The sequence below is a fragment of the Methanocalculus chunghsingensis genome (assembly GCF_018132105.1).
Classification (GTDB): Archaea; Halobacteriota; Methanomicrobia; order Methanomicrobiales; family Methanocorpusculaceae; genus Methanocalculus; species Methanocalculus chunghsingensis.
Genome location: NZ_JWHL01000013.1, coordinates 1 through 53,912 on the forward strand (window position 1 = coordinate 1; position 53,912 = coordinate 53,912).

68 protein-coding genes, 5 tRNA genes and 1 other RNA gene (1 of these 74 running past the window's edge) are annotated in these 53,912 nt (G+C 52.4%); 41 read left to right on the forward strand and 33 right to left on the reverse strand.

Translation table 11 applies throughout. The features are described from left to right. Positions 1–357: helix-turn-helix domain-containing protein (locus tag RJ53_RS08205; RefSeq protein ID WP_281412437.1), on the forward strand; the 357-nt coding region annotated here is incomplete at its 5' end. 240 nt (positions 358–597) lie between these two features. On the opposite strand, the gene RJ53_RS08210 is transcribed toward RJ53_RS08205, so the two are convergent. From RJ53_RS08210 to RJ53_RS08220, 3 genes are all read right to left on the reverse strand, one after another. After that, positions 598–942, reverse strand: a complete 345-nt coding sequence (locus RJ53_RS08210) for a nucleotidyltransferase domain-containing protein (protein ID WP_211531144.1) — start codon at positions 940–942, stop codon at positions 598–600. Then, the gene (locus RJ53_RS08215; RefSeq protein ID WP_211531145.1) at positions 885–1,292 is read right to left on the reverse strand and encodes a HEPN domain-containing protein; all 408 of its coding nucleotides are present in this window, start codon (positions 1,290–1,292) and stop codon (positions 885–887) included. Before RJ53_RS08215 ends, RJ53_RS08210 begins: the two co-directional genes overlap by 58 nt. Before the next feature lie 118 nt (positions 1,293–1,410). Beyond that, entirely contained in the window at positions 1,411–1,758 is a 348-nt protein-coding gene (locus RJ53_RS08220) for an ArsR/SmtB family transcription factor (protein ID WP_211531223.1), read from the reverse strand. Between the two features lie 227 nt (positions 1,759–1,985). On the opposite strand from RJ53_RS08220, the gene RJ53_RS08225 reads away from it, so the two are divergent. From RJ53_RS08225 to RJ53_RS08260, 8 genes are read left to right on the forward strand one after another with little or no spacing between them, the layout of a single operon-like run. Next, positions 1,986–3,056 carry a permease gene (locus RJ53_RS08225; protein WP_211531146.1) on the forward strand — a complete coding sequence of 357 codons (1,071 nt, stop codon included), beginning with the start codon at positions 1,986–1,988 and terminating at the stop codon, positions 3,054–3,056. Between the two features lie 5 nt (positions 3,057–3,061). Then, complete coding sequence (locus RJ53_RS08230; RefSeq protein ID WP_211531147.1) at positions 3,062–3,322, forward strand: hypothetical protein; 261 nt, start codon at positions 3,062–3,064, stop codon at positions 3,320–3,322. Continuing rightward, positions 3,319–3,555 carry a thioredoxin family protein gene (locus RJ53_RS08235; RefSeq protein ID WP_211531148.1) on the forward strand — a complete coding sequence of 79 codons (237 nt, stop codon included), beginning with the start codon at positions 3,319–3,321 and terminating at the stop codon, positions 3,553–3,555. The genes RJ53_RS08230 and RJ53_RS08235 overlap by 4 nt, the downstream gene beginning before the upstream one ends. After that, entirely contained in the window at positions 3,555–3,956 is a 402-nt protein-coding gene (locus RJ53_RS08240; protein ID WP_211531149.1) for a putative zinc-binding protein, read from the forward strand. Before RJ53_RS08235 ends, RJ53_RS08240 begins: the two co-directional genes overlap by 1 nt. Positions 3,957–4,010: 54 nt before the next feature. Then, positions 4,011–5,090 carry an ACR3 family arsenite efflux transporter gene (gene arsB / locus RJ53_RS08245; protein ID WP_211531150.1) on the forward strand — a complete coding sequence of 360 codons (1,080 nt, stop codon included), beginning with the start codon at positions 4,011–4,013 and terminating at the stop codon, positions 5,088–5,090. Then, complete coding sequence (locus tag RJ53_RS08250; protein ID WP_211531151.1) at positions 5,087–5,953, forward strand: universal stress protein; 867 nt, start codon at positions 5,087–5,089, stop codon at positions 5,951–5,953. Before arsB ends, RJ53_RS08250 begins: the two co-directional genes overlap by 4 nt. Positions 5,954–5,956: 3 nt before the next feature. Beyond that, positions 5,957–6,364 carry an arsenate reductase ArsC gene (locus tag RJ53_RS08255; protein WP_211531152.1) on the forward strand — a complete coding sequence of 136 codons (408 nt, stop codon included), beginning with the start codon at positions 5,957–5,959 and terminating at the stop codon, positions 6,362–6,364. After that, the gene (locus tag RJ53_RS08260; RefSeq protein ID WP_211531153.1) at positions 6,361–6,711 is read left to right on the forward strand and encodes a putative zinc-binding protein; all 351 of its coding nucleotides are present in this window, start codon (positions 6,361–6,363) and stop codon (positions 6,709–6,711) included. Before RJ53_RS08255 ends, RJ53_RS08260 begins: the two co-directional genes overlap by 4 nt. 25 nt (positions 6,712–6,736) lie before the next feature. On the opposite strand, the gene RJ53_RS08265 is transcribed toward RJ53_RS08260, so the two are convergent. Further along, positions 6,737–7,162, reverse strand: coding sequence for a universal stress protein (locus tag RJ53_RS08265; protein WP_211531154.1), 426 nt, complete (start codon positions 7,160–7,162; stop codon positions 6,737–6,739). 217 nt (positions 7,163–7,379) lie between these two features. Between RJ53_RS08265 and RJ53_RS08270 the strand changes: the two genes are divergently transcribed. The 8 genes from RJ53_RS08270 (at position 7,380) to RJ53_RS08305 (ending at position 12,647) form a co-directional block, all read left to right on the forward strand. After that, positions 7,380–8,834: a SulP family inorganic anion transporter gene (locus RJ53_RS08270; RefSeq protein ID WP_343221865.1), complete on the forward strand. Its 1,455-nt coding sequence runs from the start codon at positions 7,380–7,382 to the stop codon at positions 8,832–8,834. Between the two features lie 67 nt (positions 8,835–8,901). Continuing rightward, complete coding sequence (locus RJ53_RS08275) at positions 8,902–9,381, forward strand: RDD family protein (RefSeq protein WP_211531156.1); 480 nt, start codon at positions 8,902–8,904, stop codon at positions 9,379–9,381. Between the two features lie 31 nt (positions 9,382–9,412). Beyond that, a complete protein-coding gene (gene cofG / locus RJ53_RS08280; protein ID WP_211531224.1) occupies positions 9,413–10,396 on the forward strand; it encodes a 7,8-didemethyl-8-hydroxy-5-deazariboflavin synthase CofG in 984 nt (327 codons plus the stop codon). Continuing rightward, positions 10,393–11,109, forward strand: coding sequence for a phosphoribosylaminoimidazolesuccinocarboxamide synthase (gene purC, locus RJ53_RS08285; RefSeq protein WP_211531157.1), 717 nt, complete (start codon positions 10,393–10,395; stop codon positions 11,107–11,109). Before cofG ends, purC begins: the two co-directional genes overlap by 4 nt. Further along, positions 11,106–11,348, forward strand: a complete 243-nt coding sequence (gene purS, locus RJ53_RS08290) for a phosphoribosylformylglycinamidine synthase subunit PurS (protein WP_211531158.1) — start codon at positions 11,106–11,108, stop codon at positions 11,346–11,348. Before purC ends, purS begins: the two co-directional genes overlap by 4 nt. After that, a complete protein-coding gene (gene purQ / locus RJ53_RS08295) occupies positions 11,348–12,043 on the forward strand; it encodes a phosphoribosylformylglycinamidine synthase I (protein ID WP_211531159.1) in 696 nt (231 codons plus the stop codon). The genes purS and purQ overlap by 1 nt, the downstream gene beginning before the upstream one ends. Positions 12,044–12,054: 11 nt before the next feature. Then, the gene (locus RJ53_RS08300) at positions 12,055–12,330 is read left to right on the forward strand and encodes a ferredoxin-thioredoxin reductase catalytic domain-containing protein (RefSeq protein WP_211531160.1); all 276 of its coding nucleotides are present in this window, start codon (positions 12,055–12,057) and stop codon (positions 12,328–12,330) included. 44 nt (positions 12,331–12,374) lie between these two features. Further along, positions 12,375–12,647 (forward strand): ferredoxin-thioredoxin reductase catalytic domain-containing protein, encoded by a 273-nt coding sequence (locus tag RJ53_RS08305; RefSeq protein WP_211531161.1) that lies wholly within the window; start codon positions 12,375–12,377, stop codon positions 12,645–12,647. 9 nt (positions 12,648–12,656) lie between these two features. Here RJ53_RS08305 and RJ53_RS08310 read toward each other — a convergent pair whose 3' ends face one another. The 7 genes from RJ53_RS08310 to ppsA are packed head-to-tail and all read right to left on the reverse strand — an operon-like array spanning position 12,657 to position 20,953. Further along, positions 12,657–14,306, reverse strand: coding sequence for an ABC1 kinase family protein (locus RJ53_RS08310; RefSeq protein WP_211531162.1), 1,650 nt, complete (start codon positions 14,304–14,306; stop codon positions 12,657–12,659). A gap of 60 nt (positions 14,307–14,366) precedes the next feature. Then, positions 14,367–15,518, reverse strand: coding sequence for an MFS transporter (locus RJ53_RS08315; RefSeq protein WP_211531163.1), 1,152 nt, complete (start codon positions 15,516–15,518; stop codon positions 14,367–14,369). Further along, entirely contained in the window at positions 15,519–16,115 is a 597-nt protein-coding gene (locus tag RJ53_RS08320; protein WP_211531164.1) for an METTL5 family protein, read from the reverse strand. Further along, positions 16,112–17,062, reverse strand: coding sequence for a diphthamide biosynthesis enzyme Dph2 (dph2, locus tag RJ53_RS08325; protein ID WP_211531165.1), 951 nt, complete (start codon positions 17,060–17,062; stop codon positions 16,112–16,114). The genes RJ53_RS08320 and dph2 overlap by 4 nt, the downstream gene beginning before the upstream one ends. Beyond that, positions 17,040–17,591 (reverse strand): hypoxanthine/guanine phosphoribosyltransferase, encoded by a 552-nt coding sequence (hpt, locus tag RJ53_RS08330; RefSeq protein WP_211531166.1) that lies wholly within the window; start codon positions 17,589–17,591, stop codon positions 17,040–17,042. The genes dph2 and hpt overlap by 23 nt, the downstream gene beginning before the upstream one ends. Then, positions 17,584–18,681 carry a tyrosine decarboxylase MfnA gene (gene mfnA, locus RJ53_RS08335; protein WP_211531167.1) on the reverse strand — a complete coding sequence of 366 codons (1,098 nt, stop codon included), beginning with the start codon at positions 18,679–18,681 and terminating at the stop codon, positions 17,584–17,586. Before mfnA ends, hpt begins: the two co-directional genes overlap by 8 nt. Further along, complete coding sequence (gene ppsA / locus RJ53_RS08340; RefSeq protein WP_211531168.1) at positions 18,659–20,953, reverse strand: phosphoenolpyruvate synthase; 2,295 nt, start codon at positions 20,951–20,953, stop codon at positions 18,659–18,661. Before ppsA ends, mfnA begins: the two co-directional genes overlap by 23 nt. Before the next feature lie 107 nt (positions 20,954–21,060). On the opposite strand from ppsA, the gene serA reads away from it, so the two are divergent. Together serA and RJ53_RS08350 are read left to right on the forward strand one after the other, a co-directional pair. Then, a complete protein-coding gene (gene serA / locus RJ53_RS08345; protein WP_211531169.1) occupies positions 21,061–22,659 on the forward strand; it encodes a phosphoglycerate dehydrogenase in 1,599 nt (532 codons plus the stop codon). A gap of 73 nt (positions 22,660–22,732) precedes the next feature. Beyond that, positions 22,733–22,806 (forward strand) — tRNA-Val (locus RJ53_RS08350). A 146-nt stretch (positions 22,807–22,952) separates the two neighbouring features. Here RJ53_RS08350 and RJ53_RS08355 read toward each other — a convergent pair. Both RJ53_RS08355 and RJ53_RS08360 read right to left on the reverse strand, forming a co-directional pair. Then, complete coding sequence (locus RJ53_RS08355; RefSeq protein WP_211531170.1) at positions 22,953–23,612, reverse strand: hypothetical protein; 660 nt, start codon at positions 23,610–23,612, stop codon at positions 22,953–22,955. A 198-nt stretch (positions 23,613–23,810) separates the two neighbouring features. Further along, a complete protein-coding gene (locus tag RJ53_RS08360) occupies positions 23,811–24,509 on the reverse strand; it encodes an FkbM family methyltransferase (protein WP_211531171.1) in 699 nt (232 codons plus the stop codon). 396 nt (positions 24,510–24,905) lie between these two features. Between RJ53_RS08360 and RJ53_RS08365 the strand changes: the two genes are divergently transcribed. From RJ53_RS08365 to RJ53_RS08375, 3 genes are all read left to right on the forward strand, one after another. Next, positions 24,906–25,508 (forward strand): superoxide dismutase, encoded by a 603-nt coding sequence (locus RJ53_RS08365; RefSeq protein ID WP_211531172.1) that lies wholly within the window; start codon positions 24,906–24,908, stop codon positions 25,506–25,508. A gap of 79 nt (positions 25,509–25,587) precedes the next feature. After that, the gene (locus RJ53_RS08370; protein ID WP_211531173.1) at positions 25,588–26,091 is read left to right on the forward strand and encodes an FKBP-type peptidyl-prolyl cis-trans isomerase; all 504 of its coding nucleotides are present in this window, start codon (positions 25,588–25,590) and stop codon (positions 26,089–26,091) included. A 90-nt stretch (positions 26,092–26,181) separates the two neighbouring features. After that, the gene (locus RJ53_RS08375; protein ID WP_246496049.1) at positions 26,182–26,718 is read left to right on the forward strand and encodes a hypothetical protein; all 537 of its coding nucleotides are present in this window, start codon (positions 26,182–26,184) and stop codon (positions 26,716–26,718) included. Between the two features lie 7 nt (positions 26,719–26,725). Here the strand turns inward: RJ53_RS08375 and RJ53_RS08380 are convergent, their stop codons facing one another. Together RJ53_RS08380 and RJ53_RS08385 are read right to left on the reverse strand one after the other, a co-directional pair. Beyond that, positions 26,726–27,190: a hypothetical protein gene (locus RJ53_RS08380; RefSeq protein WP_211531175.1), complete on the reverse strand. Its 465-nt coding sequence runs from the start codon at positions 27,188–27,190 to the stop codon at positions 26,726–26,728. Positions 27,191–27,252: 62 nt separating this feature from the next. After that, positions 27,253–27,326: transfer RNA gene (locus tag RJ53_RS08385), tRNA-Ile, on the reverse strand. A 125-nt stretch (positions 27,327–27,451) separates the two neighbouring features. Here RJ53_RS08385 and iorA point away from each other — a divergent pair. From iorA to RJ53_RS08405, 4 genes are all read left to right on the forward strand, one after another. After that, positions 27,452–29,221, forward strand: coding sequence for an indolepyruvate ferredoxin oxidoreductase subunit alpha (iorA, locus tag RJ53_RS08390; protein ID WP_211531176.1), 1,770 nt, complete (start codon positions 27,452–27,454; stop codon positions 29,219–29,221). Continuing rightward, positions 29,218–29,802 (forward strand): indolepyruvate oxidoreductase subunit beta, encoded by a 585-nt coding sequence (locus RJ53_RS08395; RefSeq protein ID WP_211531177.1) that lies wholly within the window; start codon positions 29,218–29,220, stop codon positions 29,800–29,802. Before iorA ends, RJ53_RS08395 begins: the two co-directional genes overlap by 4 nt. 96 nt (positions 29,803–29,898) lie before the next feature. Continuing rightward, positions 29,899–30,135 carry a ChaB family protein gene (locus RJ53_RS08400; RefSeq protein WP_211531178.1) on the forward strand — a complete coding sequence of 79 codons (237 nt, stop codon included), beginning with the start codon at positions 29,899–29,901 and terminating at the stop codon, positions 30,133–30,135. A gap of 181 nt (positions 30,136–30,316) precedes the next feature. Continuing rightward, positions 30,317–31,429 carry an RNA-guided endonuclease InsQ/TnpB family protein gene (locus tag RJ53_RS08405; RefSeq protein WP_211531179.1) on the forward strand — a complete coding sequence of 371 codons (1,113 nt, stop codon included), beginning with the start codon at positions 30,317–30,319 and terminating at the stop codon, positions 31,427–31,429. A gap of 42 nt (positions 31,430–31,471) precedes the next feature. Here RJ53_RS08405 and RJ53_RS08410 read toward each other — a convergent pair whose 3' ends face one another. From RJ53_RS08410 to RJ53_RS08435, 6 genes are all read right to left on the reverse strand, one after another. Continuing rightward, positions 31,472–32,197 (reverse strand): metal-dependent hydrolase, encoded by a 726-nt coding sequence (locus RJ53_RS08410; RefSeq protein ID WP_211531180.1) that lies wholly within the window; start codon positions 32,195–32,197, stop codon positions 31,472–31,474. A gap of 49 nt (positions 32,198–32,246) precedes the next feature. Then, positions 32,247–32,318, reverse strand: a tRNA-Ala gene (locus RJ53_RS08415). A 12-nt stretch (positions 32,319–32,330) separates the two neighbouring features. Next, the gene (locus RJ53_RS08420) at positions 32,331–33,338 is read right to left on the reverse strand and encodes a transcription initiation factor IIB (RefSeq protein ID WP_211531181.1); all 1,008 of its coding nucleotides are present in this window, start codon (positions 33,336–33,338) and stop codon (positions 32,331–32,333) included. Next, positions 33,326–33,529, reverse strand: a complete 204-nt coding sequence (locus tag RJ53_RS08425) for an H/ACA ribonucleoprotein complex subunit GAR1 (RefSeq protein WP_246496050.1) — start codon at positions 33,527–33,529, stop codon at positions 33,326–33,328. The genes RJ53_RS08420 and RJ53_RS08425 overlap by 13 nt, the downstream gene beginning before the upstream one ends. 148 nt (positions 33,530–33,677) lie before the next feature. Then, positions 33,678–34,331 (reverse strand): histidinol phosphate phosphatase domain-containing protein, encoded by a 654-nt coding sequence (locus RJ53_RS08430; RefSeq protein WP_211531183.1) that lies wholly within the window; start codon positions 34,329–34,331, stop codon positions 33,678–33,680. Beyond that, complete coding sequence (locus RJ53_RS08435) at positions 34,328–34,603, reverse strand: signal recognition particle subunit SRP19/SEC65 family protein (RefSeq protein ID WP_211531184.1); 276 nt, start codon at positions 34,601–34,603, stop codon at positions 34,328–34,330. The genes RJ53_RS08430 and RJ53_RS08435 overlap by 4 nt, the downstream gene beginning before the upstream one ends. A gap of 50 nt (positions 34,604–34,653) precedes the next feature. On the opposite strand from RJ53_RS08435, the gene hypB reads away from it, so the two are divergent. From hypB to RJ53_RS08455, 4 genes are all read left to right on the forward strand, one after another. Next, positions 34,654–35,301, forward strand: a complete 648-nt coding sequence (gene hypB / locus RJ53_RS08440) for a hydrogenase nickel incorporation protein HypB (protein ID WP_211531185.1) — start codon at positions 34,654–34,656, stop codon at positions 35,299–35,301. Positions 35,302–35,411: 110 nt separating this feature from the next. Beyond that, positions 35,412–35,789, forward strand: a complete 378-nt coding sequence (locus tag RJ53_RS08445; RefSeq protein WP_211531186.1) for a 30S ribosomal protein S8e — start codon at positions 35,412–35,414, stop codon at positions 35,787–35,789. Positions 35,790–36,003: 214 nt separating this feature from the next. Beyond that, on the forward strand, positions 36,004–36,333 hold the full coding sequence (locus tag RJ53_RS08450) for a hypothetical protein (RefSeq protein ID WP_211531187.1): 330 nt from the start codon (positions 36,004–36,006) through the stop codon (positions 36,331–36,333). Further along, positions 36,330–36,809 (forward strand): DUF2240 family protein, encoded by a 480-nt coding sequence (locus RJ53_RS08455; RefSeq protein WP_211531188.1) that lies wholly within the window; start codon positions 36,330–36,332, stop codon positions 36,807–36,809. Before RJ53_RS08450 ends, RJ53_RS08455 begins: the two co-directional genes overlap by 4 nt. Positions 36,810–36,842: 33 nt before the next feature. Here the strand turns inward: RJ53_RS08455 and RJ53_RS08460 are convergent, their stop codons facing one another. Then, on the reverse strand, positions 36,843–37,244 hold the full coding sequence (locus RJ53_RS08460; protein WP_211531189.1) for a 30S ribosomal protein S6e: 402 nt from the start codon (positions 37,242–37,244) through the stop codon (positions 36,843–36,845). Between the two features lie 68 nt (positions 37,245–37,312). Continuing rightward, on the reverse strand, positions 37,313–39,088 hold the full coding sequence (infB, locus tag RJ53_RS08465) for a translation initiation factor IF-2 (protein WP_211531190.1): 1,776 nt from the start codon (positions 39,086–39,088) through the stop codon (positions 37,313–37,315). A 177-nt stretch (positions 39,089–39,265) separates the two neighbouring features. Here infB and RJ53_RS08470 point away from each other — a divergent pair. The 8 genes from RJ53_RS08470 (at position 39,266) to RJ53_RS08500 (ending at position 45,742) form a co-directional block, all read left to right on the forward strand. Continuing rightward, positions 39,266–39,338, forward strand: a tRNA-His gene (locus tag RJ53_RS08470). A 137-nt stretch (positions 39,339–39,475) separates the two neighbouring features. Then, positions 39,476–39,826: a hypothetical protein gene (locus RJ53_RS11705; RefSeq protein WP_246496058.1), complete on the forward strand. Its 351-nt coding sequence runs from the start codon at positions 39,476–39,478 to the stop codon at positions 39,824–39,826. Continuing rightward, a complete protein-coding gene (locus RJ53_RS08475) occupies positions 39,723–40,553 on the forward strand; it encodes a methionyl-tRNA formyltransferase (protein WP_246496056.1) in 831 nt (276 codons plus the stop codon). The genes RJ53_RS11705 and RJ53_RS08475 overlap by 104 nt, the downstream gene beginning before the upstream one ends. A 227-nt stretch (positions 40,554–40,780) precedes the next feature. Continuing rightward, on the forward strand, positions 40,781–42,976 hold the full coding sequence (gene katG / locus RJ53_RS08480) for a catalase/peroxidase HPI (RefSeq protein ID WP_211531192.1): 2,196 nt from the start codon (positions 40,781–40,783) through the stop codon (positions 42,974–42,976). 150 nt (positions 42,977–43,126) lie between these two features. Continuing rightward, positions 43,127–43,200 (forward strand) — tRNA-Ile (locus RJ53_RS08485). A 224-nt stretch (positions 43,201–43,424) separates the two neighbouring features. Beyond that, on the forward strand, positions 43,425–44,453 hold the full coding sequence (locus RJ53_RS08490; RefSeq protein WP_211531193.1) for a hypothetical protein: 1,029 nt from the start codon (positions 43,425–43,427) through the stop codon (positions 44,451–44,453). A gap of 13 nt (positions 44,454–44,466) precedes the next feature. Beyond that, positions 44,467–44,776, forward strand: an RNA gene (ffs, locus tag RJ53_RS08495) — signal recognition particle sRNA. Between the two features lie 12 nt (positions 44,777–44,788). After that, positions 44,789–45,742: a malate dehydrogenase gene (locus tag RJ53_RS08500; RefSeq protein WP_211531194.1), complete on the forward strand. Its 954-nt coding sequence runs from the start codon at positions 44,789–44,791 to the stop codon at positions 45,740–45,742. Between the two features lie 8 nt (positions 45,743–45,750). Here RJ53_RS08500 and RJ53_RS08505 read toward each other — a convergent pair whose 3' ends face one another. Genes RJ53_RS08505 through RJ53_RS08515 form a run of 3 tightly spaced genes read right to left on the reverse strand, consistent with a single transcriptional unit; the run spans position 45,751 to position 46,869 of the window. Continuing rightward, positions 45,751–46,011: an elongation factor 1-beta gene (locus RJ53_RS08505; RefSeq protein ID WP_211531195.1), complete on the reverse strand. Its 261-nt coding sequence runs from the start codon at positions 46,009–46,011 to the stop codon at positions 45,751–45,753. A gap of 2 nt (positions 46,012–46,013) precedes the next feature. Continuing rightward, positions 46,014–46,175 carry a zinc finger domain-containing protein gene (locus RJ53_RS08510; protein ID WP_211531196.1) on the reverse strand — a complete coding sequence of 54 codons (162 nt, stop codon included), beginning with the start codon at positions 46,173–46,175 and terminating at the stop codon, positions 46,014–46,016. A 34-nt stretch (positions 46,176–46,209) separates the two neighbouring features. After that, positions 46,210–46,869, reverse strand: a complete 660-nt coding sequence (locus RJ53_RS08515) for a uridylate kinase (RefSeq protein WP_343221869.1) — start codon at positions 46,867–46,869, stop codon at positions 46,210–46,212. On the opposite strand from RJ53_RS08515, the gene RJ53_RS08520 reads away from it, so the two are divergent. Next, positions 46,864–48,552 (forward strand): phospholipase D-like domain-containing protein, encoded by a 1,689-nt coding sequence (locus tag RJ53_RS08520; protein ID WP_211531197.1) that lies wholly within the window; start codon positions 46,864–46,866, stop codon positions 48,550–48,552. The genes RJ53_RS08515 and RJ53_RS08520 overlap by 6 nt on opposite strands. 6 nt (positions 48,553–48,558) lie before the next feature. Here RJ53_RS08520 and RJ53_RS08525 read toward each other — a convergent pair whose 3' ends face one another. Then, complete coding sequence (locus RJ53_RS08525) at positions 48,559–48,873, reverse strand: transcriptional regulator (protein WP_211531198.1); 315 nt, start codon at positions 48,871–48,873, stop codon at positions 48,559–48,561. Beyond that, positions 48,870–49,106 carry a winged helix-turn-helix transcriptional regulator gene (locus RJ53_RS08530; protein ID WP_211531199.1) on the reverse strand — a complete coding sequence of 79 codons (237 nt, stop codon included), beginning with the start codon at positions 49,104–49,106 and terminating at the stop codon, positions 48,870–48,872. Before RJ53_RS08530 ends, RJ53_RS08525 begins: the two co-directional genes overlap by 4 nt. Positions 49,107–49,175: 69 nt before the next feature. Here RJ53_RS08530 and RJ53_RS08535 point away from each other — a divergent pair, with 69 nt between their 5' ends. Beyond that, on the forward strand, positions 49,176–49,535 hold the full coding sequence (locus RJ53_RS08535; protein ID WP_211531200.1) for a hypothetical protein: 360 nt from the start codon (positions 49,176–49,178) through the stop codon (positions 49,533–49,535). Between the two features lie 5 nt (positions 49,536–49,540). Here the strand turns inward: RJ53_RS08535 and RJ53_RS08540 are convergent, their stop codons facing one another. From RJ53_RS08540 to RJ53_RS08550, 3 genes are all read right to left on the reverse strand, one after another. Next, positions 49,541–49,717 (reverse strand): hypothetical protein, encoded by a 177-nt coding sequence (locus tag RJ53_RS08540; protein ID WP_211531201.1) that lies wholly within the window; start codon positions 49,715–49,717, stop codon positions 49,541–49,543. Between the two features lie 44 nt (positions 49,718–49,761). Then, complete coding sequence (locus tag RJ53_RS08545) at positions 49,762–51,276, reverse strand: SLC13 family permease (protein ID WP_211531202.1); 1,515 nt, start codon at positions 51,274–51,276, stop codon at positions 49,762–49,764. Between the two features lie 122 nt (positions 51,277–51,398). Further along, positions 51,399–51,896, reverse strand: coding sequence for a HEAT repeat domain-containing protein (locus tag RJ53_RS08550; RefSeq protein WP_211531203.1), 498 nt, complete (start codon positions 51,894–51,896; stop codon positions 51,399–51,401). 257 nt (positions 51,897–52,153) lie between these two features. Between RJ53_RS08550 and RJ53_RS08555 the strand changes: the two genes are divergently transcribed. Next, positions 52,154–52,540 (forward strand): hypothetical protein, encoded by a 387-nt coding sequence (locus RJ53_RS08555; protein ID WP_211531204.1) that lies wholly within the window; start codon positions 52,154–52,156, stop codon positions 52,538–52,540. Positions 52,541–52,564: 24 nt separating this feature from the next. Here RJ53_RS08555 and RJ53_RS08560 read toward each other — a convergent pair whose 3' ends face one another. After that, positions 52,565–53,368 carry a metal ABC transporter permease gene (locus RJ53_RS08560; RefSeq protein ID WP_211531205.1) on the reverse strand — a complete coding sequence of 268 codons (804 nt, stop codon included), beginning with the start codon at positions 53,366–53,368 and terminating at the stop codon, positions 52,565–52,567. After that, a protein-coding gene (locus RJ53_RS08565) for a metal ABC transporter ATP-binding protein (RefSeq protein ID WP_343221870.1) crosses the window boundary here: on the reverse strand, positions 53,361–53,912 show its 3' portion. The gene runs 210 nt beyond the window's last position; 552 of the gene's 762 nt are visible here — the last part of the coding sequence; its start codon lies beyond the right edge, outside the window; its stop codon occupies positions 53,361–53,363. Before RJ53_RS08565 ends, RJ53_RS08560 begins: the two co-directional genes overlap by 8 nt.

The window sequence follows — 53,912 nt, forward strand, 5'->3', positions numbered from 1 at the left end:
TCTACACCGCCATTGCCACTGGCCTTCTTCCTTCAGGGAGTCATTGACGTATCTAATAACTCTATTGAAACAGCAAAGAAAATTATCCAGCTCAAGGAGACGCTGATTGAAAGGTTGCTGGAGAAAAATATCGGCGGTGTGTATGCGGTAAAGCTGATCGATACACTCTTTGATCGCCCGATCATCACGATCGGGCAGGTGACAGAGGAGTTACGAATAAGCCGCCAGTCTGCAACCAATCTCGTGGGAAAATTTGAGAAAATTGGAATACTTGAAGAGATTACCGGGAAAGAACGATATAAGCAGTATATGTTTGTAGACTATGTCAGGATAATCGAGGAGGGAACACGAATATAATTCTCTTTACCCCCCAGACGCAACAAGAATCGTGCCAATAGACACACATCCCCTGCCGGCAGATGATTTCACCAGAGACCGGACAAAATACCAGGGCATTCACCATATCCGGAATGGCACAAGCCCTCAAATCCACCATCACTCCTTCTTTCCGGGCAACAGCCCCCTGGCCCCCTCATCCTCTGTGAGCCGGCAGGTGAGCCAGCTTTTCAGTGGGAACTAATCAGGAGAAATGGCAGATCATAACCGGATACCTTCCCTGAGCACAGTCTGTATAAAGGAGTTCTCCTCCAGAATCAGAGCCTTAAACTCGTCCTGCGTATAACAGATCGGCTCGATGGGAAGATCGGTCAGTTCACGGAAAGCAAGCGAACGGAGGTGAAAGCGTTCGGGAAAATCACCAATCAGGATGAGATCAATATCACTCCCCTCGTGGAAATCCCCCCTGGCAAGTGATCCAAACAGAATGACGACTGCCACCCTCCCTGACTGACGGATCGCATCTGCAAAATCCTGTACCTGGTCCCTCAGCCGTAGAGCAGCTTCTTTGCGATCCCGTAGATCAATTCTGCTGATCTGATGCATTGTATCGCATCCTCCTCTTCAAAATATTCTGATGGGGTCAGATTTCCAACAATACTGTCCGGGTAGCGTGAGGTGATATAAACGCTATCAAGAAGTTTTGCCTCGGTCTTCAGAGCCATGATCTCATTCGCAAATATACCAATCTCGATGATGAGTTCAAAGATCGAATGGGTTAGAATCCTCCGAAATCCCCTTGCATACAGCAGAGCCTTGAGAACCTTTTCGCTACTCTGCTGTGCCTGAAAACATGCCCACTCATAATCACCGGATGAATGGCTGTTCTTCGAGCTTCTCAGATCCTTCTCACCCTGACGAAACCAGCGTTCCGCCTCTCGTTCATTTGCATCCATTGCTGGTACCAGATTCCCCACGCTTCTTTCTGATGATGAGAGAGTATGACATATCAATATTCCCTTTATTCACAGGAATATCTGAGATAACCACTGCAACAACCCACCAGATCCACCATCACTCCTTCTTTCCGGGCAACAGCCCCCTGACCCGCTCCCCGCCCTCTGTGAGCCGGTAGATGATCCAGTTCCCGCTCTGCTCACCGGCGATCAACCCTGCATTCTTCAGGATCGAGAGATGGTATGAAAGACGGGAGTCGGCGATCCCAAGAACAGCCCGGATGACACAGACACAGAGGGGCTGGACCGCAAGGAGGGTGAGGATCTTGAGCCGGAGGGGATCTGCAAGTGCCCGGAAGGTTGAGACGGCCTCTTCCACCACCTCTTCGGGAGGGAGCCGGCCGATCAGCCCGGTTATTCCCCCGCATTCGCAGAGGGAGGATTCGATCTCTGCCGGCAGCTCCATCCAGCCATCTTCATCTGCCCTGCCAGTGGCCTGCCCTTCCCTTCTCCCACCTCTTTGTATCATATCAGGAATACCAGAATAGAATCAGTCCGAAGCAACAAAAAGCTATTTCAAAAAGTTCCGTAATAGAAAGGTATATAGCCATCAACCACGGAGATCATTTCAACAAAATTTGAAATCAGGAGCTGAGAGATGGACAACAATACAGAGAAGAAGAGGAGGAGCCTGTGACAGACCTCCTCACCGGCTCCCTCATGATGGGATGGACGACACTTGCAGAATATCTCGCCGAGCATGTCGTCACCTGCCTCATCCCGGCATTCTTCATCGCCGGAGGTATCGCCGCCTTTATCAAAAAAGACGCGATCATGAAGTACTTCAGCCCTGATGCGCCCAAAGCCGTCGCATACGGGATCGCATCCGTCTCAGGCACCGTCCTTGCCGTCTGCTCCTGTACCATCCTCCCGATGTTCGCAGGCCTCTTCAAGCGGGGGAGCGGGATTGGGCCTGCCATCACCTTCGTCTATGCAGGCCCGGCGATCAACATCCTTGCGGTCGTCTATACCGCCAAGGTACTCGGTTTTGATCTCGGCCTTGCACGTGCCGTCTTTGCCATCATCCTGGCAATCGCAATCGGCCTGATCATGGCGGCACTCTTCCGTTCAGATGATGAGGCGACGAAGAAGAGGATGGCGGCGATGCCGCAGGCACCGACGGGTGACGAGGAGCGGCCGAAATGGATCGTCCCGCTCTTCTTCATCCTTCTCATCGGTATCCTGATCGTCGGAACAGCCGCGATCGACTGGATGATCAAGTTCCCGATCATCTATGCCCTCACCCTCGGGGTGGCATATCTCCTGATATACTTCTTCGAACGAGACGAGGTGACCGAGTGGGGATGGGAGACCTGGGATCTTACAAAGAAGATCTTTCCGATCCTCCTCATCGGAACATTCGCCCTCGGGATGCTCGCCTTCTTCCTCCCACCGGAGACCTTTGCCCCGTACTTCGGAGAGAGCACCCTCCAGGCAAACCTCCTCGCCTCATTCGTCGGTACCATCCTCTATATGCCGACGCTCCTTGAGGTCCCGGTGATCGGAACGACATTCGGCTACACATCAGGGATGATGGCACAAGGGCCGGCACTGGCTCTTCTCCTCTCCGGACCGACCGTGAGCCTCCCCTCGCTCCTCGTCATCTCACGGATTATGGGGGTGAAGAAGACCGTCGTCTATGCAGTTATCGTGATCATCTTCTCTGCCCTCGCCGGATTTGGCTATGGACTTATAATGGGGTGAAGAGGATGGTACACCTGAAGAAGCCATGCTGTGCCGCCGATGCACTCCGGCGGATCAGGCAGATTGATATTGGGGGTATCAGCGTCGGCCTTGTCCTGCTCGACGAGATCATCAACAAAGTGTTGATCATGAACCTCGAATCAGACGACCGTATCGCAGAAGAGCTTATAAAATATACAAAAATCTTTAACTATATTCCCCCATCAGCAGAGGAGACGTACTGCACTGCCCTGATGAGAGAATACAGACATAAGGTGAAACCATGAAGATAGAAGTCCTTGGAACCGGATGCATGAAATGCAAACGCCTTGCAAAGAATGTCGAGAAAGCCGTTGCCGAACTCGGGATCTCAGCCGATATTGTGAAGGTGGAGGAGATCACCGCCATCATGGAACGGGATGTAATGCTCACACCCGCGTTAATCGTTGATGGGGAGCTGAAGGTCTCGGGCAGGGTTGCGGATGTTGCCGAACTGAAAGAGATCCTTGGAGGTGCCTGATGGCAGACCAGCCAGGCTGCAGATGCGGATGCACCGATGACCTCGCGATCAAACGGATCATCTTCCCCTGTGCCGGGGTTGCCAATGTCGGCCAGATCACAAACAGGGCCGCAATTCAGCTGACTGAGGAAGGATACGGCGGGGCCGCCTGTGTCGCCCTCCTTGCCACCGGATCAGAGGGGCTGAAGGCGAACCTTGCCACAACAGATGAGATCATCATCCTGGACGGATGCCCGGTCCAGTGCGCCCGTACAATCGCCGATGCAGAAGGGATAACCTGTCATCAGCATATCATCGCCACCGAATGCGGCATCCGGAAGGGTGGATCCAAGGAGTACACCGACGATGACGTGGAGACGATCGTATCCGCAGCCTGGGAAGGCGCAGGACGGAAAGGATAACCATACCATGAGAATGGAGGCTCTGCCAGCAGATACCTGACAACGGGGGATACTATGGAGAACAGACAACTGAGTACCTTTGAAAAATACCTCACCCTCTGGGTGGGACTCTGCATCATCGGGGGGATTGCCCTTGGGAGGGTGGCGCCCGGGATTGCCGTCACCCTTGATTCCTTTTCTGTGTACCAGATCTCGATTCCTATCGCAATCGCCCTCTTCTTCATGATGTACCCGATCATGGTGAAGATCGATTTTGGGGAGGTTATGAAGGCGGCAAAGACCCCGAAGCCGGTTGCGCTGACGCTTTTTGTCAACTGGGCGATCAAACCCTTCACGATGTTTGCCATCGCCACCTTCTTCCTCGGGTATCTCTTTGTTGACTTCCTGCCGGGAACCGAGATCCTGCTTGATGGGAGTGAAGTCTATCTCTATCAGAGCTACATCGCCGGGTGTATCCTCCTTGGCATCGCCCCCTGTACCGCGATGGTGCTGATGTGGGGATACCTTTCGAAGGGGAACCAGGGGCTCACCCTTGTGATGGTGGCAATCAATTCACTATTGATGCTCTTCCTCTATGCGCCGCTCGGCGGGTTCCTCCTCGGCGTAGCTGCGATGCCGATTCCATGGGAGACGATCCTCCTCTCGGTTGCCGTCTATGTCGCCCTGCCCCTTGCCGCCGGATACCTGACCCGCCGGTGGATCCTGCAGTACAAAGGAAAAGCATGGTTTGAGACGAAATTCCTCCATTACCTAACACCGGTATCGATCATCGCCCTCCTTGGGACGCTCGTCCTCCTCTTCTCCTTCAAAGGAGATGTCATCGTCCAGAACCCATTGACGATCCTCTGGATCGCAATCCCGCTGACGATACAGACGATTCTGATCTTCATCATCACGTACTTCCTCCTCGCCCGGCACCTGAAGCTCCCGTACGAGGATGCAGCACCTGCCGGGCTGATAGGGGCATCAAACCACTTCGAGGTGGCAATAGCAACCGCCGTCATCCTCTTTGGACTCTCATCAGGTGCGGCACTGGCAACCGTCGTCGGGGTACTGATCGAGGTGCCGCTGATGCTGATGCTGGTGAAGATATGCTTACGAACACAGGGACTATTTGGAGGTGAACCCGTATGAAATTGGAAAAAATCCTTGTCCCGATTGAGATCCACGGTTCAGCAAAAGCAATGCTCCCGGCTGTGGAGGAGATTGCCAGAACAGGAGTGGACGATATCACCCTTCTGTACGTGATGAATATCAGGGATACCGGGGGAGATCCCAGCCTCCTTGAACATGATAAAGAAGTGATGAATACCTGGAAAGGACGGCTTTTTGCCTGTGGTACCCAGGATATAAAAACCGATGTAAGGAGCGGCATCCCCGGGATTGAGATCATCGAGGCGGCAGAAGATGAAAACCCATCCCTCATCGTGATGGGATCACATGGACGAAGCCTCATCCCGAGAATACTCCTTGGCAGCCAGACCGATTATGTTCTCAGCCAGGCAACCCACCCGCTTCTCATCCTCAGGCTCTCTATCCTGAAGGAGGGAGATCCAAACACCTGCACCCTCAGCACAAAGACGGTCTTTCAGAAGATCCTGTTTCTGACAGACTTCTCTGAAGACGCAGAGAAGTGTATTCCTTTTATCGAATGGATGAGTGCTGCAAACCCCGAGTCCCTGATCATCATGCATGTGCAGGATACACGCCGCCTCTGGTCAGCGACGAAGGAGGAGATCATCGCCTTCAATGAGAAGGATGCGGTACGGCTGGCAGGGCTTAAGGAGCATTTCAGGAATCTCGCAATCCCGCAGATCGTCACCGAGATGGTGACCGGAAATGCCATTGACGAGATTCTCAGTGTTGCTGAAACATTCCGGCCAACTGTGATTGTGATGGGTGCAACCGGCCGGACAGGAACCAGAAGAACAACTCTTGGAGGGGTGGCAGAGGCAGTGAGCCATCGTGCCGGATGCCACACCCTTATCGTGAGGTGAATTATGAAGAAGATACTTTTTGTCTGCACACATAATGCCGGGCGATCCCAGATCGCCGAAGGATACATGAACGCCCGCTATGGGAACCGCTTTCAGGCTTTCTCTGCAGGGAGCGAACCAGTAGAGAGTATAAACCCGTATGCAGTTTATACCATGGCTGAGATAGGGATCGATATCAGAGACCAACGCCCGAAACTGATCGACGACTTCGATGGCATCGAAATGGATCTCCTCATCACCCTCTGCGACTCCGGTACCTGCCCGCTCTTCCCGTGGGCGAAGGAGACGATCCACCAGACCTTCCCGGATCCGTCAAAGATAACCGGTACCGAGGAGGAGATTCAGGCCGGCGTCAGGGAGATACGGGATGCTATCACGACCTGGATCGATGAGAGCTTCGGGAAAGCATGAGCTATACCATCATCACCTGCTCAGGCATCTCGAATACCGGCAAACTCACCACCCGGTCTGCGGCTCTGCTTTATCAGCGATGCGCAGGCGAGATCGACTGCTGCATCCCCGCAACACGGGAATGCGAAGTGATCGATGAGGTACTCCGGCATACAGAAGAACTCCTCATCCTTGACGGATGCACTGACTGCTGTGCACTGAAGAAGATTCACCATCTTCAGAGAAGGCCGGATCACCACATCATCGCCACCGAATGTGGAATTGTAAAAAATGGGATGAAAGAGCCGACATTTTCGGAGATAGAAGAGCTTACCGCAGTTATCCAAAAAAGAATCAAAAGGGGATAACCCCTCCATCCTTTGAAGACCCGGCCTACTTCACGATCATCACAGGGCAGGAGGCATGCTGTGCCACCTTCTGGCTGACACTTCCAAGCACCGCCCCTTTCAGAGAGCCAAGCCCACGGCTCCCGATGACGATCAGATCAGCTCCAACCTTCTCAGCGGTTTTGATGATCTCAATTGCCGGGCCACCCATCCCGACCTCAAGCGTATAGGACACCCCTTCCTTTTCGATGATATCAAGGATCATCCCTGCCATCACACGTGCATCCTCTTCAAGAACAGCATGGACATCATAATTCGCCTTCACAATCCGTGACTGGTTCGGCGGTTCGGGAGCGATGCAGACGACGACAAGCGACGCCCCGTCAAGTGCAAGGACGAGATCAGAAGCTTGTGCTGCTGCACGCTTTGCATTCTCTGAACCGTCAATAGCAAGAAGTATCGTCTGAATCATAAGGAGCCTCTATCCGGTATCGGCGCACCGGAGCAAATACACCGGCACATCTGTTTCAAAGAGAGCAACCCCCCACCATATAAGAGTGTCGGAGCACGAAAACACAAATCAGACAGTACTTTATGGTATATGAATGGCGATGTGTGTTGCATCTATGGTAATGCCAAACCCCTGAAGAGCAATGGCCATCATACCATACAAATAACGAGGATACACCGTGAATTTTAATATAAAAGCAGATTTGAACGCGCTAAAAAAGGCGTGGTTCTCCAATATAAAGGGAGATACCCTCGCCGGCATGACGGTTGCCCTTGCTCTCATCCCTGAAGCGATTGCATTCTCCATCATCGCCGGGGTCGATCCGATGGTCGGTCTCTACGCCTCTTTCTGTATCGCCGTCATCATTGCATTTGCCGGTGGCAGGCCGGGAATGATATCCGGTGCAACCGGTGCGATGGCTCTGGTGATGGTCGTCCTCGTCCGTGATCACGGGCTCGAATATCTCCTTGCAGCGACCATCCTGGCAGGCACCCTGCAGCTTCTCCTCGGCTTCTTCAATATCGGGCGATACATCAGGTTCATCCCGTACTCAGTCGTCCTTGGGTTCATCAACGCCCTCGCGATCCTGATCTTCATGGCACAGCTCCCGTTCCTCGTCGGAGTCTCCCTCGCGGTCTACATCCTGGTCGGGGTAACGATGGCCATCATCCTGCTCCTTCCCCGCCTGACACGGGCGGTCCCGCCCGCACTCGTTGCGATCGTTGTTGTGACTGCTGCTGCCATCGCACTGAAACTTGATCTCCTCACCGTCGGCGGAATGGGCGAGATCACCCGGGCACTCCCCATTTTCCATATCCCGGAGATCCCGCTCACACTGGAGACCCTGCTGATCATCCTCCCCTACTCAGTAACCCTCGTCATCGTCGGTCTCCTCGAGTCACTCCTCACCGCCTCGATCGTCGATGAGATGACCGATACCGAGAGCGACAAGGATCGTGAGATCAAGGGGCAGGGGCTTGCCAACACCATCACCGGTTTCTTCGGAGGAATGGCAGGATGTGCGATGATCGGCCAGTCCGTCATCAACGTCAAATCCGGAGGGACAGGGAGGCTCTCATCCCTCGTTGCAGGCCTTGTTTTGATCACCCTCATCATCGTCTTTGGAGATATCGTCTCACAGATACCGATGGCAGCTCTCGTCGGGGTCATGATCATCGTCGCTGCCAGTACCTTTGAATGGGACTCGATCAAAACCCTCCACAAGATTCCACGGGGGGATGCCGCAGTGATGCTCGTCACCGTGGCGATCGTCGTCTATACACATGATCTTGCAAAAGGAGTCATCGCCGGTATCCTCCTTGCAATCCTCATCTTTGCGTGGAAAAGCTCGATCATCCATGCAACCTCCACCATCAGGAGCGATGGAGTGAAGATCTATACCATGAAAGGGCCGCTCTTCTTTGGAACGACACCAACATTCATGGACTTCTTCGACTACACAGGAGACCCTGAAAAGGTGGAGATCGACTTCCGGCAGTCCCATATATGGGATCAGTCCGGGGTTGAGGCGATCACAAAGGTGATCCACCGGTACCAGCAGCAGGGGAAGTCTGTCTATGTAACAGGACTCAACCCGGAGAGCCAGGAGACCCTGGATCGGGGCTACTCCTGAGTACTACCATACCCCGCATAACCGTATCACTTGATGATGGAGAAGAACAGAAAACCACTGATCATCTATGGGAGAGATTCATATCGCCGGATGGGAGACCAGATTCTGGGCATGGCTTATCGATCTCATCCTCATCTCCGTGAGCATGAGGCTTATCGATCAGCTTATCTCTTCCATCACGGGATGGAGCCCTGCATCTGAGCTTGCATTCTCTGCCGGTACCTTCTGGTTCATCACATCATTCTGGTCAGGGAGCGTTCTTCTCTTCTTCTACTGGACCATTATGGAGGGAACAGGCGGCCAGTCTGTCGGGAAGATGGTGATGAACCTCAAGGTGACAGGGAGAAGAGGAGAGACCGCGGGCATCCCCAGAGCCGCAGTCTCCGCATTCGGAAAAGCATTCATCCTTCCCCTCGACTGCCTCATCGGATGGCTCGGGATGCCGGGAACCGGTCTGCGCCTCGCAAACCGGATCTCAGAGACGATGGTGATCCGGTCTGAATACCCTGAACCGGAAGGTGTAACATACATCCGCAAGGACGACTGATTCAAGAGGATAGATGACGAACCCGATCACCATGCAGGTGCGCACCATCACCTACTCACGGAACGTCTTCCTCCCCTTAACGACGGTCTGCCATAATATCTGTGGATACTGCTCATATCGGACACCTGTGCGGGAAGGATGCATCATGGAGCCCGATGCAGTTCGGGAAAGCCTCAGGCTCGGCGCTGCTACGGGCTGTACCGAGGCACTCTTCACCTTCGGGGAGCGCCCCGGGGAGGTGGAGGGGTTCACCCCCCTCCTCCGGCGGTTCGGGTACGACGACATCCTCGACTACTGTTATGATCTCTCAAAAGAGGCGATCGAAGCAGGCCTTCTCCCCCATACAAATGCAGGAATCCTGACCTCCGAAGAACTTGAGCGATTCAGGACGGTCAACGCAAGCATGGGGCTGATGCTTGAGACGACCGCACGGATCCCCGCGCACAGAGAGTCACCGGGAAAGGATCCCGACGTCAGGATCGCTATGATCGAGGATGCCGGACGGCTGAAGATACCCTTTACAACAGGCCTCCTCATCGGGATCGGCGAGACGGAAAAGGACAGGGTGGAGTCACTCGAGACGATTGCCGGGATTCACCGGAGATACCACCATATCCAGGAGGTGATCATCCAGAACTTCTGCCCAAAGCCGGACACCCCGATGGGCAGGGACGGAACCGTCGGCAAAGAAGAGTTCTCAGAGACGATCAGGCTCGCCCGCGCGATCCTGCCTGACGATGTTGCTGTACAGATCCCCCCAAACCTCGCCGATGCAGAGGAGTTCATCGGATACGGGGTCGATGATCTCGGCGGCGTCTCCCCGGTGACCGTCGATTACATCAATCCTGAACATCCATGGCCTGAACTTGAGCGCCTGCGTGAAATCACACACGGATACAGGCTTGTGGAGCGGCTCTGCATCTATCCGCAGTACATCCGGAAGGGGTGGTTTGATCCGGCACTCACACCACTTATCATGGATCTCGACAAACAGATACAGGAGCGAAATCCATGACGCAGGGTGAACTTCTCTACAGTGGCAAAGCCAAGACCATCTACCTCTCAGACAAGCCTGATGAACTCATCGTCTCCTTCCGTGACGATATTACAGCATTTGACGGGGGAAAGAAGGATCGGCTTGAGGGGAAAGGTGCCTCAAATGCAGATGTATCAGCATTTCTCTTCCAGCTTCTTGAGAAGGGCGGGGTACCGACCCACTTCATAAAGATGGAAGATCCGATCACCATGAGGGTAAAACGGCTCTCGATGATCCCCCTTGAAGTGATCGTCAGAAACCGTGCCGCAGGATCCATCGTCCGGAGATACCCCTTCATTGAAGGACATATCTTTGAGAAACCCATCATCGCCATCGATTACAAGGATGATACACGGAATGATCCGATGGTCAACGATGAGATCATCATCGCCCTCGGTCTGATGACCCAGGAGGAGATCCAGACGGTCAGGGCAGAGGCGCTGCGGATCAACGAGATCCTCAAGAGCTTCTTTGAGAGCATCGGTATCGACCTCATCGACTTCAAGGTCGAGTTTGGCAGATATAATGACCGGATTCTGCTCGGAGACGAGATCAGCATGGACTCGATGCGGCTCTGGGAGAAAGGGACACACACATCCCTCGACAAGGACGTCTATCGGTTCGGGAAAGGAGATGTCATGGAAAGCTACCGGGCAGTCACCGGGAGAATCACCGGGAGCGGAAAACTATGAAGTTTGATCTTATCATCACCATCAGCTTAAAAGAAGGGATGCTCAATCCGGAGGCAGGAGCAATCCAGCGTGCCATTGCACACCTCGGATATACAACAGACCAGGTGAAGACATCCGACCAGTTCAGAATCACCCTTGATGCAGAAGATAAGGAGAAGGCAGAGGATATTGGACGGGATATCTGTGAGCGGCTCCTTGCAAACCCGGTGATCCACCGGTACGATATCGAGGTCCTCTGATGCGGGCTGCGGTTATTCAGTTCGGGGGGAGTAACTGCGATCGGGATGTTGCATATGTGGTCAGTGAGGTATGTGGTGCCGACTGCGACCTCATCTGGTACAAAGACGGGATCACCCGGGAGTACGATGCGATCATCCTTCCTGGCGGCTTCAGCTACGGTGACTATCTCCGGGCAGGAGCGATCGCCGCCCGCACACCGATCATGGCAGATGTCATCAGAGCAGCAGAAAAAGGGACACTCGTTCTCGGAATCTGTAATGGTGCACAGATTGCCGCAGAGAGCGGACTGGTACCGGGAGTCTTCACCATCAACGCCTACCCGAAGTTCATCTGCGAACCCGCCTGCCTCAGGGTCGAAAACACCACCTCTCCATTCACCAGGCTCTATAATGAGGGAGAGGTCATCAGCATTCCGATCGCACATAAAGAAGGGCGCTATATCATCCCGGATCCAGACCTGCAGCGCCTTGAAGCAGAGAAGAGGGTCGCCTTCCGGTTCTGTGACAGGAACGGAAATGTCAGTGATGCCGCCAATCCAAACGGATCAACCGGAAATATCACCGGTCTCCTCTCTGAAAAGGAGAACGTCCTTGTGATGATGCCCCATCCCGAACGGGCATCTGAGGAGATACTCGGATCAACTGACGGGAAGAAGATCTTCGATTCGATGATCGCATATACCGAAGAATCATAAGGAGGCGCGTTATGGATGAACTTGAGGCGGCACGACTGATCCGCGACTGGGCGAAACGGTACGCAGAAACGAATGGATTAAAGCTTAACCCGGACGCAAAGCAGCTCGATGCCGTCATCCGAGGCCTGGCCAGAAAGATGGTGCGGCATGGGGAACGATACTGCCCATGCAGGATTATGACCGGGGATCCTGACGTTGATGCAAAGATCATCTGCCCCTGCATCTACCATATGGATGAGATCAGGGGCGATGGCCACTGCCACTGCAACCTCTTCTTCAGAGAGTAGCCGGCAACCAAATTTTTTTATTTGAGGAGTGATCATCCTCCCCTATGCAGAAGATGCGTGCTGAGATCCTCTCCTGGGCGCAACAATATGCCGAAGAGAACGGATGGGTTCTCAATCCGGATCCGGTTGTGCTCGATGCCGTGATACGGGGTCTTGTCCGGAACCAGATGAAGAAGGGCGAACGGTACTGCCCATGCAGGATAATGACCGGTGAGCCGGAGGCAGACACTGCAATCATCTGCCCATGCAGGTATCATACCGACGAGATCGCCTCAGACGGACACTGTCACTGTAACCTCTTCTTCGATCACAGCTGAGAGCAAAACTCAGCGGCGCCGGTGAAGAGAGTTCCGTGCCATCCGTATCGCACGGGATATGATATAGATCCCGACGATCACAGCAATAGCATACCCGGTAAAGGCGATATACCCACAATACCGGATCGTTGTATCGGAGGCGATGATAAGAAGGGATGATCCGATAACGATCGATGAGATAAGGAGGGTGATCGTCATCCGGTCGGTTGACCGATCGATCGTCTCCTGAAGCCTTCTGATATCATCGGCAACGATATCAACACGAATCTTCCCTTCACCGACCCGCCTCAATGCAAGATTCACCTGATCAGGAATCCTCAGGAGTGCCTGTAATGAGGATATTCCTGTTCTAATCTCTTTTTTTATCGCATCAGGAGAGAAGTACTGTTCCTGCATTATCTCTTCGAGATATGGACGCACCCTCCGGTTGAATACAAAGGATGGATCAAGCAGGAGCGCGATCTCGGTGACCATCCCAAGCACCTTCATCAACCTCATAAATTCCCCGGGAACCCTGACCTGGTACTTTCTCAACATCTCAGAGAGCTCAATGATCACCTTTGAAAAGTCATACTGGCTCACTTCATAATCTGAATAATCCATCAGGAGCAGATAGAGATCATCACGGAAAAGCTCTTGTTCTTCATCAGGGATGGAAAATCCGAGATCAGAGAATGCCTGGAGAGAGATATCCACGTCAGCGGTAACCAGGCCATGGACAAGCCGGATAAATATTTCACGCCGATCCGGACGGAGAAGCATACAGATGCCAAAGTCGAGGAATGCCAGATCCCCGTTCTCCATGACAAGGAGGTTTCCAGGATGCGGATCACCATGGAAGAAGCCATCCACCATGATCTGGTTGAGATAGGCGGCAAATCCTTTCTCGGATATATCCTTTGAATCAAGTCCCATTCGCCTGATCGATTCCGTATCATCGATACGGACGCCATCGATAAACTCCATCGTCAGAACCCGCCGGGAGCTCACCTCCCAGAAGATCCTCGGAACCCTGATGCCTTTTATCGAGGACATATTATTTCTGATCCTCTCGGCATTCTTCCCATCACGGGTAAAATCAAGCTCTTTTCGGATCTGTACTGAAAAATCACGGACGATGCCGGTCGGGTTGAAGACCCGGAGATCCGGGAAGACACGCTCAATCCGTTCTGCAAGCGATGTGAGGATGAGGAGATCGGTCTCGATCACCTCCCCGATACCCGGACGCTGAATCTTGACAGCAACAACTGTGCCGTCACTGAGGATCCCGCGATGCACCTGGGAGAGAGAGGCAGCCGCGACAGGAAGAGGATCGATATACTCAAACTTTTCTTCCCATCCGGGGAGGCTCTCGTCAAGGATCACCCGGATCTCAGAGAAGAGGAGCGGGGGGACCTGATCCTGGAGCCGGAGGAGTTCGGCGATCATCTCCGGCGGGAAAAGTTCGCGCCGGGTACTCATGATCTGGCCAAATTTGATATAGGTCGGCCCGAGCTCTTCAATCGCACAACGTATCCGCTCATACACGGAGTACCCTTTCTCTCTCCCATCAGGTCCCCTGGAGAGGAGACGATGGGGGAGGCCGGGGAAGAGCTCGCCGACAGCGATCCCAAAACCATGCTTCACAAGGATATCAGCAATCTGGCCGTACCGTCTCATTCCTGCAAACATCGGATCAATGACGAATGATCCCGTGAGGTAAAAGAGGTTATGGAGGGATCATACCGCCTGGACTTCCCTCTTCGGAATGGCAAGAGAGAGGAGTGCGGCGATGATGAGGGGGATCGTCAGGGCGACAAGGGCGGTGGAGAGCGTCAGATAATCTGCGATGATGCCAACGACAGAGACCCCAAGACCGCCTGCTCCGATGGAAAAGCCGATAAGGAGGCCGGATGCCAGCCCGACGCGGCCGGGGAGGTACTCCTGTGCCATCGTCACCGTCACCGAGAAGGTCGACCAGGTGAGATACCCGACTGCCACCATCAGGAGGAGGGCCATCCACCCGCTCGTCATGAAGAAGAGGACGTACGGAATGATGCAGGCGAAGAGACCAATGATCGTCACCTCGCGCCGCCCGTACCGATCCGAGAGAATACCGCCGGATATCTGCCCCACCACCCCGGCAAGGAGCATCAGGGTGAGCATCAGGTTCCCAAAGACGAGCGAGTAGCCTTCTGTTGCGATCAGGTATGCCGGGAAGAAGGCAACCGATGCCATTATGACCCATGACCGGAGTGCCGCGATGGTGACGATCAGGCTGACCGGACGGTACGCGATCGGAACGAACTGCTTCTTCTCCGGAACCTCCGCAACCGGGCGATCCTCCCGCCTCGTCATCATGAAGAGATAGGCTGCCATCAATATCCCGGGGATCGCGATCAGGGTAAGTGCGGGAAGACCGCCAAAACCGATGAGAACTCCCACGATCACCGGACCTATTGCAAAACCGAGGTTTCCTCCGGTGACAAAGAACGAGGTGAGAGCACCCCGGTTATGATCTGAGGTATGTCCATGCACCTGAAGGAGGGCGGACGGGTGGAAGAGGGCATGGGCTACCCCTCCCCCGGCAGCGAAGAGGAGAAGGAGATAATAATTCTGGACGATACCATAGAGGCTGATGCAGATACTGCTCGTCAGGATGCAGAGCCAGATCGGAGCAGACCAGCCGGAGCGGTCTGAAAGCCAGCCGACAAACGGCTGGAAGAGCGAGGAGGTGATTTGAAAGACGCTCACCAGGAGCCCTGCAAGGAAATACCCGATCCCGGGATAGAGAACAAGCAGGGGGATGAGCGCCGGGATCACCGGGCTGTAGAGATCAATGACGATATGTCCTGCTGTATAGCCGGTGATCGGCTTTGGAATTTTGAACATTCAGATACGCCTCATACAGACGATCTCGACAGGTATCTCAAGGAGATCGCGTCGGTGGAACGAGAACATTCGCGGTATCGGAAACGAGGCGGAGACGACACCGGAGATCTCAGCCCTCCCCTCGATGTACGGGGTGAGGAAACGGAGTGTCCCTGCATTGAAGATCCCATAGACGACAGGGGCGATACGTAATGCCGTATCGATGAATGGCCGGTCGGCATGGACTTTCTGAGCCCCGAACGGGGGGTTCATCAGGACAGTATCAAATGATCCCGACACCTCCGTGATATCCGCTTCAATGAAGGTACAATCAACGGAGAGTGATGCCGCATTCTTCTCTGCAACCTCGATCAGTCTCTGTTCCGTCTCATATCCGGTAACCTGTTCTGCACCAAGGAGCGCTGCACCAATTGCAAGAATACCTGTTCCTGATCCAAGATCACAGACTGATGCACCATCAATATCCCCGGCAAGATATGCATCGAAGAGGAGGCGGGCGGCAACCGTCGCCGGGGTCTGATACTGCTCCTTTGTGGGGTCGGGATCCGGGATCCCGGCGACCTGCTGCATTTTCATCTCAAGTGTCCGGAGTTTCATGCAACAATCTCATCTATGACGTAGTCATCCCATTTCCTCCTGCCACAGAGGATCTCAAACTCAGGCGGGGAGAGGACCGGAACCGGAAACCGGATCTGGTCATCCAGTGCCAGACGGGGGCATGCGGTATTCACATAACAGGGGAATCCAAGATTGATCAGCTGATCCCCACTCACTTCACGGAGAAGAACAATCCCGGCCCGGGGATGGAGGGCGGCGAGAGCCTCTGCCAGACGCATCCTCTCCTGGCCGGACTTCTGCGAGACGATGATTCCAAACCGATCTGCTGATCGTGCCTTCTCGATGACAGCGAACCGACGCCGGAGAAGCCGTTCGGTCTCCACGACCCCGGCATCACCGGTGAAGGGATCCAGCGTGATCACCCGTCTGCCGGTCGCTATCGCTGATCCGATCGGGTGAAAGAGGCCGGTCCCGAAGTAGACGAGTTCGTCTGCTCCGGCTTCACGTGCCGCAGCATAGGTGCAGCCGAGTACCTGGCCGGGGAGGGGTGTCCGTGGTGACGGTGCGGCAATGACAGGGTGGAACCCATGCTTCCGAAGCTCGTCTGCGAGACGGGGAAGGGATGGCGCATGCTGCACCGTCGATATGAGACCGATAGCAGGCCCTTTCAGGAGAGAGATGAGGCGGTCGAGCGGGGGTATCTCTGTCTCCATACAGACAGGCTCAAAGAGGATACGGGGATCATCCCCGAGCGGGGTGTGGCCGAGATGGATCAGAAGATCTGCCCACTCCAGTGCATCGACTGCTGTGTCACAGGCGCCATAACAGGGATCACCCGAAATGAGGACCGAGAAGCCTTCCCTCCTGAGTTCTTCGGCCAGGTCCGGGAGGCGTCGTTTCAGCCCCTCCGGTGCCTGTAAGGCGATACGCTGCGCCCCACGCATCTTCGCCTTCCTGATGATCTCAGAAGTAGGAATCAAGGACATGAACGCCTTCTGAATCGACATCGATACTGACCAGGGATTTATACGGCCTGCCGATATCCGGGTTGCCCCGGTTGATAACAAAACAGAGATCAGCAATCTCTGCACCGGTCGATTCTATCGCCGGGAGGAGGGCGCGAATCGTCCCTCCGGTACTGATCACATCATCGATGAAGGCGATCCGGTCACCATCAAAGACACTGTTGAGATAGAGTGTCCCCTTCGAGTACCCGGTCGTCTGGCCGATGGTCACCTCACCGGGGAGTTTGTACTCCCGTTTCCTGACGATGGTATAGGGGATATCGGTCATCAGGGAGAGGACAGTGCCGATATGAATTCCCATCGCCTCGGTGACGACGATCTTATTGACATCCGCGAGATCGAGCGCCTTGAAGAGTGAACATGCGACATCCCTGAGGAGCGCAGGCTCAACCAACGGGACACCATCGGTGATCGGGTGGATGAAGTAATTATATTCCCCCCGTTTTACAATCGGGCAGGACTGAAAAGATTTTCTGAGTTGTTCAAGCATTCATTTCACCGATTGTACAAAGGAATGATTCGACGACATCGCGTGTGACATGCGGCATCAGGACGGTCCGCATATGCCCCTGCCTCGTCCGTGAGATCCGCCATCCCTCAGGTGTGAGGGGGCAGTCAAAGGTGGCGACATTCACATCAGGGGTGACGATACGGGGATAACCATATGCCTCCATCCCCTCAATGAGACGGCGTGTATTCTCCATGCAGCCGGAGACGATGGCAGAGAGACCCTCCCGGCCGAGGTACTGCAGGACCGCATAGGCACCGGCAACCGGTGCACCGGGACGGGTTCCCGCAAGCGTACACTCCTTCTTCACAGAGAGGTAGGGTGTATCGACGTTAAGACAGCCAAACGCTCCGGGGTCGCGGAGCAGCAGGGCACCACAGGGGATGGTGCTCATCCCCATCTTATGGGGATCCACAGAGATGCTCGACACCTCCGGAACAGTGAAATCCCAGGGAGGGATGCCTTCAAGGAACGGTGCAACAAGCCCTCCGAAGGCGGCGTCGACATGGAAGAAGACACCGTTCTCCCCGGCAACTGCTGCAATATCCCTGATGGGATCGATCATCCCGTACTCGGTCGTGCCGACGATACTGACGATGGCAACCGTATTAGAGTCAACAGTCTCTGCGACGGTATCGGGATTCATCCGATACGTTGCATCAAGGGGAACGGACCGCATCTCAAGGCCAAGCATATCACATGCCTTATCAAAGGAGAAGTGGGCTGATGCCGGGATGATGACATTTGGCCGGGCAACAGGCTTCTGCTTCTTTGCGATCCTGAGTGCCTGGATATTTGATTCCGTTCCACCGGATGTTGCATACCCTCCGGCATCCGGATGATGGAAAAGAGAGCCCAGCATCCGGATCAGCTCATCCTCAAGACCCATCGTTCCGGGGAAGAGACCCGGATCACCAAGATTCGTCTCGATAAAGAGCATATGTGCCCGAACAGCCACCGGATGCGGCCGTGTGCACATGGATGAGAGGATCCGATCGTATGACAGGTCGTCACTCCTGACAGACGAAAGAAATGAGAAGAGTTCCTTCTCAGAAGAGCCGTTCTCCTTCATTGGAACCTTTGGAATATGCCATATTCAGGATCATTCTCTGTTCGGTCCTGGCAGCCGCCTCACGGATCTTTGCAATTGCATCGATATTTGCCGATACGCTCAGGATGCCATGCTCAACGAGCCAGGAGACCATCTTCGGATCGGATCCCGCCTGGCCGCAGATCGAACATTCGACACCGGCCGCCCGGCATCTGCCGATGGCATAATCGATCAGTTTCAGGACTGCCGGATGGGTCGGTTCATACATTGAGGCGACATGCTCGTTGTTCCTGTCCACGGCGAGGGTGTACTGGACGAGATCGTTCGTCCCGAATGAGGCGAACTTAATCCCTGCTTTGATGAACTCATCGATCATGATAGCAGAGGAGGGGACCTCAACCATGATTCCAAGGGTGACAGCGTCGACATCAACACCCCAGTCCCGAAGGAGGGATTTTGCCTGGATGAATTCGCGGGGATGGCTGACCAGTGGGAACATCAGGCCCAGGTTCTCATAGCCTGCCTTCCAGAGGCGTTTAAATGCCTCTATCTGAAGCCGGAACTGCCCCGGTGTCGATAAATCACGCCGAATGCCGCGCCATCCAAGCATTGGGTTGTGTTCAACGGGCTCATCCTCGCCACCCTCCATATTCCGGAACTCATCCGTCGGTGCATCGAGTGTCCTGACCCAGACCGGTTTTCCCGGGAAGGCATCGAGGATGATCTTAATGCCATCATAGAGCTCGCTGATGAATTCTTCTTCCTTCTGATTCGTGATGAACCATTGCGGGGTTTTATTCATCCCGAGGATCAGATGTTCAATCCTGAGGAGACCGACGCCGTCTGCTCCGGTTGCCGCAGCCCGCTGTGCTGCTTCAGGGAGGGAGACGTTCACTTTAACGAGTGTCGAGGTGATGAGCGGTGCGGATACCGCCGTTACATCGGCCGGACGGGTCTCTTCTGCCGCCTTCACCTCGCCTTCATAGATGACACCCCGGTCACCATCGATGGTGACGATCTGACCGTCTTTCAGAAGTGATGTCGCTTTCTTCGTTCCGACGACCGCCGGAGTACCGAGCTCACGTGAAACGATCGCAGCATGGCAGGTCATGCCACCCTCATCGGTGATGATCCCGCTGACCCGTCTCATCGCAGGAACCATATCGGGATTGGTCATCTTCGCAACGAGAATATCCCCTTCCTTCACCGATCCCTGATCCTTGATATGCTTGATGATCGCAACACGCCCGGTCGCTATACCGGGTGAGGCGCCCTGGCCCTCAAGGATGACGGAACCGGATCCTGTGTAGGAATCTTTCGGTTTGCCTCCGGTCTGCGCTTTGATCGTTGTGACTGGACGGGACTGGAGAATGTAGAGATCATCACCGACGATGCCCCACTCGATATCCTGGGGCGTGCCATAATGATCCTCTGAGAGTTTGCCAAGAGCGGCAAGCCGTCCAATCTCTTCTTCCGAGAGGACGACCGCGTTCTTTCTTTCATCAGAAACGGCAACTTCAATTGTCCCTTTTCTACCATCCGGAATTATCTCGGTCTCCTTACTTGCGATGATCCGATCGATGACCCGCTGTTTTCTCTGATCAAAGACATAGTTGTCCGGGGAGACTGAACCAGAGACGACCGCCTCTCCAAGACCCCAGGATCCTTCGATGATCGTCAGCGGCTCACCGGTGACCGGATGAGAGGTAAAAAGAACGCCAGCCTTCTCAGAGAAGATGAGCTCCTGAACGACGACGGCGATATTAACACTCCGGTCATCGAAACCCTGTTTTGAACGGTAATAGACTGCACGCGCACCATAGAGTGATGCCCAGCACATCTGTACCGCCTCAATGACATCATCGCCCCCTTCGATGTTGAGGAATGTCTCCTGTTGTCCGGCAAAACTTGCATCAGGCAGATCTTCGGCAGTCGCACTTGATCTGACTGCAACGACGGTATTTTTCCCTATGCGGTCATAAGCAGACCGTATCTCGTCAGCCATACCATCCGGAATCGGGACGGACATGATGAGGTCCTTCGCTTTACTGGCGGCAGCTTCAAGTGCGTTGTTGTCATCGACATCCAGTCCTTCAAGGATCGAGTAAAGTGAATCCTCCAGACCGGTATCAACGAGAAAACGGCGGAAAGCCTGTGCTGTAACGACGTATGCCTGAGGGACCGGAAGGCCAATCGATGCCATCTCACCAAGGGAGGCACCCTTTCCTCCCACTGAGGGCAGATCGCCCTTCCTTATCTCCTCAAGCCAGAGAATGTTCGGCGCATCCTTCATAGCAATCTCAGGTATGAATCAACCCGAGGATACATAAAACAGGGTGAAGAATCCCGATTAGCAGAAGACGAAGAAAAACCATGATTACCTGCTATGATTATATACGTATGGGGTTTTTCGTGAACTATAACGTACTTGTCAGCGATCCGCTGGCTGAGGAAGGCATTGAGATATTACGACAGTTCTGCACTGTTGATGAAAAGATCGGTCTCTCCGAGGATGAACTGGTTGCAATCATCGGAGAATATGACGCACTCATCGTCAGATCCGGGACCGAGGTCACGGCACGGGTGATCGAGGCCGCGTCGAAGATGAAATATATCGGCCGGGCGGGTGCAGGTGTTGACAATATCGATACCGACGCTGCAACCCGTAAGGGAATCATCGTCGCAAACGCACCTGAGGGGAACACCCTTGCCGCAACCGAGCATACGATGGCGATGATGCTCTCCCTCGCACGGAGGATCCCGTCTGCCAATGTATCACTGAAGAAGGGTGAATGGAAGCGATCAAGGTTCATCGGCGTTGAGATGAATGAGAAGACACTTGGTGTCGTCGGATTTGGCCGTATCGGTAGGGAAGTTGCCAAGCGCGCCCAGTCATTCAACATGCGTGTCGTCGCCTATGATCCCTTCATCACCCCCGAGCGGGGGGCGCAGTTCGGCGTCGAGATGATGACGGTGGAGGATCTCTTCAAGGTTGCCGATGTCATCACCGTCCATACACCACTCATCAAAGAGACGACGCACCTGATCAATACTGACTCGATTGCGACAATGAAAGATGGTGTGCGGATCATCAACTGCGCACGCGGCGGTATCATCGATGAGAATGCCCTCGCTGCTGCAGTCGCCAGTGGGAAAGTTGCCGGTGCAGCGATTGATGTCTTTGAGGAGGAGCCTCCAACAAACTCGCCGCTCTTTGACCTTGATAATGTCATCGTCACCCCGCATCTTGGTGCAAGTACTGTTGAGGCGCAGAAGAATGTGGCAGAGTCCATCGCCCACCAGTGCATCGATGTCCTCAAGGGCGGTGCGGCGAAGTATGTCGTCAATGCACCGATGATCCCGCCTGAGCTTCAGGAGACGATCGAGCCATATGCACGCCTTGCAGAGAAGATGGGGCGTCTCGCCTCACAGGTGGTTGATGGCGCGATCACAAAGGTTGAGGTTACCTATGCAGGAGATCTCATTGATATGCGCCAGAATCTTAAGATGGTGACCCGTATGGCGATCAAAGGGATCCTCGATCCAATCCTTCAGATGCCGATCAACATCGTCAATGCCGAGTTCGTCGCACGCGAGCGCGGAATCGCGGTGGCAGAGACGACGACCGAAGAGTCGCATGGATTCAAGAATCTCATCAGCCTCACCATCAGGACCACAAAGGGCGAAGAGACGATCAGCGGCTCGGTCTTTGGAAAGAATCGTGTCCGGATCGTTGCTATCGGCGAATTTACAATGGATCTCATCCCTGCGGGATCAATCGTCATCTCCCACCATATCGATAAACCGGGCGTCATCGGGCCAACGGCAACAGTCCTTGGAAGAAACAATATCAATATCGGCGGAATGCAGGTCGGCCGGGTGAAAGCTGGCGATGAAGCGATCATGGTCTTAAATGTCGACTCAGAAGTTCCGGATGCCGTGATGGAGGAGATGCGGAGCGTCCCCGGTATCATATCGGCAACATTTGCAACCCTCTGAACCGATGCCCGTGAAGGGCAAAAAAACAATCCTTTTATACTGCAAACGACAACATTGTAAGGCCGAAGACACGGGGCTCGTGGTCTAGCTGGTTATGACGTCGCCTTGACATGGCGGAGGTCCTGAGTTCGAATCTCAGCGGGCCCATCTTCTTCTTTTCTGACGATTATTCTTATGAACGTCATCTTCCCCTCTTTGGATCGGCGGTTTATAAGTAAAAATGATGTATGCCGGATCCCATGAACAATATCGTTCCAAGGGGTGCCAGAGCCCGGAAAAATAGGTTGTTGCGTCTATGGCAGGGTATCGTGCGCCTGTTCAAAGTACTCAAGGCCCTTGTCCATATGAAGTTCAGCTTCGTAGATAAGAACCTGAACAGCTTTGTACGATCCCTTGTCAAGGTACAGATCATATGAACGTTCAAGAGAGAGAGCAGCCAGTCGATATTCGGCAATCCCATTCTGAAACATCACTCTTGAGTGACGGCAATCGCCTGGCAGATTGAGATTATTAAATGTATTATCCAGATCTGAAATTTCGGAGCTGAATGTATTAACGGTTCGTAAAGATCTTCGGACCTCATTATCTGCACTCAGCCTTCGGTCGTCATCAACTGCCCAGTCTCTTGGAACAGTAAATCGTGCAGAATAAAATTTTTCATATAATGTCCGTGCCTCCTGTAAAACAGATCGGTACTCCTCTATGCGAGGATCCGAAGAGGAAACAGGCACCTCTTCAGACGAGTCATCAGGAGCAGGAGTACCCACAGGTGTCGGTTCAACCGTACTCTCAGGTATTGATCCCGCAGTACCCTCAAGTGTTGTTTCGGGTGTCAATTCGGATTTCGAATCAGATGGGACGGTTGATCCAGGTATATTATCCAGACACCCGGCCACACAAACCGCCATCAGCAGGATACATCCAGCTATGAGAACAATCATCAACCTCTTCATAGAGTATACGTATACTTACACCATTATAAATTTATTTGTTTTTTATTAATAATATAATATTATCAGGTGCAGCAATCTCCAAGCAGAGATAAATAACCCCTCAAATTAGCCCTTTTGAAGAACCATAGCATAGAGGAAGATACACAACCTGAGGGAGCAGTTCCTGGGGACTCCGCCCTCATCATCAGGATACCCGATCTACTCGTCCCGTACAGCCGCAACGACTCCGGGTGAGCGTGCTCCGTTCTTCAGATATATTACCCCGCAGTCCCGTGATCGGGTGAGAAGCTTTCGGAGATCCTGATCATCAAGCTGGATACCATCATGGCCGCTCCGATATATAATCCGATAACCAAGTGCGGCAAGCCGATCCAGCACCCAGCATGGATCATCAGGGAAGAGGAATGGATGGATCTCCACAATTATAACCCGTGGACGGATCCGGAGCGAGCGCAGGATATCTATCTCTGAGCCTTCACAATCGAGTTCAAGGATATCGCAGTCAGGAAGATCCTTCGGATCAACGGTGACTGCATTAGCAGCATCCCCCCCATAGACATCGATATTCGGGCCGACGATGGCATGATGTACGCTACAGATGGCGGCAACGCCCTCGATAGCCAGTCGCTCTTCCATCTGGCGGACAGCACGATCGCCACCCTCATAGATCGTCACCAAACCGGTCCTGCCGACCTTTTTCGCGGCGGTGAGGGCAGTTGCACCATCGCCCCCGCCGACGATCACAACACGATCACCATGTTCTGTCAGAAGGCCATGTGCAGAGGCAATACCCATCTCCGAATGCCCGTTGCGTGACACATACCGGCAGACACCAAGGAAGAGATCGACAAAGTCATTATATTTATAAATCGTATGTGCATCCCGTATCAGACTCATATCAGGTCTCCCGCTCATCAGGGTACACTCATCCCCATCATTCCCGGAGCAGACCTTCATATATGCAGAAGAGAGCACTTTCCGGAAATCCTGAGGGATGATGGTACAGTATGATATTCTGTTTCGATCTCAGATTGTATTATTATTGTCATAGAAAACGCTATAGTCAACATATGATATTATAATAGTTCATACAATATAATATACAATACATAAAATTATATCTGCCACATCATCCACATACATATCCTCAGAGGACCCGATTTTGAATACCAATCATCATCCCGATCAGATACATTCAAGAACCATGAAGAGGGAGAAAGGATCATCGGAGCAGGCAATACCTGCTCCTGATCATCCACACCCCGGTGTGAACACAGACAGGAGTGATAGAGAATGGAAGAGAAGACCCGATACTCACTTCCCCCACTACCATATGGGGCTGGAGAGCTTGCACCACATATCTCAGAGGAGCAGCTCAGCATACACCATGACAAACATCATATGGCGTATGTGAATGGTGCAAACGCTAACCTGACCGCACTTGAGGATGCCCGGAAACAGGGAGCAGATCCCAATATGAAAGCCATCCTCAAGGATCTCTCATGGAACTTCGGTGGACATTATCTGCACTCGCTCTTCTGGACCGGCCTTGCACCAGCAGGCTCGGGCGGGGGCGGTGAGCCGAAAGGTGCTGTTGGAGAGCGGATACAGGCAGACTTCGGTAGTTTCGACCGTTTCAAAAAAGAGTTTACCCTCGCCGCAGCGAGTGTGGAGGGATCCGGATGGGCCGCCCTGACCAAATGCCCGCTGACACACAAGCTACAGATCATGCAGATCGAGAAGCATAACACGAATGTTTTCCCAGCCTGCCCGATACTCCTCGTACTCGATCTCTTTGAACATGCATACTATATTGACTACAAAAACGACCGCGGGGCATTCATCCAGGCATTCTGGAATATCGTCAACTGGGATGAGGTGAACAAGAGATTCTGAACCCCCTCTCCTTTTGATTGAGCAATTCCTTTTTCAGTACTTGGGAAACACTTTAACCACCGGATACAACACTCTTTCGATGAATAATACCACAAAAGCAGTAGGATACATCCTCATCCTGCTTGCCGTATTCCTCAGCACCGCGGGTTGTGTCGGAGGAACGGTTGCAGAAGAGGGTGATACGGTCAGGGTCCATTACACAGGAACCCTCGCTGATGGCACCATATTTGACAGTTCCATCAGTAGAGAGCCACTTGAGTTTACCATCGGGGCAGGAGAAGTCATCCCGGGATTTAATAACGCCGTACCCGGGATGGCAGTCGATGAGACGAAGACGGTAACGATCCCTGCCGACGAAGCATATGGCCAGCACCGGGATGACCGCCTCTTAACCATCGATCGTGAGTATTTCCCGGATGAGCTTGCGGAGGTTGGAACGGGGGTACAGGTCCCGATGGAGAATGGTATGATCGCCCATGGTATCGTGACATCAGTCAACGAGACTGCAGTCATCCTTGATCTGAATCACCATCTTGCAGGGGAAGATCTGACATTTGAGATCACCCTCGTTCAGATCCTCTGAACATTTTTTCTATAGAGGAACATTTTATCTGATCGTGAATGATAAGAGCCATCAGCTTCTGCGTTCATGGTACTATCAGGAGGAATGAAAATGGATCAGATAATTGAAGATGGATTTGTTCGTCTCACTGAGACGATTGAAGAATACAATGGAAAAATAGATGAGCTGGATGAGGCGATCAGATCAGACCTTGGAGGCCTGTTGTCACGGATGGTCGCGCTTACCACCCCTCTCATCGGATCGCTTGGGCAGCAGTTTCTTCAGAAGACCAAGAAAGATGGGAAGGGAGAGCTCTACGACACCATCCATTATGATGAGAAGATGATCATCATCGGACGTGCAGAGGAGCCCGTGACAATCAGACCCGATGACATGACCCGGAAGGTTGACAAGCAATTCTGCGTCCTCACAGAGAAAGGGTTAATCGCCGAGCTGATGTTCTCAGATGACGGGTTTATCATCGACAGTTATCTCAACCCCCTGACCGCAGATGAAGCGATCGATTTCTATGGTCCCGGTGTCATATATATGCTCTACCGCGCGCTCCACGACTATGCGAACCTTGAAGAAGAGCTGATACATTCGCTCGAGATGACGATCGCTTTTATCCTGGATGAAAAAAAGTAATTCCCCTTTATTTTTTCCAGCTGAAGAGGGGGAACGTGGGCTTCAACGGTTCATAGACCCCGCCACTCAGGCTGGAGAGGGGGTACGACTGCTCAACAACATTATCGCTATCAACAGAGGAGAAACGAACAACTGCTTTTGCCTCACGAACCATCTTCTCAAGGGTAAACGTCTCCGTCTCCTCAGGCTGCAGCTCTTTTATATCAAACTCGATATCAAGTGGAACCAGTGAGACATGAATCCGACGTGCAGGTGCGGTTCCGGTATTTTTCACGATTATTGTCTTTGCGTCCTCAGAGAGTGAACAGGAGACCTGGGGAATATATGCAGCATCCTGCATAATCCAGAGGGTCATATACAATGCTCCAACGATGACCAAAATGATGAGAGCATAGTAGATTTCAATGAATAATGCAGCTCCGATGCAGGCGATAGCCCCGACAACAATCAGTATACTCTGCCGAGAGTCCATACTGATACTTTATGGTCAGAGGATATAAGCGATATGAATCTTGTCTGAAAGAAAAAGGAAAGTGGGCCCGATGCGATTCGAACGCATGACCTCTCGGTTATCAGCCGAGCGCACCACCGGGCTATGCTACGGGCCCTGATGTTACCTAAATAGATAGGCACTCGCTACATTTATAGATTGTGAATTGGAAATCCTTTTTGTAACATCCGTTATTTATGGTCAGAAGACGAGAGTTGATATACAGATAAGCCGGAGTGAGCCATGGAAAAGAGATATCTCCTCGGAAATGTTGCAATCGCACACGCATGCAGGGAAGCGGGCGTCGATTTTATCAGCGGGTATCCGGGAACACCATCATCTGAAGTGATCGACACACTCAGAACGGTCCCGGAACCGGGATGCCACCTTGAATGGTCGGTAAATGAGAAGGTTGCATATGAAAACGCGCTTGCAGCCGCCTGGTGCGGATGCCGCGCTCTTGTAACGATGAAACATGTAGGCGTGAATGTTGCAGCAGACCCCCTGATGACGAGCAGTTATACTGGCGTCACCGGCGGAATGGTGCTCCTTGCAGCAGACGATCCATTTGCCCACAGTTCCCAGAACGAACAGGACTCACGGATGTATGCAGCATTCGCAAAGATACCATGCATCGATCCGGCGAGCATCCAGGATGCACATGACGGGATCATCCGGGCTTTTGACCTCTCCGAAGAGTTCGGACTTCCGGTTATGATCCGGCCGACGACCCGCATCTGCCATAGCAAAGGGGATATTGAGCTTGGAGAGAGAGCGACCGGGCACCGGAAAGGAACCTTTCAGCGCAATCCTAAACAGTATGTCGTCATCCCCGCCCACACCAGGATCCTTCACAAAGAGCTGAATCAGAAACAGCCGGGTATCAGGAAGAGGCTCATTGAGTATGGCTTCAACACTGCGGTCGTCCGGGGAGAAAAAGCCGTCATCGCAGGCGGGATCAGCGCAGAATACATCCGTGAGATCCTCCCGGATGATATCTCTATAGCGACGATCGGGGCATACCCGATCGATGAAGAGTGGCTTGCAGCGTTCGTCTCCCGGCATACAGAGATACTTGTCATCGAAGAGATGATGCCGATCATCGAAGGTGCTGTCAGGGAGGTCGCCTGCGGTCAGGTGATCTATGGCAAGAAGAACGGGTATCTCCCCCATGAAGGCGAGTTCTCACCATCCATCATTGCTGATGCACTCCTTGCCGCAGGGTACATCACCGCTCATCCGTTTCCGACAGTCAGTCCGGCCGGAAACCTTCCGGTCCGGCCACCCATCCTCTGCGCTGGCTGTATGCACCGCTCCACCTTCTACTCGATGAAGAAGGTCTTCAAGGACGGGATCTTCCCAAGCGATATAGGATGCTATACGCTCGGTCTCCAGCTCGGTGCAGTCGATACCACCATCTGCATGGGCGCATCCATCACTGTTGCAAGCGGTATCAACAGAAGTGGTGAGGAACGGGATGTCGTCTGTACAATCGGCGACTCGACCTTCCTCCATACCGGGATAAACGGCCTTATCAATGCGGTCTACAATGGAGCCGATATCGTCGTCGTCATCCTCGACAACAGGATCACGGCGATGACCGGCCACCAGCCCAATCCGAACACCTGCCTCACGGCATCCGGCACAGAGAGCCCGGCAGTATCCCTTGAGGCACTCTGCCGCTCCTGTGGCGTGACATTCGTTGAGACGGTGGACCCCTATGATCTCTCCCTCCTCCTCGACACCATGAAGAGGGCAAAAGAGGAGAAGGGCGTCCGGGTGATCATCGCCCGTCAGCCCTGTGTCATCGTCGCCCGGCGGGCGGGGTGGAAACGGCACAAGTACATGGTCGAGGCAGATACCTGCACAGGCTGCAGACTCTGTATAAAATACGGATGCCCCGCCATCGAGTTCCACGATGAAGTGGCACGGATCAATGATCTCTGTACAGGCTGTGCCGTCTGCGCCGATATCTGTCCTGCCGGTGCCATCAGAAGGGAGGTGAAGCGATGAAGAAGAGTTTTGACGTCATGATCGTCGGCATCGGCGGCCAGGGAACGATCCTTGCATCAAACGTCCTCGGAGAGGCATGCCTCATCGAAGGACGGAGCGTGAAGGGTGCTGAGACCCACGGAATGGCACAGCGCGGGGGATCTGTTGAGAGCCAGATACGTATCGACGGTGAGTTTGGCCCACTCATCATACCGGGCACAGCAGACCTTCTCATCGCCTTTGACCTCCTCGAGGCGGTCAGGTATCGTCATTACCTGAAGGAAGGCGGGATGATGATCGTCAACAATCAGCTGGTCCTCCCGACATCCGCCTTCAGCTCAGGCCAGCCAGTGCCGACCATCGATGATATCTCCACCATGCTCGATGGCGAACATACAGCCATCGTTGATGCAACCGCCATCGCCACCGCAGCAGGAAGCCCTCTTGCAGCAAATATCGCACTTCTCGGTGCCGCATCCCACACAATCCCCCTCAGGGTTGAATCCCTTATTGAAGGGGTCAGACGGTGCGTCCCCCAGAAGACCATACCAATCAATGAACATGCCTTCCTCGAGGGGAGAGAGGCCGTAAAATCTATATAAACACTTTTTTAAAAATATAAAAGAAGATACGTGCTTTTTTACACAAAAATTATATATAAATTTGTGCCAGGGTAGGTACTGAGGAGTTGATGAACAGTGCCATACAAAAAAACTGATGATTTACCAAGTGCTGTAAAAGATAATCTCCCCGATCATGCTCAGGAGATATATATGGCGGCTTTTAACAACGCATGGGAAGAATACCGCAATCCCGAAAAAAGGCGGGATGATGCATCTCATGAAGAAACAGCACACCGGGTCGCCTGGGCTGCTGTAAAAAACAAATATGAAAAAGACGAAGAAACCGGTAACTGGAAGAAAAAAAGCGAGTGAACCACCCCCCTGAAGTAAGGGGTTTCCTGCGCCACCCCCTCACCCCCGCAAGTTACAATACCCACCTGTTCACGATCTAACAGGCAGGAAGCCCACGACTTCAGTCGTGGGATGAATGCTGCCATAGATATCATTAAATAAATAGAACACATAGATCTATATAGTGCTTCTAACGGTGAAAATGAAACTCCATCCAACCGAGGATCAACACCAGAAACTACTTCGTACAATGGAGCGTTTCAACGAAGCATGCAACTACGTTTCTGAATTCGCGTGGAGAAACAGGATCTTTAACAAAGTCGAACTTCAAAAGAACCTGTACTACGATATTCGCGGTACATTCAACCTATCATCTCAAATGGTAGTCCGTTTAGTAGGTAAGGTATCTGAAAGTTATCTTGCAGATCGATCCTGTTACCATGAGTTTAAACCTCATGGAGCAGTCATCTATGATCAACGTATCCTGACCATAAAGACTCTTGATACCTGTTCTATCCTGACACTTGAAGGAAGAGAGATGGTATCGATGTCATACGGCAGATACCAACCTCTCGATCTTAAACGGGTAAAGGGTCAGGCTGATCTCGCCCTCATCAAGAACCAGTTCTATCTCCTGATCGTGGTAGACGTACCTGAAGAACCACAGATTGAGCCTGAGGAGATCATCGGAGTCGATCTCGGTATCGCCAATATCGCAACAACATCGACAGGTGAAACCTTCTCCGGGCAGAAATGTACTGAATCCAGAAAGAGATACACCCGTATTAAAGCGGATCTTCAATCCGTTGGTACATGGGACGCAAAAAAACATCTCAAAAAACTCAGTGGAAAAGAACGCCGATTCAAGAATGATACAAACCACTGTATCAGCAAACAGATCGTCGCTGAAGCCAAAGGCACACACTCCGGTATCGCGTTGGAAGATCTGACAGGTATCCGTGATCGGACACCCGGTTATAAGGCATTAGCAGCGGCAATCGGTAAATGGGCGTTTTATGAGATAGCAATGTACATCCGATATAAAGCACATATGGCTGGTATCCCGGTCTACCTCGTTGATCCCCACTATACATCCCAACAATGTTCCCATTGTGGATATACGAGCAGGGAAAACCGGAAAACCCAGTCTGACTTCTTCTGTATCAAATGTGGACATACGGATAACGCGGATATCAATGCCGCAAAAAACATTGCATCAAGGGCTGATGTCAACCAGCCTATCGCACTCCGTCCTGAACCAAAGCGCTCAGGAAGATGGAAGGGTAAGCCCACGGCTTTAGCCGTGGGTAGTTGACTTCGAAGGGAGAGAGGCCGTAAACCAATACATCATCTTTTTTCAAAAAATCTGAACAGGATCCGAATCAAGGGATCTCTTCCACCCGACATACAGAAAGACAAGACCGCACCAGATGAGTGCTGCGGTACCGATCAGCGGATCTCCACCCCTGACAAGCGGGTAGAGAATGTTTGATGAGATATCCCGCAGGTGAAGGAGGAGAAAAATGCCAAACCCTAAAGATATGACACCGGCACCTGTCAGGAAGAGATACTGGAGATCGGGGAGATGGATATTCAGGCCGAAGCGTTCCGAGAGGGGCTTTGCATAGAAGATGATCGTAAAGAGAACAAGCAGAGAGATGGATAGCCACTCCTGTGGCGAGGTCAGTTCACGCCAGAAGGAATTGATGAAGTAACTGGTATACTGGCCCTGGGGGAAAGGACCATAGAGAGGATAGAACCAGACCTCTCTGTTTATCCACATCGAATCAAGGATCTGGTGAACGAACATTCCGGCGGCGACACCATATCCCGCCACCGATCCCCGAAAGCGGTAGATGAGATATCCGACAGCAAGAGCGATACAGATACCAAGGAGTGAATGGCCTATCAATCTGCCATAGCCGAATGACTCCGCCAGGATAATATGCCCAAGCGGCTTATCGATGAGATCCGGAAGAATAGAACCGAAGGCAACCGGGAAAAACCATCTCCTGGAACGGAAGCACTCGGAAATGAAGAGAGCTGTTGCGACACCCACAAGGAGATGGAAGAAAAAGTACATCAGACACCGTGGAGAAATATTTAATTCAGAATAATATATATTATTTCGATGGACCCGGCGGGATTTGAACCCGCGGCCTCAACGTTGCGAACGTTGCGATCTACCCCTGATCTACGAGCCCTTAGAAAAAGAATTAGAGAATAATCTCAATATCTAATTTCTCTGCCAGTTCCTTATATCTGTTCCGGATTGTGACCTCGGTGACACCCGCAACCTCGGCAACCTCACGCTGGGTCCGGCGTTCGCCTGAGAGGATCGAGCTGATGTAGATTGCAGCTGCTGCAACACCGGTCGGCCCACGGCCGCTCGTCAGTTCCCGCTCACCGGCCTGCCGGAGGATCTCGACAGCCCGGCTCTGCACCTCACCTTTAAGGGTCAGTCCCGAGCAGAAACGGGGAACATAGTCGATTGGCGAGGTTGGGAGAAGCTTCAGCCCGAGTTCCCGGGAGATAAACCTGTATGTCCTGCCGATCTCTTTGCGTGAGACACGCGACACCTCTGCGATCTCATCGAGGGTTCGTGGTACACTGCACTGACGACAGGCCGCATAGAGTGCGGCAGCGGCGACCCCTTCGATGGATCTCCCACGAATGAGATTCTTATCAACGGCATCACGGTAGACGACAGCGGCCGTCTCACGGACGTTTCTTGGAAGACCAAGTGCCGACGCCATCCTGTCAAGTTCGGAGAGGGCGAAGGCAAGATTCCTCTCGGTCGCGTTGGAGACACGGATACGTCGCTGCCATTTCCGGAGACGATACAGCTGGGCACGGTTCTTCGATGAGATGGCACGACCATAACTGTCACGATTTCTCCAGTCGATCATCGTCGAGAGACCTTTGTCATGAATGGTGAAGGTCATCGGCGCACCAACACGCGACCGCTTCATCCTCTGGTCGTGGTCAAACGCACGCCACTCAGGACCACGATCGATGAAATCGTCATCAAGAACCAGACCACAGCTCTGGCAGACGAGTTCGGCTCTCTCATAGTCATGGATAAGCTGTCGGCTTTTGCACTCGGGACAGACAGTCTGGATATGCTCCTCCTGCTTCTGCTTCTCCTGGACCACCGCCTTCTGGCGGAGTTTCATCGCTTCACGTTCTGATTTAAGCTGTTTTAACTTCTCTATTTCCTGCATATCTTCACCTTCTCCCTCACATAGAGCTTCTCGCCTTCCTGAAGACGGCAATCTGTTTTACAGACGATTGTTGCATATGGGGAGGCAATATTTCCGAAGAGATCAACGATCTGCCCGACCGGCTTCATGCGGCTGTCTACCAGATCACAGTACAACGGTGGCAGTTGGCCTGCATCACAACGGGCAACCATCAGACGGCGACCGCAAATACTAAGTATTCGACCAGCAAATTTCAAAACAAACCCTCAATCATGAGATTCCAGAATCATTTCGGAAACTTTATATAACTATATATGAGTCCCCAACACTATTTAAAGATTTTGAAAAAGTATAAAAGCACTAGAACCTGTTGACAGAGTCCATTTTATATTGCATTGCCTTTTCAACCTCTGCTTCAGTCATTCCTGCGCCACGGCCCACGAGCCATTTTGCATCACGATCCAGCAGATCACGCGGATCATGTGCATCCGACTGTATAACAAGGCCACATCCGGTCTCACGTGCCATTCCGAGTACATGCCCATTCATCCGATTATGACCGTTTCGGGAGGTTATCTCAAGAAATACCCCATTCTCTGCTGCAATTATCGCATCAGCATGTGAGAGAAAGCCGGGATGGGCAAGGATATCGACATCGGGAGACGAGACTGCGGCAGCATTTGTACCTTCAGCTACCGGCTCAACGACCGTCTCACCATGAACCAGAACAACCTCGGCACCGAGCTCTCTTGCCTCTCGTGCTATACCGGGAATCTCTTCAGGAGGAACATGGGTTATCTCAACGCCGCAGAGGAGATCGACATCAAAGAGAGAGGCAGAGCGCTTGAGCCTGGAAACGGCCCCGATCACCACCTCAAGATTCGTCGCATCGACATGATCGGAGATGGCAACGGATCTGTAACCAAGAACGGACATCCGCCGGATCAGTTCAATCGGAAGCATGCTGCCATCCGAGAGTGTCGTGTGGCAGTGATAATCGTACATGCCGGTCATTGCTTCTCCGGAAGATTCTTTGTGATCTTTCTGATGAGCGACTCCTTGCTTCCGTCCCACGAGATACGAAGCCGCCCCTCACGATGAGACCAGTGCGCAGGATGAGAGTTCGGCTCGATGACAACATCGGAGATCCCGATCCTGCGTGCAGTACGTTCAATATCCTGGATCTTTGGAGACTTCAGAGCAAGCGACTTTGGAATACGCCTCCCTTCAGCACGGGTGAGTGTGCCATTAAAGTAGCAGGGGTACAGGATCCGCTCAGTTCCCATACCTATTACATTCGCGATGAACCTATAAACAGATCCCGCCAATTAGGTATATGCATCAGATCGATCTTCACATGGAGAAGGATATCTTCGAGGGAAATACCCGTCTTGCTGAAGCAAATGCCCGCCACCTCAAGGCGCATGGCGTACGGGCGTTTGATCTGCTCGGCGCAATTGGATCCGGCAAGACCGCGCTGATCGAGAAGATGATTCCAATCCTCTCCGCGCGTGGGATCCGGGGAGGAGCCATCGCAGGCGATGTCTATGGCGACGATGATTTTCAGCGGATCGTCAGGACAGGAATACCCGCCTATAACGCTAATACCGGAAAAGAATGCCACCTCGATGCCCATCTCGTTGAACATGGGCTGCATCATCTGCCACTTGATGATATCGATATTCTTTTTATAGAAAATGTCGGCAATATGGTCTGCCCGACTGATTTTCAGCTCGGTGCAGAGAAGAGGATCATCGTCATCAGTTCGACCGAAGGGGATGATGTCGTCAACAAACACCCGATGATGTTTCGCAGTGGTGACATTGCCGTCATCAACAAAGTAGATCTTGCCCCTCTCATCGGATCGGATCTCGACAGAATGGAGGCGGATATCAGGAGGTATAACCCCATGATGCCCATATTCCGGACAAATCTGAAGACTGGAGAGGGATCAGAGGAACTACTGGATGCGATCCTTGCATGATGGCAGATCCGGATGCGAGACCCAACCTTAAATACATCTCAAAGTGAAATATAGAGAACTCTACTTGGGGATACCCAAAGACGAGATACTATCCATCATGAGGAACATCAATGCTCTGGCAAGGAAGATCAATCAGAAAGCCATCAGGCGGACGGTACCACCCCTCCTGCGGCAAAAAGCGTTTTGAGATCGGCAGATCCCCGGCTGAGACCGTTATGGGAGATACCCGGAACCGTATTATCCGGACACGCGGAGGAAACACAAAAGTTCGCGCACTCCGCTGTGGGTTTGCATCAGTTTCGGATTCAAAGACAGGGATGACGAAGAAAGTCGCTATCCAGAACGTCGAGTCAAATACCGCAAACCCTAACTATGTCCGCCGTAAGATGCTGACAAAAGGGGCGATTATTAAGACGGAGATCGGGAGCGCACGGATAGTTTCCCGCCCCAGTCAGGATGGCGTCGTAAACGCTGTCCTGATCGAATAATCCATACCTTTTTTTTATTCCGCCACGCTGTGCCGGAGGTACGGAAGAGACCTCCAGGACAGGTACATGGGACGATCAGGGGATAGAGTTTTAGTCCCATATCATCCCATATACGAGTAATATGCGTCGAGTCTCATACCAGTTCCCAAACCGCTGTGATATTGTCTTTGAACATAGTGTTCCCTTTTCACAAGCGGTGAGATCCATCTGTAGAATGGACGGAAAGCAGACGAATTTCAGAACCGACAGGGGACTCTTTAAACGCGAGATCCATGTTGAGATAGCCTGTGATAAGACTGGTTTTGAAAAGGTAAGCACAGATTCAGAATTTATCGATGAGATCAGTGAACGCGCCGATTTCATCCTTCGGATCAACGACACCCTTCTTAAAGGTGAAGGCAGATATCCGACGGCGGAGTATACATTCCTCCTCAGGATCGATGATCTCGGAAGCCGTGTGGAGGGATTCATTATCCACCAGGGGAGGGATGGTGAAATCGATGCACTGGATGTCAAGAATCTGTTGAAGGGTGCCCTCTCGTGAGTCTCAAAACCATTGTAGCTGCCGCATTTAAACATCTCAGAAAAAACAGGCTTCAGAAGGTTGAGTTCATCTATTATATCGCAATCGACCGAAAATGGATGAATAAAGAAGAGGCGACCCTCCTTCTCGAACGGGCACGTGATGCAGGGCTGATCAACCTGCAGGAAGGGGTCTATATACCCGGTTTCGATCTCGCAGAAGTTGAGATACCTCTTGGATTTAAGCCATCCACCGCCGTTCTGAAGAAGGAAGATCCGATCGAGCGGCTCGTCTCTGAGATCGCCGGGAAGGCAGGAACAGATCAACGGGCAATCTATGCTGAAATGAATATGATCACCCATGATCACTTTGACGACCGGCTCCTGCCGGAAGCGGCAGTGATGATCCTTGCACGCCGGTATCAGGTCGATGCCGGAACCTATCGCGACGAACTGATGAAGAGCCTTGTTCAACAAGGCGACAAAAAGCCGGACTGAATTGAGGGAGGCCGACTGAAAAAAAGATAGGGCTTATTCAGCCTTTGCTTCTTCTTTTGGAGCGAAGATTTCTGCAAGAGGAGTCTTGCCGGTCTCAACGACCTTGACATTGATCTGTACAAAGTCAGATGTGATCTCAGATCCCCGAACAGTCTTTCTCCGCCGCTCGCCGCGCTTCGTTGGGTTGAACCCGTTTCCACCTGTCAGGAGGAGATGACGCCGTGCGGATCCCGGAAGACCTCTCCGTGCAGGGATACCGGTCCTGTCACTCCCGCCTGTAATCTCAATGCGATATCCGTCAAGCCCGATGACACCAGCGTCGATCTGGTGTGAGATCGACTTTCCGATAAATGCACCAGCTGCACCGCCACTTGCTACCGTATTGTAGGAACGGCCGGTCTCTGGATCTGATATAACAATTTTAAAGTCTACCATGTATCGAAACAACTCCTCGTTCTTTCCGAAGCCGAAGTACCCATATTGTTTGAGCGTCCCGGTTAATACTACTTACCCCAGAAGGGATTATCCCTCCTCCTGATCAGCGCGTACTCTGAGAGTGCCTCCTGGGAGCTGACGTTAATATGAGAGAGCATCTCCCGCTCGAGAACCTTCACATGCCGCTCGGGAATTTCAACATAGAGCGTATCACCGACATGAATCTGCCTCCCAACCGTCGGCCCCTCAATCGATACGGCGATCTCCATCCCTTCAGTCGCCTCAGTCACGGTCTCGCCTTTATCCTGCATCATCTTGACCGTCCCGACCGAGCGGCCATCCAGGCTCATAAGATGAACCTTCGGCCTGAGGAGACCCCCCAGAATACGAACACCAACAACTGCCGGATCGCTCTGACGGAAGATGCAGTTTGGAAGGAGCTGTATCTTGGCAGGCATGATGATCGCTTCAAACTGTTGCGCCTCACGCCTGCGTATCTCCTCATCCCGCCACTCGATGTAGTCATCGATCACCCGGTAGATGATATTACCAGAGAATACTTTGATATCAGCATACCGTGGATGTTTGAGCATCTCCTCGACATCGGGCAGAATATCAGTTGCAAAACAGATGATGACCTTATGGAGCGGCTCGCGCATCGTCTCAAGCTCAATGATGTCATGGCGGCTGACCGGTCCGACATCTGCACGCATAATCTCGATCTCCTTGGCCTCAAGCTCTTTTGAGAGGGCCTCAAGCGCACCAATGGTATCTGCCTTGATGCTGATACCAAGGTTTGAGAGTTTAACATTGACCGCCTGCATCTCCGCATTGATCGCGTCAATCACCTCATCGCGATTCCCTTTGATGACACGGAGCGGAGAACCGGAGATGACCTCGTCAAGGTTGGGTGCGGCGAGTTTGATACCCGCCGCGGCTGTGACTGACTTCACCCGTTCGAAGCGATCTTCAATAAGCATCTCCTTCATGGGGCGTGCCTTCAGGACAGAACGTACTTTTGTAACGATACATCCCGATGCACCGGCAACACCGATCTCATCCCCGACCGAGAGGGTTCCATCATACAGGATGAGATCAAGGGTCATCCCAAGGCCACGTTCCTCCTTCACCTCAAGGACAGTCCCCTGGCCGGGGCCATCCGCCGTTATCTTCAGTGATTCGGTCAGGTACCGCTCGGCAAGGCCGATCATCACCATCAGGAGATCAGGGATACCTTCACCAGTGATCCCGGATGATGGAACGATTGCGATGTTCCGTGCAAAGTCACGAACACGGTCATAGCGTTCGGAGTTGAAGCCAAGATCAGAGAGCTCTCCGACAATCTCATAAAGCCGGGTTTCAAGGATTCCCTGGACACGCTCATTCTGTTTCGCATACGTCTTCTGGAACGGTTCATCCGGGTGAACACGCCATCCGGGGATACGATCCACCTTGGTTGCAGCTATGACAAAAGGTGTCTTACAGTTCCGAAGGATCTGAAGAGCCTCCTGTGTCTGTTGTTTAAAACCCTCATTAATATCGATGACCAGAATTGCAATCTCCGCCAGGGCACCCCCGCGTGCGCGGAGAGTGGTGAAGGCGCGGTGGCCGGGGGTATCAATGAAGAGAAGGCCCGGGATCGTGATCTCGGTCTTTCCGGTCAACCCGCTCATCTTTCGTATTGCGTCAATCGGTATCAGTGTCGCTCCGATATGCTGGGTAATGGCACCTGCCTCTGTATTTACGACCTGTGAGCCGCGGATCTTATCAAGGAGTGACGTTTTACCATGATCTACATGCCCGAGGACACACACGATCGGCGTTCTGATGTTGTTCTTTGCCATATCTGATACCCCTCCTGAAAAGCCGGGATTACCTGATTAATCCCGAAAAGTGATACTCTATAACGCATTCGGAGTATTATATTCTTTCGAGGAGAAGAAGCGGAGAGGGGAAGATGATCCTAAGACTCATTCCGTTAATTTAAAGAGCTTGAACCGGCAATATAAGTGGGCATTTATGCTAGGGTAGGGTAGCTGGACATCCTATAGGACTGTGGATCCTTTGACCCGGGTTCGAGTCCCGGCCCTGGCCTGAATCTCCTTTTTCCTCGATAAATTTCGCCTTCAGATTGATTGCATGACATAAGTGGATCCACACCTCGATCAATAAAAAGCCGGCGGGATTGATTCAAAACTCTATAAAAGAGTAACGTAATTTTGCTATTCCTGATGACATACACCATCAAGATAAATATTATATCATATTACATTCAACATGAATACAAATATATAAATTTAAATATAACGGCAATTGCCACCATTCTGGGAATGGATGTAATAATCATATCCGGAAGAGATCTGAATGAATATCATAATAATTACGCAAGGTATACCTCCGCCAGTCCATGCATTATTGCAATCTCGCCACCATATTACGGGAATTGTGGAGGATTCCCCCCGGATCCCCCCCTCAGGATTGAAACGGAGCATCCAAAATATCATTTCAACTCTCAAACCAGGTACCCGTACACTCGCATCACTCTGTCAGGAAAATGCCATCCCCTATTTTTATCTGGATAATAACCAGGAGTCTCTCAGGGAATGGGTACGATCAATAGATCCGGATCTCATCATCATCTATTCAATGTCACACCTGCTGAGGGCAGAGATCATATCCATCCCACCATATGGAGCCATTAACATCCATCCTTCATTATTACCTTCATATCGGGGACCAGATCCTATCTTCTGGATGTATTATACCATGGAGAAGAGAGGAGGCATCACCATTTATTTCATTGACGAAGGAGAGGACACCGGAGATATTATTTATCAGGAGAGTTTTGAGATACCCCCTGGCAGCAACGGGCAGGACCTGCAACATGAGATAGTCGAAAAGATCGGGGTACCACTCCTGTTACAGGCAATCGATGCGATAGAGAGGGGAGATGCACCGAGAATACGGCAGCCTGCAGAAAGCCCAACGATACGGGCGAGATACATCCTTCCAGAAGAGCAGAAGGGGATGATCGACTGGGAAAACTGGGAGATCCAGAGGATCTGGCATTTGATGAGAGGCTGTGCAAAGTGCAAGAAACTTGTTGCACCACCAACAGGTTTGTATACAGGTCAACGATGGAAAATCGGGGAATACAGGATCTGTGATACAACGAATTTGAATAAAGGAGTGGTACTCCAAAAATCCGAGGGATATTGTGTTGCAGGCAGGGATGGGATTATTTATCTTACCATTGATTTTGATATAAAGAAAACAATACACCATTTCTTTGACACCCTCATTCCATAATCTGACGGTATGTTCCACCCATTGCCCCTGAATTCATACCGATTATTCTTCAGTGACAGGTCATATCATCAGATCACTTGTACACACTTCGTAAAATGGAGAAAATCCATTTTTAAAAAATATCCGGGAAGATATACCCGGAACGATTCAGATCGACACTCGGGCCCACAGAGGAACTATTATATAACCACAGTCGATAAAAACAGACATCGATAGGAGATGATGGTATGACTGACGAGAGCAGACCCCCGGAAGAGAAGGAAGGACATAAAGGCACGAGCAGCAGAGGCAGATCCATCCATGACTGGTGGCCGAACCAGTTGAACCTGAAGATTCTTCACCAGCATTCTTCCCTGTCAAATCCGATGGGCAAGGAGTTTAATTACGCTGAGGAGTTCAAAAAACTGGATCTTGCGGCGGTAAAGAAAGATCTCCATGCGCTGATGACCGACTCGCAGGACTGGTGGCCGGCTGACTTCGGCCACTACGGTCCCTTCTTCATCCGCATGGCATGGCATAGTGCAGGCACGTACCGCCTTGGTGACGGCCGCGGCGGTGCTGGAGGCGCCCAGCAACGCTTCCCACCCCTCAGCAGCTGGCCGGACAACGTAAACCTCGACAAGGCACGCCGGCTTCTCTGGCCGATCAAACAAAAGTATGGCAGAAGCATCTCATGGGCAGATCTCATGATCCTTGCGGGAAATGTTGCCCTTGAATCGATGGGTTTTGCAACCTTCGGCTTCGCCGGTGGCCGCGAGGATACCTGGGAGCCGGAAGAGGACGTCTACTGGGGTTCCGAGAGCGAGTGGCTGGATGACAAACGCTACTCCGGCGATCGGGACCTTGAAAATCCGCTCGCTGCCGTGCAGATGGGGTTAATCTATGTCAATCCGGAGGGTCCAAACGGCAACCCGGATCCGGTTGCGGCGGTGAAGGATATCCGCGATACGTTTGCCCGCATGGCCATGAACGATGAAGAGACGGTTGCCCTCATCGCCGGCGGCCACAGCTTCGGAAAATGCCACGGTGCCGGACCCGCATCCCATGTCGGGCCCGAGCCGGAAGCAGCACCCATCGAGGAGCAGGGGCTCGGCTGGAAGAGCAGTTTCGGCACCGGCAAAGGCGGGGACACGATCTCCAGCGGGCTTGAAGTCACCTGGACCAACACGCCAACAAAGTGGAGCAACAACTACCTCCGAATCCTCTTCAACCACGAATGGGAGCTGACAAAGAGCCCGGCAGGTGCGTACCAGTGGAAGCCAAAAGGCGACGCAGGCGCCGGGACAGTTCCGGATGCCCACGACCCGTCAAAAGGTCACCAGCCAACCATGCTGACGACCGATCTTTCCCTGAAGTTCGGCACAGAGTATGAAAAGATTGCCCGGCGATTCCTCGAGAATCCGGATCAGTTCGCAGACGCATTTGCCCGGGCATGGTTCAAACTGACACACCGTGACATGGGTCCGCGCTCACGCTACCTCGGCCCGGAAGTCCCTGCGGAAGAGCTCATCTGGCAGGATCCCATCCCTGCCGTCGATCATGAACTGATCGGTGCAGAGGAGATCGCCACCCTGAAGGAGAAGATCCTGGCATCCGGTCTCTCAGTCTCTGAGCTGGTATCGACCACCTGGGCATCTGCCTCTACCTTCCGTGGCTCCGACAAGCGCGGAGGTGCAAACGGTGCACGCATCCGCCTTTCGCCGCAGAAGGACTGGGAAGTCAACCAGCCTGATCGGCTGGCAAAGGTACTCACGATCCTTGAGGGCATACAAAGCGAGTTCAACAGGGAGCAGAAAGGCGGCATAAAGGTCTCACTGGCGGATCTGATCGTTCTCGCCGGGTGTGCGGGTGTCGAGCAGGCTGCAAAGAATGCCGGCCACACCATACGTGTACCCTTCTCACCGGGGCGTATGGATGCAACAGAGGAGCAGACCGATGCGGACTCCTTCGATGTACTGGAGCCGAAGGCGGACGGGTTCCGCAACTACCAGAAAAGTCGCTATGCCGTATCGGCTGAAGAGTTGCTGGTTGACAGGGCGCAGTTACTGACCCTGACCGCCCCCGAGATGACGGTGCTCGTTGGCGGCATGCGTGTGCTGAACACCAACTTCAAAGAGAATCCGCACGGGGTATTCACAAAAAGACCGGAGACACTCACCAACGACTTCTTTGTAAATCTCCTTGATATGGGCACTGAATGGAAACCGGTACCTGAGAACGCGGACGTCTTTGAAGGGCGCGATCGGAGGACAGGAGATATGAAGTGGACCGGGACACGTGTCGATCTGATCTTCGGCTCAAATTCTCAGCTCCGGGCTCTTGCCGAGGTCTACGCAAGCGCCGACGCAGAGAAGAAGTTTATCCAGGACTTTGTGGCGGCATGGGCGAAGGTTATGGATCTTGATCGCTTCGATCTTGCCTGATATCCTCAAATGATTGGATAATGGGTATTCGGAGAGTGGTGGCAGACACCCCACTCTCTGGTGGAACCATCACCGAACCACACCTTTTTTAGTTCATAGAACAATGGATATTGCTACGATACGGTAATCACCGGTATCACACCTTCCAGAGGGCCTGTAGCTTAGCTGGTTAGAGCGCCCGGCTCATAACCGGGCGGTCATGCGTTCGAATCGCATCAGGCCCATTTCTTATCTCTTCTTCCAGAAGTATTCACCAATCAGCCCACGCCAGCTATGGCGCGCATAAGAAACGCCATAATGTCCATTCAAGAGAGAGGAATGACCATCATCGCATAGAGTGACCTGCTACAAATAAACCTATACCGTGCAATAAATCAAAATTCCTCAACCAGAACAACGCCCTATCCATACGCTGATACTTTATCAGCTTCCGCCACAAGGGACGTTTATGAAGTGTCCGGTCTGTGGTGATGACTGCGTCTCCGATGCATTCGAGATTATCAATAGTATGGAGACGATATTTGCCCCCTGCCCCCGATGCAGGGGAAGACGGCTTGACAAGAAGATCCCCCCACCTGAATACATCCCCCCACCCCCCTGTATCTGCGGGAAACGATTCATCGATGATGTATTTGCCCATATATACCGTATCGGACAGGATGAGGGAGAGATTACAGGAACCGAACCACTGAAAGAGGTTGGAACCCCCCTCATCCATCCGGGAATGGTCCTCAATGAAGCCCCGTACCTTCCACCCCGAACCCTTGTCCTCCTGACCGACCTCTTCTCTGAAAAGACAGCAGAGAGGATCGTCGCTGAGATACCTGAGGTCAGGGGAGTCGTCCTTGACAACCACATCACCCCCGGATTAGCCGATCCAGATACGATGGAACTCCCGGATACCCATACCCTCCTTGCCGGGTGCGATGTCCGGGCGAATATATTCACAACCCAGGTCGGCCCCATCGTCATCTATAAACAGACATCAATGATGCATATTGAATTTCCACGCCCGGTAAACCCGAAGATCCTCACAGTCGATCGGCAGGTCTTCACAAAGAAGCCAAAGACCTTTGTGGATGCCTGTTGCGGCCCCGGCACTCTTGGGATCGTCGCAGCACGCCTGGGAGTCCCGCATATCATCCTGAATGATGCCTGGTACGCCGCCGCCTTCTGGACGGCGTTTAATCTCAAGGTAAACCACGCCTATCTTGGTATCGATGACGTGGAGATCCGTGAAAGCTATCAGGCGATGGCAGAACACGCGGTAAGACGCGAACCCCACCTCGTCGCCACCACACGTGGGGGAATTGCTGTTGAGGTATATCAGGGAGACTACCGCCTTCTCACCCCCCATATACCACAGAAAGATGTACTCACGGTGATCGACTTCTTTGATAAAGCCTCACGGGAGATGGTCGAAGAGGTGATCACCCGCTGGAAGGCAGATAATAAAGGAGATGTATTTATCCCATAACAACCGATTGTTTACGGGAACTAGCCCGGGTGGTTAGACGTCACCTGTGACCCGAAACCGTCGATATGCGGGGGGCGAAGTCTGAGGAAGGCTGAGGCAGCCCTCGGAAAGCAGGTACTTCCGACGTAGAAGCCTCGTCCTGTGAGGTCAACGGACAGGGACCAATCTTCCGGAGGGAAGTGCGGCCTGTTGCCGCAGGGATCGGTTCAGGCCCGGAAGGGAGCAGACTTACTGTGGACGTATGGCGCCCACGGGGAAGCGGGGTGGAGAAGGAAGCCCTGTGGAACGAGGGTATGTGCGGTCGACCGATGACACGTTCCCATTCTCTGATTTCTATGGTGAAAGTAGCGATTATCGGAGCGACAGGGCAGGTTGGATCCTATGCAGCCCATGCAATCTCGCAGATCCCTCAAATCAAGGAGGTTACACTCTTTGGCCGTGATGGGAACCAGCAGTACCTTGAAGGACTCTCCCGGGACCTTGTTGACTCATTTGCAGCCCGAGGAACCAATACAAGGATAAGCTGGAGTTGTGATGAAAAGGATCTCCGTGGATCGGATATCATCATCCTGACATCCGGGGTTGCACGGAAAGCAGACCAGAGCAGGCTTGATCTCGCTGTTGAGAACGGAAAGATAGTTGCCTCCTTTGCCGAAAAGATCGGCAGAACAGCCTCAGAAGCTCTTCTTCTTATCATATCAAACCCCGTCGATATCATGACGGCAGTCGCTTTGAAGTATTCAGGTCTTCCACCACACAGGGTCTTCGGACTTGGGACACATCTCGACTCAATGCGCCTCAAATCCTGTATTGCTGAATTTTTCAATGTGCATGTATCTGAAGTACATACACGGATCATTGGTGAACATGGTGACACAATGGTCCCCCTCTGGTCAGCGACGACGATTGGCGGTATTCAGATTAATAATCTCCCGGCCTTCTCGCACCTTCCAAAAGATAAGATCATGGAACGGGTCAAGACGAGCGGATCCCTGATCATCAGGAGTAAAGGATCAACGGTCTATGGACCTGGAGATGCAATAGCAACGGTCGTCCGGACAATTGTCGAAGATGAGCACCGAATCCTTACCGTCTCCGCCTTCATCAAGAAGGAGGTTCATGACATTGGAAGTGTCTGCATCGGCGTTCCTGCACGTATCACACGCGGTGGTGTCTTTCCTGTACCGATAAAACTGCCCGATGATGAGCTGGAAGCGTTCCGAAACTCCACAGAAACAATTCGGAATGTGACACGGCAGGTCTTTGAAGCACTCGAAGAGAGAGAATAAAAAAAAAGTTAGATCATTCGGCTGAGATCAACAATCTCTGCACGATCTACACCAGGTATATCAAGGAACTGTGACTCGATACCATCTGTTGCACCCTCTTCATCCTGGATGACGGTTGCAACCTTGAGGGCAACGAGGCCAAAGCCGATTGGCTCATCCCTCATATCAGAAACACCTGGAATCTTTTCACGAATCGCTGCTTTTAATGCCTCAATATCCACTTCAGGAGACTCGGGCATTACCCTGAGAATAACTGCGACAGCTCCCATCCTCACGGCCCCTGAAATCCACATTTCTGACAGGCATACGGAATGCTCTGATGTCTGCATCGTGCACACCGGCGTATCAGCTCGGCGCACTCAGGACACTTAAATTCAGTCGCGCCACGCTCAGCGAGCGGAGCGTTACATGACGTGCACTTAACCATTGACATAGTCGGACTCCCTTATATGATTGGGATACCTCGGTTATAATTCCTCTGTCCTGCCAGTGATGATCGTACCTTCCTTTCCCTCACCTGACAATGCTCTTCTGAGTGCTTCAGGGCTCCTTCCATTGATAACAAGAGCACACATCTGATTCCTGAGAATGAACGGGATGAAAGCGGGATCAACGGTATCAGTTACGACCGGAGAAGAGACCTCTGCGAGCATCGCACCCTCCGAGATGACACCATCAACTGATTTAAGGAGAATCAACGGAAGATCGAGGCGCCATGCAACCCATGCAGCAATCGTATCCGAGGTGATATCCCAGGAATGTGGGAAAGGGTCTTCTCTCCTCATCGCGCAGTAGGGCAGAAAGACGGACGACTCATTCACGCGCACGATCCGATCGATTGTCGGAAGTCCATGGGATGCAATATAATGCCCATACTGATCCATCGCAGATATCGCCATCCAGTGAGCAGCATCAGCGTTGGGATCAAGCTGCCGGACAACATCTGCAAAGGCCCCTCCTCCAGGAACGATGAGACAGACGATATTATGATCGGCAAGAACCGGGATCAGTTCCGGGACGAGATCAAGCAGGCTTCCCCCGAGCTTGATGACATATGCAGTCTCCTCCATATACAGGAATGAAACCGGGACGGTAAAAAAGGAGTAGATCAGATCTCTTTCATGCACAAGAGCCTCCTCTCACTCTTGATTCTGCTTCTGCTCATCCCGGCAACCGTATCTGCAGGGATCACCGTCATCGCCTTCTGCCCGGACCCCTACCTCCCCAATGATCCGGACGAGTTCATTGTCCTCTCAGGGCAAGGGGCGCTTGACGGCTGGACTATCAGGGATAATCAGGCAACACTCAGTTTTCCACCAGGGAGAAGAATCGATGGCGATCTTGTCATTGCACGGCAGGCGGAGGCATATAAACTGACCCATGGCACATACCCGGACTTTGAGTGGGAGGAGTCAACGCCGGCAGTTCCAAACGTCATCAGAAATGGACAATTCATCCTTGCAAATGCCGCTGATGAGATCACACTCCATTATCATGATGAGCTGAGGTTTGCAATCACCTGGCCCCAGGACCTCCGGTCCCGCGAAGGGCAGGTTCACCGGATAATTGACGGTGAGTGGAATCCCCGCCCCTTCATGATCGGGCAGAGCGATTTCTCCCCATTACGTGTCGAGGGTGTCTCAGCCACCCTCTTTGTCTCCCCGGACTCTGCATATGAGGTCTTTGAAGAGGCGATCCTCTCGGCAGACCATACGATCCTTATGTCCGTGTATGAGTTTACCCATCCCGGAATTGCAGATCTCATCCAGGATGCCCACAACAGGGGCGTCAATGTGAGGATTCTCCTTGAGGGAGGGCCGGTCGGAGGAGTATCACCCGATCAGACAAACCTCCTCTCAGGACTGAACCGGACAGGCATTCCGGTCGATATGATGGGATCTCCCGGTGGGGAGCGATCCAGGTACCGGTTCCTCCACACCAAGTACCTCATCATCGATGGTGAGTCCGTCATCATCACAAGTGAGAACTTCAAGGAGAGTGGAATTCCGTTTGCAGGTTTTGAAGGAAACAGAGGATGGGGGGTATGGATTCATGATCGCAGATTTGCCGATTATTTCACCATGGTCTATGCAGACGATGCTTTGGGAAGGGACATCACCCCGATCATTCCGGTTGCCACCATAAATGACCCGGAGAGAGACCGCCTCACACCCCGTACATCCCGGTACGCGCCGATCATTATCCATGAAGCGACGGTTATGCCGGTCATCTCGCCCGACACCTCCCACCTCGTCCCGGCAATGATCACTGAAGCAACAACATCAGTTGAGATACAGCAGGCATACATCAGAAACTGGACCCGAAACGATCCGAACCCGTGGCTGGATGAGGCAGTCGCTGCGGCGCACCGGGGGGTTCATGTACGGATTCTTCTTGATGCAAGCTGGTTTAATATCGTTGGAGATAATGACAACGACGAGATGGTCGCGTTCATCAACGCATATGCACAACGGACTGATATCCCCCTCGAGGCACGGCTGATCGATGCCCGCCGTGCCGGGATTACCAAGATCCATACAAAAGGGGTGATCATTGATGGACGGGCAGTCCTGGTATCCAGCATCAACTGGAATGAGAACTCTCCAATGAATAACCGGGAGGCGGGGGTGATCATTGAGCACCCGGAGGCTGCTGCATACTACCTGAGAGTCTTTAACGAAGACTGGAAAAGTGGATACCAAAGCCGGGAGCCTACGCTCATTGAAGGTGACTGGATAAAACCGGCGATCGCCGCCTCGATGCTGATCTTCTTTGCAGGGATCATCATCGGGAGGAGATTCCTTAGATAAAAAAATTTAACGTCGTTCTTTCTTGGCACACCGGCAGATATCACAGATAGTGATGCTGCCGGATCCATCATTCATGACGGTAAAGGCCCATCGATCAAGCATCTCTGCCATATCATCAGAGAGTTCGAGATCTCCGGATCCTCGCTTTCTGCTCAGGTACTGTGATATGGCGGCACGTGAGATCCCAAGACGGCGAGAGACCTCGCTCTGCCTCACACCCTGCTTCTGAACCAGACGGCATACCAGCTCCGCCCTCATACGGGGGAGATAGTTCCGTGCCAGTTCATCACAGAGCATGATGTCGCAGAGCGGTCTCTTCATGCAGTTGCCCTCTGGGGTTCACTCACCCTGCATTCATAGATGATCTGCCGGGCATCCCTGAAGTTAAACTTCTCAAGGATCAAACCCTGATCCTTAAGCCTCTTCAGGGCATACCGCACCGTCCGGGGTGCAAGGCAGCTCTCTTTAACGATATCCTTGTGTGTCATCGAACCACCCTGCTCAAGCAGATGGAGAACCTTCTGTGAGGAGGGAGGTAACAACTCGGGATGCATAGAGATATGTTAACGCTGTTAACATAAGAACCTATCGATTGATAAGAGGTAGGAGTTAAAAGAATCTGTATGGTATACCGGCCTGAAAGAAAAGCTCTCTTCCTCCTTCTTGGATCTCTCCTCATTATCCTTCTTATCCATGCAGGGATCACAGTGACTGGACCAGAAACCTTTTCAGAACCCTTTGATCCAACCCTTTCTGACGGATCAAGGGTCTCAATAGAGGGATCAGTCGAGGAGATCCAAAAGACCCGGTCTGGGGGACATTGGAATGCTGTCGTCTCCGGAACCCGAATATTTATTCCACGGGGAACAGGAGATCCAGGTCTCCGGATAGGAGATCAGGTTACTATCTATGGTATCCTCACAACCTATGAGGGGAAGCGGGAGATCACGGTACAGAATATGCGGGATATTATCAGGTACTGAACTTTTCAGCGGGGTTTGGATTCGAAGATATCCGACTGGTTCTTCCCATCGAATCGAAGCTTTCCAAATTCCTTCTTCCGGGTTGCATCCTTGATCTCGATCTTCTCATCTTTCTTCGTTTTTTTCCCCTCAACCCCGGAACCAGGAGTAGAATCGCCATTATTGATTGTGATACGGGACATAAATGGGGTATTTGCCCCCTCCGGATATAAGAGTGTTGGAGAGGTTATGGGTTCAGAGCCCATCCGGGGGGATCAGCTGTGAATCCAACTGCCCACATCACAACCGTGAAGAGGAAGATCGTCCAGAAGAAGACACCTATCAGGTTCAATCCCCATCCGGACCGGACAAGTGTTCTGATATCGATATAGCCGGTCCCAAATGCGACTGCGTTTGGCGGGGTTGCCACAGGAAGCATGAATGCAAGAGATGCACAGACCGCCGCAGTCATCATCAGCACATAGGGGTGGAGACCCATCGATACGGAGGTGACTGCCATGATCGGCATCATCACAGAGGCGATGGCGGTGTTTGATGATACCTCGGTGAGGAGGGAGACGACAAGTGCAACGATCAGGGCGATGACAACGATCGGGAGGAGATAGAGCATCGAGAACGAGTCAACGATCAGTGTTGCCAGTCCACTCTTGATGAATGCAGCCGAGAGGCAGAGACCACCACCAAAGAGGATCAGAATGCCCCAGGGGATCTTCTCTGCCCATTCCCAGTTCATCGTGAATATACCTTCTCTCCAGTTTACGGGAAGAACAAAGAGGAGGATAGCTGCAAATATCGCAATCCCGGTGTCTGAGATACCGGGGAAGATGATATCAAGACCTGGAACGGTCAGTCCACCAATAACTTTTGTTTTCGCAAATATCCAGGAGAAGGCTGCCAGCAAAAAGACGAAAAGTGTCCACTGCTCTCCCCTGCTCATCGGGCCAAGCTCATCCATCTCCTGTTTGATGACATCCTTCGCCTGGGAGAGTTTCCTTGGGAGATGCCGATATGGCACTTTGATAAGCCAGAGCCAGACGATAGGGATGAGCATTGCTGCAAGGGGAATACCAAACTTCATCCAGGTAAAAAAGTCAATCTCCGGAGCCTCGGGGAAGAGGATCTTCATCTGGGCAATGAAGATACCATTCGGCGGCGATCCGATGATCGTCCCGAGACCACCGATATTGGCTGCATAGGCAACAGCGATGACAAGACAGCCTGCGAAATCACGCTGCTCTTCATTCATCTCATTAAGTTTGGTATTTATCCCCGGCATCACCGTTGCAATAATTGCAATGGCGATTGGAATCATCATCATCGCTGTGGCGGTATTTGATATCCACATCGATAGGAAGGCGGTTGCAACCATGAAACCAAGAATAAGCCTCCGGGGACTGGTTCCAACGATATTGATAATATGAAGGGCGATTCGTCGATGAAGACCCCACCGCTGCATCGACATTGCGATGATAAAACCACCCATAAAGAGGAAGATGACGGGATCCGCGTACGGAGTTGTCGCTTCCCTCACCGTGAGAACCCCAAGGAATGGGAAGAGGACAATGGGAAGAAGTGCGGTAACCTCAAGGGGAATTGCCTCAGTCACCCAGAATATCGCCATCAAGACCGTCACAGCAAGGACATACCGTGCCTCAATGGGGATGAGTGCCGGATCTATCGGTACCAGCAGTAATATAAAAAAAGCCAGTAAACCGATTGCTTTCCCGATCTCTTTCTTCATTCCTTCACTGTATTGAAGTCAGAGGATATTAGCATTCCTTTTTGTTTTACCATCATTACAAAGAGACGTAAAAGAGGAAAGATACCACTACGTGAGTTTTTTCAAGAGAAAAAATGAGAGATTTATTTCCCTTTTTTGAGCTTTTCAAGAGATTTAAGAACCGATTTGCGGACCCGTTCACTCTCATCCCCTTCTGCAGAAAGCAGGGCGTCTTCCGCGGCATCACCCCCGATCTCTCCAAGAGCCCATGCAGCCTTCTCCCGGACCAGCCGATCGGGATCTCTGGCGAGAAGAGTGGCAAGTGACTCCACGGCTTCTGGATCAGCAATCCCACCAAGCCCTTCAGCTGCACCGATCCGTTGCCATTTATCATCATCATCGAGCATCGAAATCAGGTGGGGAACGGCCTCGGGATCTCCAAGCCTGCCAAGCGATTTTGCAGCGATCCAGCTGACATCAACATGGGGATCAGAGAGTGCTTCAATGAGAGGGCCGACAGCCCGCTGATCACCTTCTTCCCCAAGAGCTTCCGCAGCCCGCCATCGATAATTCAGTGTTCCTTCACGAAGAAGTGTTATCAGATGAAAGAAGAGCTCATCCTTCCTAACAGTACTATTCACACGTTCAACCACCATACACACCTACGCCGCATACGACACAGGGTATCATAAATGTGCTGATCGCGATCCTCTTATACCCCGACCTCACGATCAAACGTGTGTAAGGCACTTCCTCCGGGGAGACAACGGTTATTATGCACATATCTACGGGCTGTCTATCAACCAGCCTATCGCACTCCGCTCTGAACCAACCCGGATCAGAGAGATGGAAGGGCAAACCAATGACTTTAGTCGTTGGTAGTTGATATGATACTCATATGGAGACCAAGAGAGGTGAAGAGTGCCGCACCTTTGCGGTAACGCCGGGTGAGAAGATCGATATTCTCGAGCTTGAAGAGCTTGGTAGGCGATATAATATTGTCATTTACCTGTACTTCGAGGATGAGCTCGCCAGAAAAGTATCAATCTCCGACGATCTCGCCACATATAAAGACGTTCCTGAATATGAACGCCCCTTTATCCGGCTTGAGTCATTTATATCTTTTGCAGGCAGTCAGGATCCAGGGTTTCGGGATAAGCTCTCAGAACTCCCGCTGATCCTTGAGGTCATCGCCTGTGGCGAAGCAGTCATTGAGGGTGAAGAGCGCCGGTATATCACCACACTGATGCCATTTCTTGACGAGATGGACGCCCTTGAAATCTGAGGGAAACAGGTACGCGGATGGTTCTCATCCGGAAAAGTGCCGCCCTGCGAGAGCGGCAGCATATATCCCTGCACCCACAAGGATGATCATCGCTCCTGAAGGGAGATCGAGGGAGTACGAAAGGATGATCCCGGTAAAAACCGTTCCAATCCCGATCAGAACAGCCGCCCCCATCATCGACGGGAGCGTCCGGGTGAACAATCGTGCGGTTGCCGCAGGCAGTGTCAGAAGAGCGATGACAAGGATGATCCCAACGACTGATATGAGAAGAACGACTGTACCGGCAATCAGAAGAAAGAGCAGAAGGGTGAGCCCGCCGACCGGGAGCCCCATAATCTCTGCATACTCCTCATCAAAAGTGACCGCCGCCAGCTGATTGAAGAAGATCGAGACGACTGTCAGGATCAGCAGAAGAAGCAACCCCATCATCAGGAGATCCTGATAAGGGACGAGGAGAATGTTTCCAAAGAGATAACTGAAGAGATCCGGGGCATATCCAGGTGTAAGGGCGATGAAGATGACACCTGTTGCCATACCGGTTGCCCAGAGTGCACCAGTTATGGTATCAGTCTCCTGAAGCTCATGGGTCTTGAGATACCAGATCGCAACCGCTGCACCCACGGTAAAGAGAAAAGCGCCAAGAAGCGGATCGATCCCAAGGAAGTAGCCAAGACCGACTCCTCCGAATGCAGCATGAGAGATCCCTCCACTCGTTGCAACCATCCTTCTGACGATGACAAAACTTCCGGTGATCCCACAGGCGATTGCTGCTATTATTCCGGCGATGATCGCATTCTGGAAGAAGCCATACCCCAGTATCTCAAACATCATCATGCTCCCTGAGTACCCGGTGCGGCACCCCATGGGCGATGAGATCAACAGGGCAGCCATAGACAGATATGAGCATATCATCGGTTATCATCGCGTCACCATGGGTGTAAAGACGACGGTTTAAGCATGCGATCCGGTTCACTCTCCCGGATATCGCACCAATATCATGCGTGACGATGATCACCGTCATCTCGTCAAGAAGAGTGGCGATAAGACTGAAGAACTGTTCTTCAGTCGGGGCATCGACATAAACGGTCGGCTCATCAAGGATAAGAAGTCGTGGCTCTCCTGCAAGTGCCCTGGCAATGATCACACGCTGCTGCTGGCCGCCGGAGAGTGTCGAGATAGGAAGATCCCCGACTCCGAAGAGGCCGACCATTCCGAGCGCCCGCTCTGCCGCCTCATGATCCTCATCCCGGTACCTCCTGAAGAGACCCGGAATATGGGAGAGACGCCCCTGCATTACCATTTCGGTAACTGTGATCGGATAGGAGAAATCAAAGGTATGAAACTGGGGAACATACCCAACCATCCGCCTTCC

What these genes read in the sequence shown, in the direction of transcription:
- RJ53_RS08210 (WP_211531144.1), bottom strand. Translation starts at nt 942, where the DNA reads ATGCATCAGATCAGCAGAATTGATCTACGGGATCGCAAAGAAGCTGCT.
- RJ53_RS08215 (WP_211531145.1), bottom strand. Translation starts at nt 1,292, where the DNA reads ATGGATGCAAATGAACGAGAGGCGGAACGCTGGTTTCGTCAGGGTGAG.
- RJ53_RS08220 (WP_211531223.1), bottom strand. Translation starts at nt 1,758, where the DNA reads ATGGAGCTGCCGGCAGAGATCGAATCCTCCCTCTGCGAATGCGGGGGA.
- RJ53_RS08230 (WP_211531147.1), top strand. Translation starts at nt 3,062, where the DNA reads ATGGTACACCTGAAGAAGCCATGCTGTGCCGCCGATGCACTCCGGCGG.
- RJ53_RS08235 (WP_211531148.1), top strand. Translation starts at nt 3,319, where the DNA reads ATGAAGATAGAAGTCCTTGGAACCGGATGCATGAAATGCAAACGCCTT.
- RJ53_RS08240 (WP_211531149.1), top strand. Translation starts at nt 3,555, where the DNA reads ATGGCAGACCAGCCAGGCTGCAGATGCGGATGCACCGATGACCTCGCG.
- arsB (WP_211531150.1), top strand. Translation starts at nt 4,011, where the DNA reads ATGGAGAACAGACAACTGAGTACCTTTGAAAAATACCTCACCCTCTGG.
- RJ53_RS08250 (WP_211531151.1), top strand. Translation starts at nt 5,087, where the DNA reads ATGAAATTGGAAAAAATCCTTGTCCCGATTGAGATCCACGGTTCAGCA.
- RJ53_RS08255 (WP_211531152.1), top strand. Translation starts at nt 5,957, where the DNA reads ATGAAGAAGATACTTTTTGTCTGCACACATAATGCCGGGCGATCCCAG.
- RJ53_RS08260 (WP_211531153.1), top strand. Translation starts at nt 6,361, where the DNA reads ATGAGCTATACCATCATCACCTGCTCAGGCATCTCGAATACCGGCAAA.
- RJ53_RS08265 (WP_211531154.1), bottom strand. Translation starts at nt 7,162, where the DNA reads ATGATTCAGACGATACTTCTTGCTATTGACGGTTCAGAGAATGCAAAG.
- RJ53_RS08275 (WP_211531156.1), top strand. Translation starts at nt 8,902, where the DNA reads ATGGGAGAGATTCATATCGCCGGATGGGAGACCAGATTCTGGGCATGG.
- cofG (WP_211531224.1), top strand. Translation starts at nt 9,413, where the DNA reads ATGCAGGTGCGCACCATCACCTACTCACGGAACGTCTTCCTCCCCTTA.
- purC (WP_211531157.1), top strand. Translation starts at nt 10,393, where the DNA reads ATGACGCAGGGTGAACTTCTCTACAGTGGCAAAGCCAAGACCATCTAC.
- purS (WP_211531158.1), top strand. Translation starts at nt 11,106, where the DNA reads ATGAAGTTTGATCTTATCATCACCATCAGCTTAAAAGAAGGGATGCTC.
- purQ (WP_211531159.1), top strand. Translation starts at nt 11,348, where the DNA reads ATGCGGGCTGCGGTTATTCAGTTCGGGGGGAGTAACTGCGATCGGGAT.
- RJ53_RS08300 (WP_211531160.1), top strand. Translation starts at nt 12,055, where the DNA reads ATGGATGAACTTGAGGCGGCACGACTGATCCGCGACTGGGCGAAACGG.
- RJ53_RS08305 (WP_211531161.1), top strand. Translation starts at nt 12,375, where the DNA reads ATGCAGAAGATGCGTGCTGAGATCCTCTCCTGGGCGCAACAATATGCC.
- RJ53_RS08310 (WP_211531162.1), bottom strand. Translation starts at nt 14,306, where the DNA reads ATGAGACGGTACGGCCAGATTGCTGATATCCTTGTGAAGCATGGTTTT.
- RJ53_RS08315 (WP_211531163.1), bottom strand. Translation starts at nt 15,518, where the DNA reads ATGTTCAAAATTCCAAAGCCGATCACCGGCTATACAGCAGGACATATC.
- RJ53_RS08320 (WP_211531164.1), bottom strand. Translation starts at nt 16,115, where the DNA reads ATGAAACTCCGGACACTTGAGATGAAAATGCAGCAGGTCGCCGGGATC.
- dph2 (WP_211531165.1), bottom strand. Translation starts at nt 17,062, where the DNA reads ATGTCCTTGATTCCTACTTCTGAGATCATCAGGAAGGCGAAGATGCGT.
- hpt (WP_211531166.1), bottom strand. Translation starts at nt 17,591, where the DNA reads ATGCTTGAACAACTCAGAAAATCTTTTCAGTCCTGCCCGATTGTAAAA.
- mfnA (WP_211531167.1), bottom strand. Translation starts at nt 18,681, where the DNA reads ATGAAGGAGAACGGCTCTTCTGAGAAGGAACTCTTCTCATTTCTTTCG.
- ppsA (WP_211531168.1), bottom strand. Translation starts at nt 20,953, where the DNA reads ATGAAGGATGCGCCGAACATTCTCTGGCTTGAGGAGATAAGGAAGGGC.
- serA (WP_211531169.1), top strand. Translation starts at nt 21,061, where the DNA reads ATGGGGTTTTTCGTGAACTATAACGTACTTGTCAGCGATCCGCTGGCT.
- RJ53_RS08355 (WP_211531170.1), bottom strand. Translation starts at nt 23,612, where the DNA reads ATGAAGAGGTTGATGATTGTTCTCATAGCTGGATGTATCCTGCTGATG.
- RJ53_RS08360 (WP_211531171.1), bottom strand. Translation starts at nt 24,509, where the DNA reads ATGAGTCTGATACGGGATGCACATACGATTTATAAATATAATGACTTT.
- RJ53_RS08365 (WP_211531172.1), top strand. Translation starts at nt 24,906, where the DNA reads ATGGAAGAGAAGACCCGATACTCACTTCCCCCACTACCATATGGGGCT.
- RJ53_RS08370 (WP_211531173.1), top strand. Translation starts at nt 25,588, where the DNA reads ATGAATAATACCACAAAAGCAGTAGGATACATCCTCATCCTGCTTGCC.
- RJ53_RS08375 (WP_246496049.1), top strand. Translation starts at nt 26,182, where the DNA reads ATGGATCAGATAATTGAAGATGGATTTGTTCGTCTCACTGAGACGATT.
- RJ53_RS08380 (WP_211531175.1), bottom strand. Translation starts at nt 27,190, where the DNA reads ATGGACTCTCGGCAGAGTATACTGATTGTTGTCGGGGCTATCGCCTGC.
- iorA (WP_211531176.1), top strand. Translation starts at nt 27,452, where the DNA reads ATGGAAAAGAGATATCTCCTCGGAAATGTTGCAATCGCACACGCATGC.
- RJ53_RS08395 (WP_211531177.1), top strand. Translation starts at nt 29,218, where the DNA reads ATGAAGAAGAGTTTTGACGTCATGATCGTCGGCATCGGCGGCCAGGGA.
- RJ53_RS08405 (WP_211531179.1), top strand. Translation starts at nt 30,317, where the DNA reads ATGAAACTCCATCCAACCGAGGATCAACACCAGAAACTACTTCGTACA.
- RJ53_RS08410 (WP_211531180.1), bottom strand. Translation starts at nt 32,197, where the DNA reads ATGTACTTTTTCTTCCATCTCCTTGTGGGTGTCGCAACAGCTCTCTTC.
- RJ53_RS08420 (WP_211531181.1), bottom strand. Translation starts at nt 33,338, where the DNA reads ATGCAGGAAATAGAGAAGTTAAAACAGCTTAAATCAGAACGTGAAGCG.
- RJ53_RS08425 (WP_246496050.1), bottom strand. Translation starts at nt 33,529, where the DNA reads ATGGTTGCCCGTTGTGATGCAGGCCAACTGCCACCGTTGTACTGTGAT.
- RJ53_RS08430 (WP_211531183.1), bottom strand. Translation starts at nt 34,331, where the DNA reads ATGACCGGCATGTACGATTATCACTGCCACACGACACTCTCGGATGGC.
- RJ53_RS08435 (WP_211531184.1), bottom strand. Translation starts at nt 34,603, where the DNA reads ATGGGAACTGAGCGGATCCTGTACCCCTGCTACTTTAATGGCACACTC.
- hypB (WP_211531185.1), top strand. Translation starts at nt 34,654, where the DNA reads ATGCATCAGATCGATCTTCACATGGAGAAGGATATCTTCGAGGGAAAT.
- RJ53_RS08445 (WP_211531186.1), top strand. Translation starts at nt 35,412, where the DNA reads ATGCTCTGGCAAGGAAGATCAATCAGAAAGCCATCAGGCGGACGGTAC.
- RJ53_RS08450 (WP_211531187.1), top strand. Translation starts at nt 36,004, where the DNA reads ATGGACGGAAAGCAGACGAATTTCAGAACCGACAGGGGACTCTTTAAA.
- RJ53_RS08460 (WP_211531189.1), bottom strand. Translation starts at nt 37,244, where the DNA reads ATGGTAGACTTTAAAATTGTTATATCAGATCCAGAGACCGGCCGTTCC.
- infB (WP_211531190.1), bottom strand. Translation starts at nt 39,088, where the DNA reads ATGGCAAAGAACAACATCAGAACGCCGATCGTGTGTGTCCTCGGGCAT.
- RJ53_RS11705 (WP_246496058.1), top strand. Translation starts at nt 39,476, where the DNA reads ATGACATACACCATCAAGATAAATATTATATCATATTACATTCAACAT.
- katG (WP_211531192.1), top strand. Translation starts at nt 40,781, where the DNA reads ATGACTGACGAGAGCAGACCCCCGGAAGAGAAGGAAGGACATAAAGGC.
- RJ53_RS08490 (WP_211531193.1), top strand. Translation starts at nt 43,425, where the DNA reads ATGAAGTGTCCGGTCTGTGGTGATGACTGCGTCTCCGATGCATTCGAG.
- RJ53_RS08500 (WP_211531194.1), top strand. Translation starts at nt 44,789, where the DNA reads ATGGTGAAAGTAGCGATTATCGGAGCGACAGGGCAGGTTGGATCCTAT.
- RJ53_RS08505 (WP_211531195.1), bottom strand. Translation starts at nt 46,011, where the DNA reads ATGGGAGCTGTCGCAGTTATTCTCAGGGTAATGCCCGAGTCTCCTGAA.
- RJ53_RS08510 (WP_211531196.1), bottom strand. Translation starts at nt 46,175, where the DNA reads ATGTCAATGGTTAAGTGCACGTCATGTAACGCTCCGCTCGCTGAGCGT.
- RJ53_RS08520 (WP_211531197.1), top strand. Translation starts at nt 46,864, where the DNA reads ATGCACAAGAGCCTCCTCTCACTCTTGATTCTGCTTCTGCTCATCCCG.
- RJ53_RS08525 (WP_211531198.1), bottom strand. Translation starts at nt 48,873, where the DNA reads ATGAAGAGACCGCTCTGCGACATCATGCTCTGTGATGAACTGGCACGG.
- RJ53_RS08530 (WP_211531199.1), bottom strand. Translation starts at nt 49,106, where the DNA reads ATGCATCCCGAGTTGTTACCTCCCTCCTCACAGAAGGTTCTCCATCTG.
- RJ53_RS08535 (WP_211531200.1), top strand. Translation starts at nt 49,176, where the DNA reads ATGGTATACCGGCCTGAAAGAAAAGCTCTCTTCCTCCTTCTTGGATCT.
- RJ53_RS08540 (WP_211531201.1), bottom strand. Translation starts at nt 49,717, where the DNA reads ATGTCCCGTATCACAATCAATAATGGCGATTCTACTCCTGGTTCCGGG.
- RJ53_RS08545 (WP_211531202.1), bottom strand. Translation starts at nt 51,276, where the DNA reads ATGAAGAAAGAGATCGGGAAAGCAATCGGTTTACTGGCTTTTTTTATA.
- RJ53_RS08555 (WP_211531204.1), top strand. Translation starts at nt 52,154, where the DNA reads ATGGAGACCAAGAGAGGTGAAGAGTGCCGCACCTTTGCGGTAACGCCG.
- RJ53_RS08560 (WP_211531205.1), bottom strand. Translation starts at nt 53,368, where the DNA reads ATGTTTGAGATACTGGGGTATGGCTTCTTCCAGAATGCGATCATCGCC.